This is a genomic window from Phenylobacterium sp. SCN 70-31, from assembly GCF_001724605.1.
Taxonomy (GTDB): Bacteria; Pseudomonadota; Alphaproteobacteria; order Caulobacterales; family Caulobacteraceae; genus Phenylobacterium.
On record NZ_MEEX01000016.1, the window covers coordinates 1 to 55,196 of the forward strand.

57 protein-coding genes (1 of these 57 running past the window's edge) are annotated in these 55,196 nt (G+C 69.6%); 25 read left to right on the forward strand and 32 right to left on the reverse strand.

The features are described from left to right. The first annotated feature begins 291 nt into the window (after positions 1–291). From ABS78_RS13120 to ABS78_RS13130, 3 genes are read left to right on the forward strand one after another with little or no spacing between them, the layout of a single operon-like run. Entirely contained in the window at positions 292–621 is a 330-nt protein-coding gene (locus tag ABS78_RS13120) for a PadR family transcriptional regulator (protein ID WP_293379742.1), read from the forward strand. Further along, positions 618–1,199: a DUF1700 domain-containing protein gene (locus tag ABS78_RS13125; protein ID WP_293379745.1), complete on the forward strand. Its 582-nt coding sequence runs from the start codon at positions 618–620 to the stop codon at positions 1,197–1,199. Before ABS78_RS13120 ends, ABS78_RS13125 begins: the two co-directional genes overlap by 4 nt. Before the next feature lie 10 nt (positions 1,200–1,209). Continuing rightward, positions 1,210–2,061 carry a DUF2807 domain-containing protein gene (locus ABS78_RS13130; RefSeq protein ID WP_293379748.1) on the forward strand — a complete coding sequence of 284 codons (852 nt, stop codon included), beginning with the start codon at positions 1,210–1,212 and terminating at the stop codon, positions 2,059–2,061. 24 nt (positions 2,062–2,085) lie between these two features. On the opposite strand, the gene msrB is transcribed toward ABS78_RS13130, so the two are convergent. From msrB to ABS78_RS13160, 6 genes are all read right to left on the reverse strand, one after another. Beyond that, positions 2,086–2,607, reverse strand: coding sequence for a peptide-methionine (R)-S-oxide reductase MsrB (msrB, locus tag ABS78_RS13135; RefSeq protein ID WP_293379751.1), 522 nt, complete (start codon positions 2,605–2,607; stop codon positions 2,086–2,088). 72 nt (positions 2,608–2,679) lie between these two features. Further along, the gene (locus ABS78_RS13140) at positions 2,680–3,117 is read right to left on the reverse strand and encodes a GNAT family N-acetyltransferase (protein WP_293379754.1); all 438 of its coding nucleotides are present in this window, start codon (positions 3,115–3,117) and stop codon (positions 2,680–2,682) included. Continuing rightward, the gene (gene argC, locus ABS78_RS13145; RefSeq protein ID WP_293379757.1) at positions 3,114–4,091 is read right to left on the reverse strand and encodes an N-acetyl-gamma-glutamyl-phosphate reductase; all 978 of its coding nucleotides are present in this window, start codon (positions 4,089–4,091) and stop codon (positions 3,114–3,116) included. The genes ABS78_RS13140 and argC overlap by 4 nt, the downstream gene beginning before the upstream one ends. 142 nt (positions 4,092–4,233) lie before the next feature. Then, on the reverse strand, positions 4,234–5,253 hold the full coding sequence (locus ABS78_RS13150; RefSeq protein WP_293379760.1) for a nitronate monooxygenase: 1,020 nt from the start codon (positions 5,251–5,253) through the stop codon (positions 4,234–4,236). Between the two features lie 157 nt (positions 5,254–5,410). Then, positions 5,411–7,216: an NAD(P)/FAD-dependent oxidoreductase gene (locus tag ABS78_RS13155; protein ID WP_293379763.1), complete on the reverse strand. Its 1,806-nt coding sequence runs from the start codon at positions 7,214–7,216 to the stop codon at positions 5,411–5,413. A gap of 253 nt (positions 7,217–7,469) precedes the next feature. Continuing rightward, positions 7,470–8,717 (reverse strand): TetR/AcrR family transcriptional regulator, encoded by a 1,248-nt coding sequence (locus ABS78_RS13160; protein ID WP_293379766.1) that lies wholly within the window; start codon positions 8,715–8,717, stop codon positions 7,470–7,472. Positions 8,718–8,917: 200 nt separating this feature from the next. Between ABS78_RS13160 and ABS78_RS13165 the strand changes: the two genes are divergently transcribed. From ABS78_RS13165 to ABS78_RS13180, 4 genes are read left to right on the forward strand one after another with little or no spacing between them, the layout of a single operon-like run. Beyond that, on the forward strand, positions 8,918–11,089 hold the full coding sequence (locus ABS78_RS13165) for a TonB-dependent receptor (RefSeq protein ID WP_293379769.1): 2,172 nt from the start codon (positions 8,918–8,920) through the stop codon (positions 11,087–11,089). Positions 11,090–11,115: 26 nt separating this feature from the next. Further along, positions 11,116–11,319 carry a ferredoxin gene (locus ABS78_RS13170; protein ID WP_293379772.1) on the forward strand — a complete coding sequence of 68 codons (204 nt, stop codon included), beginning with the start codon at positions 11,116–11,118 and terminating at the stop codon, positions 11,317–11,319. Further along, complete coding sequence (locus tag ABS78_RS13175) at positions 11,316–12,575, forward strand: FAD-dependent oxidoreductase (RefSeq protein ID WP_293379775.1); 1,260 nt, start codon at positions 11,316–11,318, stop codon at positions 12,573–12,575. Before ABS78_RS13170 ends, ABS78_RS13175 begins: the two co-directional genes overlap by 4 nt. Then, positions 12,572–13,786, forward strand: a complete 1,215-nt coding sequence (locus ABS78_RS13180; RefSeq protein ID WP_293379778.1) for a cytochrome P450 — start codon at positions 12,572–12,574, stop codon at positions 13,784–13,786. The genes ABS78_RS13175 and ABS78_RS13180 overlap by 4 nt, the downstream gene beginning before the upstream one ends. Positions 13,787–13,793: 7 nt before the next feature. Here the strand turns inward: ABS78_RS13180 and ABS78_RS13185 are convergent, their stop codons facing one another. Then, positions 13,794–14,930, reverse strand: a complete 1,137-nt coding sequence (locus tag ABS78_RS13185; RefSeq protein ID WP_293379781.1) for a thiolase family protein — start codon at positions 14,928–14,930, stop codon at positions 13,794–13,796. After that, entirely contained in the window at positions 14,927–15,334 is a 408-nt protein-coding gene (locus ABS78_RS13190; protein ID WP_293379784.1) for a hypothetical protein, read from the reverse strand. Before ABS78_RS13190 ends, ABS78_RS13185 begins: the two co-directional genes overlap by 4 nt. 104 nt (positions 15,335–15,438) lie before the next feature. Here ABS78_RS13190 and ABS78_RS13195 point away from each other — a divergent pair, with 104 nt between their 5' ends. The 3 genes from ABS78_RS13195 to ABS78_RS13205 are packed head-to-tail and all read left to right on the forward strand — an operon-like array spanning position 15,439 to position 18,526. Next, positions 15,439–16,947, forward strand: coding sequence for an AMP-binding protein (locus ABS78_RS13195; RefSeq protein ID WP_293379787.1), 1,509 nt, complete (start codon positions 15,439–15,441; stop codon positions 16,945–16,947). Next, positions 16,944–17,735 (forward strand): SDR family oxidoreductase, encoded by a 792-nt coding sequence (locus ABS78_RS13200; RefSeq protein ID WP_293379790.1) that lies wholly within the window; start codon positions 16,944–16,946, stop codon positions 17,733–17,735. The genes ABS78_RS13195 and ABS78_RS13200 overlap by 4 nt, the downstream gene beginning before the upstream one ends. Before the next feature lie 8 nt (positions 17,736–17,743). After that, on the forward strand, positions 17,744–18,526 hold the full coding sequence (locus tag ABS78_RS13205) for a crotonase/enoyl-CoA hydratase family protein (protein ID WP_293379793.1): 783 nt from the start codon (positions 17,744–17,746) through the stop codon (positions 18,524–18,526). Here ABS78_RS13205 and ABS78_RS13210 read toward each other — a convergent pair whose 3' ends face one another. From ABS78_RS13210 to ABS78_RS13235, 6 genes are all read right to left on the reverse strand, one after another. Next, positions 18,527–19,162, reverse strand: a complete 636-nt coding sequence (locus ABS78_RS13210; RefSeq protein WP_293379796.1) for a TetR/AcrR family transcriptional regulator — start codon at positions 19,160–19,162, stop codon at positions 18,527–18,529. 81 nt (positions 19,163–19,243) lie between these two features. Then, complete coding sequence (locus ABS78_RS13215) at positions 19,244–20,479, reverse strand: lipase family protein (RefSeq protein ID WP_293379799.1); 1,236 nt, start codon at positions 20,477–20,479, stop codon at positions 19,244–19,246. A gap of 117 nt (positions 20,480–20,596) precedes the next feature. Next, entirely contained in the window at positions 20,597–21,079 is a 483-nt protein-coding gene (locus tag ABS78_RS13220; protein ID WP_293379802.1) for a RidA family protein, read from the reverse strand. Positions 21,080–21,253: 174 nt separating this feature from the next. Next, on the reverse strand, positions 21,254–22,216 hold the full coding sequence (locus ABS78_RS13225) for a FecR domain-containing protein (protein WP_293379805.1): 963 nt from the start codon (positions 22,214–22,216) through the stop codon (positions 21,254–21,256). Further along, complete coding sequence (locus ABS78_RS13230) at positions 22,189–22,761, reverse strand: sigma-70 family RNA polymerase sigma factor (RefSeq protein WP_293379808.1); 573 nt, start codon at positions 22,759–22,761, stop codon at positions 22,189–22,191. The genes ABS78_RS13225 and ABS78_RS13230 overlap by 28 nt, the downstream gene beginning before the upstream one ends. 332 nt (positions 22,762–23,093) lie before the next feature. Continuing rightward, positions 23,094–23,975, reverse strand: a complete 882-nt coding sequence (locus ABS78_RS13235) for a LysR family transcriptional regulator (RefSeq protein WP_293379811.1) — start codon at positions 23,973–23,975, stop codon at positions 23,094–23,096. A 96-nt stretch (positions 23,976–24,071) separates the two neighbouring features. Here ABS78_RS13235 and ABS78_RS13240 point away from each other — a divergent pair, with 96 nt between their 5' ends. The 3 genes from ABS78_RS13240 (at position 24,072) to ABS78_RS13250 (ending at position 27,304) form a co-directional block, all read left to right on the forward strand. Continuing rightward, positions 24,072–25,580, forward strand: a complete 1,509-nt coding sequence (locus tag ABS78_RS13240) for a CoA-acylating methylmalonate-semialdehyde dehydrogenase (protein ID WP_293379814.1) — start codon at positions 24,072–24,074, stop codon at positions 25,578–25,580. A 171-nt stretch (positions 25,581–25,751) separates the two neighbouring features. Further along, a complete protein-coding gene (locus ABS78_RS13245; protein ID WP_293379817.1) occupies positions 25,752–26,114 on the forward strand; it encodes a BlaI/MecI/CopY family transcriptional regulator in 363 nt (120 codons plus the stop codon). Continuing rightward, positions 26,111–27,304 carry a TonB family protein gene (locus tag ABS78_RS13250; protein ID WP_293379820.1) on the forward strand — a complete coding sequence of 398 codons (1,194 nt, stop codon included), beginning with the start codon at positions 26,111–26,113 and terminating at the stop codon, positions 27,302–27,304. The genes ABS78_RS13245 and ABS78_RS13250 overlap by 4 nt, the downstream gene beginning before the upstream one ends. Here the strand turns inward: ABS78_RS13250 and ABS78_RS13255 are convergent. The 4 genes from ABS78_RS13255 to lepB form a co-directional block, all read right to left on the reverse strand. Further along, positions 27,288–28,115: an arylamine N-acetyltransferase gene (locus ABS78_RS13255; protein ID WP_293379823.1), complete on the reverse strand. Its 828-nt coding sequence runs from the start codon at positions 28,113–28,115 to the stop codon at positions 27,288–27,290. The two genes, ABS78_RS13250 and ABS78_RS13255, sit on opposite strands and share 17 nt — an antisense overlap. A gap of 63 nt (positions 28,116–28,178) precedes the next feature. Further along, positions 28,179–29,117, reverse strand: a complete 939-nt coding sequence (era, locus tag ABS78_RS13260; protein WP_293379826.1) for a GTPase Era — start codon at positions 29,115–29,117, stop codon at positions 28,179–28,181. Continuing rightward, complete coding sequence (gene rnc, locus ABS78_RS13265; protein WP_293379829.1) at positions 29,114–29,812, reverse strand: ribonuclease III; 699 nt, start codon at positions 29,810–29,812, stop codon at positions 29,114–29,116. The genes era and rnc overlap by 4 nt, the downstream gene beginning before the upstream one ends. Next, complete coding sequence (gene lepB / locus ABS78_RS13270) at positions 29,809–30,591, reverse strand: signal peptidase I (RefSeq protein ID WP_293379832.1); 783 nt, start codon at positions 30,589–30,591, stop codon at positions 29,809–29,811. Before lepB ends, rnc begins: the two co-directional genes overlap by 4 nt. A gap of 183 nt (positions 30,592–30,774) precedes the next feature. Between lepB and ABS78_RS13275 the strand changes: the two genes are divergently transcribed. After that, a complete protein-coding gene (locus tag ABS78_RS13275; RefSeq protein WP_293379835.1) occupies positions 30,775–31,677 on the forward strand; it encodes an EamA family transporter in 903 nt (300 codons plus the stop codon). A 21-nt stretch (positions 31,678–31,698) separates the two neighbouring features. Here ABS78_RS13275 and acpS read toward each other — a convergent pair whose 3' ends face one another. Genes acpS through pyrE form a run of 3 tightly spaced genes read right to left on the reverse strand, consistent with a single transcriptional unit; the run spans position 31,699 to position 33,499 of the window. Next, a complete protein-coding gene (gene acpS, locus ABS78_RS13280) occupies positions 31,699–32,127 on the reverse strand; it encodes a holo-ACP synthase (protein ID WP_293379838.1) in 429 nt (142 codons plus the stop codon). Between the two features lie 10 nt (positions 32,128–32,137). Further along, the gene (locus tag ABS78_RS13285; RefSeq protein ID WP_293379840.1) at positions 32,138–32,896 is read right to left on the reverse strand and encodes a pyridoxine 5'-phosphate synthase; all 759 of its coding nucleotides are present in this window, start codon (positions 32,894–32,896) and stop codon (positions 32,138–32,140) included. 18 nt (positions 32,897–32,914) lie between these two features. Further along, positions 32,915–33,499 carry an orotate phosphoribosyltransferase gene (gene pyrE / locus ABS78_RS13290; protein ID WP_293379843.1) on the reverse strand — a complete coding sequence of 195 codons (585 nt, stop codon included), beginning with the start codon at positions 33,497–33,499 and terminating at the stop codon, positions 32,915–32,917. Between the two features lie 114 nt (positions 33,500–33,613). Here pyrE and ABS78_RS13295 point away from each other — a divergent pair, with 114 nt between their 5' ends. Next, positions 33,614–34,633, forward strand: coding sequence for a hypothetical protein (locus ABS78_RS13295; RefSeq protein ID WP_293379845.1), 1,020 nt, complete (start codon positions 33,614–33,616; stop codon positions 34,631–34,633). 18 nt (positions 34,634–34,651) lie between these two features. Here ABS78_RS13295 and ABS78_RS13300 read toward each other — a convergent pair whose 3' ends face one another. Both ABS78_RS13300 and rpoZ read right to left on the reverse strand, forming a co-directional pair. Further along, positions 34,652–36,859 (reverse strand): bifunctional (p)ppGpp synthetase/guanosine-3',5'-bis(diphosphate) 3'-pyrophosphohydrolase, encoded by a 2,208-nt coding sequence (locus ABS78_RS13300; protein WP_293379848.1) that lies wholly within the window; start codon positions 36,857–36,859, stop codon positions 34,652–34,654. A 131-nt stretch (positions 36,860–36,990) separates the two neighbouring features. Further along, on the reverse strand, positions 36,991–37,350 hold the full coding sequence (gene rpoZ, locus ABS78_RS13305) for a DNA-directed RNA polymerase subunit omega (RefSeq protein WP_293379851.1): 360 nt from the start codon (positions 37,348–37,350) through the stop codon (positions 36,991–36,993). 154 nt (positions 37,351–37,504) lie between these two features. Here rpoZ and ABS78_RS13310 point away from each other — a divergent pair, with 154 nt between their 5' ends. Then, entirely contained in the window at positions 37,505–38,482 is a 978-nt protein-coding gene (locus ABS78_RS13310; protein ID WP_293379854.1) for a sulfotransferase domain-containing protein, read from the forward strand. Positions 38,483–38,523: 41 nt separating this feature from the next. Here ABS78_RS13310 and ABS78_RS13315 read toward each other — a convergent pair whose 3' ends face one another. Together ABS78_RS13315 and folK are read right to left on the reverse strand one after the other, a co-directional pair. After that, a complete protein-coding gene (locus ABS78_RS13315) occupies positions 38,524–38,940 on the reverse strand; it encodes a YciI family protein (protein WP_293379857.1) in 417 nt (138 codons plus the stop codon). Between the two features lie 116 nt (positions 38,941–39,056). Then, positions 39,057–39,536, reverse strand: a complete 480-nt coding sequence (folK, locus tag ABS78_RS13320) for a 2-amino-4-hydroxy-6-hydroxymethyldihydropteridine diphosphokinase (RefSeq protein ID WP_293379859.1) — start codon at positions 39,534–39,536, stop codon at positions 39,057–39,059. Between the two features lie 49 nt (positions 39,537–39,585). Between folK and ABS78_RS13325 the strand changes: the two genes are divergently transcribed. From ABS78_RS13325 to ABS78_RS13340, 4 genes are all read left to right on the forward strand, one after another. Then, entirely contained in the window at positions 39,586–40,179 is a 594-nt protein-coding gene (locus tag ABS78_RS13325; RefSeq protein ID WP_293379862.1) for an NYN domain-containing protein, read from the forward strand. Between the two features lie 6 nt (positions 40,180–40,185). After that, complete coding sequence (locus tag ABS78_RS13330) at positions 40,186–40,827, forward strand: uracil-DNA glycosylase (protein WP_293379865.1); 642 nt, start codon at positions 40,186–40,188, stop codon at positions 40,825–40,827. 92 nt (positions 40,828–40,919) lie between these two features. Continuing rightward, complete coding sequence (locus ABS78_RS13335) at positions 40,920–42,305, forward strand: M20/M25/M40 family metallo-hydrolase (RefSeq protein ID WP_293379868.1); 1,386 nt, start codon at positions 40,920–40,922, stop codon at positions 42,303–42,305. Between the two features lie 86 nt (positions 42,306–42,391). After that, positions 42,392–44,152 carry a D-aminoacylase gene (locus ABS78_RS13340; protein ID WP_293379871.1) on the forward strand — a complete coding sequence of 587 codons (1,761 nt, stop codon included), beginning with the start codon at positions 42,392–42,394 and terminating at the stop codon, positions 44,150–44,152. 49 nt (positions 44,153–44,201) lie between these two features. Here ABS78_RS13340 and ABS78_RS13345 read toward each other — a convergent pair whose 3' ends face one another. The 3 genes from ABS78_RS13345 to dapA are packed head-to-tail and all read right to left on the reverse strand — an operon-like array spanning position 44,202 to position 46,356. After that, entirely contained in the window at positions 44,202–44,936 is a 735-nt protein-coding gene (locus ABS78_RS13345) for a GNAT family N-acetyltransferase (protein WP_293379874.1), read from the reverse strand. A 55-nt stretch (positions 44,937–44,991) separates the two neighbouring features. Beyond that, positions 44,992–45,450 carry an SsrA-binding protein SmpB gene (gene smpB / locus ABS78_RS13350; RefSeq protein ID WP_293379877.1) on the reverse strand — a complete coding sequence of 153 codons (459 nt, stop codon included), beginning with the start codon at positions 45,448–45,450 and terminating at the stop codon, positions 44,992–44,994. 18 nt (positions 45,451–45,468) lie between these two features. Continuing rightward, a complete protein-coding gene (dapA, locus tag ABS78_RS13355; RefSeq protein WP_293379880.1) occupies positions 45,469–46,356 on the reverse strand; it encodes a 4-hydroxy-tetrahydrodipicolinate synthase in 888 nt (295 codons plus the stop codon). 134 nt (positions 46,357–46,490) lie between these two features. Here dapA and ABS78_RS13360 point away from each other — a divergent pair, with 134 nt between their 5' ends. Next, positions 46,491–48,596 carry a lytic transglycosylase domain-containing protein gene (locus ABS78_RS13360; protein WP_293379883.1) on the forward strand — a complete coding sequence of 702 codons (2,106 nt, stop codon included), beginning with the start codon at positions 46,491–46,493 and terminating at the stop codon, positions 48,594–48,596. Positions 48,597–48,635: 39 nt separating this feature from the next. On the opposite strand, the gene ABS78_RS13365 is transcribed toward ABS78_RS13360, so the two are convergent. Further along, positions 48,636–49,271, reverse strand: coding sequence for a TetR/AcrR family transcriptional regulator (locus ABS78_RS13365; protein WP_293379886.1), 636 nt, complete (start codon positions 49,269–49,271; stop codon positions 48,636–48,638). Between the two features lie 111 nt (positions 49,272–49,382). Between ABS78_RS13365 and ABS78_RS13370 the strand changes: the two genes are divergently transcribed. The 3 genes from ABS78_RS13370 (at position 49,383) to ABS78_RS13380 (ending at position 52,663) form a co-directional block, all read left to right on the forward strand. Further along, complete coding sequence (locus tag ABS78_RS13370; protein WP_293379889.1) at positions 49,383–50,279, forward strand: class I SAM-dependent methyltransferase; 897 nt, start codon at positions 49,383–49,385, stop codon at positions 50,277–50,279. Further along, a complete protein-coding gene (locus ABS78_RS13375; RefSeq protein ID WP_293379892.1) occupies positions 50,276–51,067 on the forward strand; it encodes an RNA methyltransferase in 792 nt (263 codons plus the stop codon). The genes ABS78_RS13370 and ABS78_RS13375 overlap by 4 nt, the downstream gene beginning before the upstream one ends. Positions 51,068–51,166: 99 nt before the next feature. Next, positions 51,167–52,663, forward strand: a complete 1,497-nt coding sequence (locus ABS78_RS13380; protein ID WP_293379895.1) for an MFS transporter — start codon at positions 51,167–51,169, stop codon at positions 52,661–52,663. 73 nt (positions 52,664–52,736) lie between these two features. Here ABS78_RS13380 and ABS78_RS13385 read toward each other — a convergent pair whose 3' ends face one another. Genes ABS78_RS13385 through ABS78_RS13395 form a run of 3 tightly spaced genes read right to left on the reverse strand, consistent with a single transcriptional unit; the run spans position 52,737 to position 53,881 of the window. Beyond that, a complete protein-coding gene (locus ABS78_RS13385; protein ID WP_293379898.1) occupies positions 52,737–53,339 on the reverse strand; it encodes a PEPxxWA-CTERM sorting domain-containing protein in 603 nt (200 codons plus the stop codon). Positions 53,340–53,365: 26 nt separating this feature from the next. Then, a complete protein-coding gene (locus ABS78_RS13390) occupies positions 53,366–53,509 on the reverse strand; it encodes a hypothetical protein (RefSeq protein ID WP_293379901.1) in 144 nt (47 codons plus the stop codon). Positions 53,510–53,518: 9 nt separating this feature from the next. Then, positions 53,519–53,881, reverse strand: a complete 363-nt coding sequence (locus ABS78_RS13395) for a hypothetical protein (protein WP_293379905.1) — start codon at positions 53,879–53,881, stop codon at positions 53,519–53,521. Between the two features lie 213 nt (positions 53,882–54,094). Here ABS78_RS13395 and ABS78_RS13400 point away from each other — a divergent pair, with 213 nt between their 5' ends. Then, positions 54,095–55,196: the 5' portion of a histidine kinase gene (locus ABS78_RS13400; RefSeq protein WP_293379908.1), read on the forward strand. It continues 65 nt past the right edge of the window; the window shows 1,102 of its 1,167 coding nt (coding positions 1–1,102); it begins with the start codon at positions 54,095–54,097; its stop codon lies beyond the right edge, outside the window.

The window sequence follows — 55,196 nt, forward strand, 5'->3', positions numbered from 1 at the left end:
AGCCCGCGGAGAGACGCGGAAGGCGAAGCTGCGCTTTCCGCGCCCTTCCGCGTTTTCCGCGGTCCCATGACCGAGCCTCCGCTCCCGCGGAGGCTCAGGGCGCACGGCCCGTTGCGGCCCCTTCCGTGTTTTCCGTGTCTTCCGTGGTTCCAGAAAGACTCAGCGCCCACAGCCCCGGCGCCACGGGGGTGTCACCGAGCCGCCGATCGGCTTACTAACATTTAATGCAAGCTATCTTGCGTCACTCAGTACCTTGCCGTACCTCATGGACGAGCAAGGAGGCGCAAGAGCGTGCCTGAGGCCATCGAGATCCAACTGAAGAAGGGCGCGCTGGAACTCTGCGTCCTGGCGCTCCTGTCCCACCAGGACAGCTACGCCTACGAGATCGCCAGCCGCCTCGCCGACGCCATCGGCATGGGCGAAGGCACAATCTATCCGCTGATGCGCCGCCTCCAGGGCGACGGACTCGTCGAGACCTATCTGGTCGAGAGCCCGTCCGGCCCGCCGCGCAAATACTACCGGCTCTCCGAGAGCGGCCGGAAGACTTTCGAGGGCCAGAAGGACGCCTGGACGTCCTTCTCCGGCGCCGTGGACCAGATCGTATTCGGAGGGGCCGAATGACACGTCAGGCGTTCATCGCCCGGTTGCGCGAAGGCCTTCGGGGCCTGCCGCCGCAGGCCGTGGCCGACATCGTGGCCGATTACGAGGCCCATTTCACCGACGGCGAGGCCGCCGGGCGCACCGAAGCCGAAGTGGCCGCGGCCCTGGGCGACCCCGATCGCCTGGCCCGCGAGATCCGCGCCGAGAGCTCCCTGAACCGCTGGCGCGAGGAACGCACCGCCTCCTCCGCTGCGGCGGCGGTCTTCGCCGTCATCGGCCTGGGCGCCATCGACATCCTGGTGCTGCTGCCCATTCTCATGGGCGTGGCCAGCGCCATGATCGCCGTGGCGGTCGCCGCCATCGTCGCCTTCTTCGCCGGCGCCGTGGTGTTCGCGGCCGGGCCGTTCCTCGCCCCGCCCGGCGGACCGGTGGCCGCCGTCCTGGCCGGCATCGGCATCATGGCCGGGTCGGCGTCGGCGGGCGCGGTGCTGACCATCCTGTCGATCGGCCTGATCAACGCGCTGGTCTGGTACGGCCGCCTTCACTACCGGCTGCTGAAGCCGGCGCTCGAACCCCAGAATGCTGCAAGCCAGGGCTGAGGAGCACACCATGATCCGCACCCTCGTCATGATCGCCGTCGCCGGCTTCGTCCTCTCGGTCGGCGCCATCTCGGCCGCGGTCGCCATCGGCGGACCCGACCTGGTCGCCCGCGGCGGCTGGAGCGCCGTCTCGGGCAAATGGAGTCCATGGCGCGGCTGGAACGCCGATTGGGACGGGAACTGGGACGTCGAGTGGAAGCACGACCGCGACGGCTCGGGCGCCCCAGGCGGCATGGGCGGGCCGGGCGACACGGACGGACCCGAGACCACGCGCACCCTCGACTGGAGCGGCGCCGACAGCCTCGACATCGATCTGCCCGCCGACGTCCGCTACATCCAGCAGGCCGGTCCCGGCCGGGTCGAAGTCACGGGGCCGCAACGGGCGGTCGAACGCGTGGTCGTCCGCGGCGACAGCATCCGCTACGACCAGGGGCGGCGCTGGAGCCGGCCCAAGCTCACCATCGTGGTGCGTGCGCCCGACGTCCGCAGCTTCGACGTCTCGGGCCGCAACACCCTGTCCATCGAAGGCTATCGCCAGGCGCGCCTCAGCCTCGAGGTCTCGGGCGACGCGTCGGTGAAGGCCGAGGGCCAGGCCGACGAGGTGAGCCTGGAGGCGTCGGGCAGCGCTCGCGCGGACCTCGGCCGGCTCAAGGCCAAGGGCGCCGACGCCGAGGTCTCGGACGCGGCCGAAGCCTTGCTCGCCCCTGCCGACTGGGCGCGGCTGGAGGTCTCGGGGGCAGCCGACGTGCGATTGCTGACCAACCCGCCGCGACTGGAAAGCGACGTCTCGGGCGCCGGCCGCGTCCGCCGTGACGGCGCCTCCACTCCGGCTGGCGAGGCGTCCCGAGGCGAGGCGCTCTGAGACGAGGTGCTCTGAGACGGGCCGTCAGGCCGGGACGAACTTCAGCGCCACGCCGTTGTTGCAGTAGCGCAGACCCGTCGGTCGCGGCCCATCCTCGAAGACGTGGCCGTGATGTCCCAGACACCGGGCGCAGTGGTACTCGGTGCGGGCCACGCCGATCCTGTAGTCGGTCTTGGTTCCCAGCACGCCCGGCAGCGGCCGGTAGAAGCTGGGCCAGCCCGTGCCGCTCTCGAACTTGGTCGCCGAACTGAACAGGGCCAGGTCGCAGCCCAGGCAGTGGTAAGTCCCCTTGCGCTTCTCGCGGTTCAGCGGGCTGGTTCCCGCCCGCTCGGTGTCCTCGTGGCGCAGGACGCGATAGGCGGCGGCCGGCAGGCGCTTGCGCCATTCGGCGTCGGTGACCCGCCGCCAGGGCGAGTCCGCGTAGGCGTCGGGCTTCGCGGCCTGGGCGGGCGACACCGCTGCCGCGGCGGTGAAGCCGGCGGCCGCCACGAGCAGCCGGCGGCGGTCGATGGAAGGACGGTCGGGATGGGGACGGGTCGGAACCATGCCGGGATTACGCCTCCGGGGCGATCGGGGATGCAAGCCGACATCGCCGCATTCCTGCGGCGAAACCGTGGCTCAGGGCCTCCAGAGGTAGCGCACGTCCGGTGTCCGCTCCTCGTTGCCCTCGCCGTCCGTGAACTCGACCGCACGGAAGCCGCGGGCCTCGTAGAAGCGGCGCGCCCGGGCGTTGGCCTGGAAGGTCCAGAGCTGCTTCGGCGTCCCATCCGCCAGCGCGGCGTCCAGCAGGGCCGGCCCGATCCCCTGCCCTTGCCGGTCGGGATCGACGTACAGATGGTCGATCCAGCCATCGCGCCAGGCCACGAAGCCCGCGATCCCGTCGCCCGCCTCGGCGACCCGGACGGCGCACTCGGGCAGCACCCGGCCGGCCACGAACGCCAGATCCTCCTGGGGCGTATGGAGTTCCGGCAGGAACGGCAGCGACGTCCTGAGCGTACGCCGCAGCAGGGCCGCGATGGCCGGCGCGTCGTCGGCCGTCGCCGGCCGCAACGTCACAGGCCCGCGCCCTCGGGCAGGCCCAGCATCAGGTTGAGGTTCTGGACGGCGGCGCCCGACGCGCCCTTGCCCAGGTTGTCCAGAACGGCCGTCAGCCGCGCCTGGCTTCCATCGGCCGACCCGAACACGAACAGCCGCATCCGGTTCGTCCCGTTCAGCGCCTCGGGATCCAGATCGCGGACATAGTTCGCCGCCCCGGCGCGGGCCTTCTGAAGCTCGGCGCAGTCCTCGCGGCTCGCGACCTCCACGAACGCCTCGCCCGCATAGGCCGCGGCCAGGGCGGCGTGCAGGTCGTCCGGCGATGGCCGGCCCGGCAGCGCCCGGAGCTGAAGCGGAACCTCCACCAGCATCCCCTGGGCGTACCGGCCGACGGACGGCGCGAACACCGGCGGATGGGTGAGGCCCGCGTGGAGCTGCATCTCGGGCAGGTGCTTGTGCGCCATGGGCAGGCCATAGGCGCGGAAGGCGTCGCGGGTCCCCTCGGGCGCCGACGCCTCGAACTCGGCGATCAGCCCCTTGCCGCCGCCCGAATACCCCGAGATCGCATTGACCGTGACCGGGAAGTCGGCCGGAACCAGGCCCGCCGCCACCAGCGGCCGCATCAGGCCGATGAAGCCTGTCGGGTAGCAGCCCGGGTTGGCGACCCGGGTCGAGCCCTGGATCTCGGCGCGCTGGCCCTTCGACATCTCGGCGAAGCCATAGGCCCAGCCCGGCGCCGTGCGGAACGCCGTCGAGGCGTCCACCACCTTCACGCGGTTGGACGCGATCATCGACACCGCCTCGCGCGACGCGTCGTCGGGCAGGCACAGCACCACGGCGTCGGCCGCGTTCAGCAGTTCGCGCCGCGCCTCGGCGTCCTTGCGCCGCTCGGGATCGATGGACAGGACCTCGAGGTCCGGACGGGCCGCCAGCCGGTCGCGGATCTGGAGCCCCGTGGTGCCGGCTTCGCCGTCGATGAAGACTGTGTGGGCCATACAGGCCTCCGGAAAGCTTAAGGACGCCTCGGTCGTCCGAAGCGCCCTGCAAGGGTCGTCGTGTGGCGCGGACTGCATATACCGCAAGATGGGAAAGATCACGCGCCGACGTGGACGAGGCTCACGAGGTCGCCAACAGGCGTCAAGGCGCCTGCGTGATGTGGTCTTCGACCGTTCTGGCGGCCACGCTCGCGAGAGCCTTCAGCGCCTCTTCCATCAGGCCGCGCACAATGTCCCCCGCCGGCTCGACCCTGTTCGTGAACGCGCCCGCGGGCCCGAACGAGACGATGCCGGCGTTGGTGTCCCCCTTCAGATAGACTTGCTCCTTCGTCCGTGACGACAGGATGAGATCACCGTAGTCGCGATGCGCCTTCGCCACACCGGCGAGTTCCAGGTCCCGCACCTGCACGGCGGCGTCGTTCCGCAGCACCCGCCAGGTGCTGAGGTGCGCCATGATCGGTATCGAGGCGTGCTCATCCGACTCGATGATGCGTTGCTTGAGCGCATCGTGGGCCCAGACTTCGGTCGCCGCCATGAACCGGCTCCCCATGACCACAGCGTCGGCGCCCATCGCCAGAGCCGCCGCGATCTGCGCGCCGCTTCCGATCCCGCCGCCGAGCACGAGGGGAGTCCTCTCGAGCCGCTCGAGCGCGAACGCGCCGTTCACGAAGGTCGAAAGCTGGTTGAACCCCGGGTGGCCGCCCTCCTCCATCCCGACGAGCGCCACCGCGTCGACGCCGAGGCGCTCGGCCGAGAGGGCGTGGCGGACGCTGGGGCACTTGTGGAGCAGCAGTCCCCCGGCGTCATGGATCACCGGGACGATCTGATCCGGAGAGTTGCCGGCCGACTCGAAGTGCCGAACGCCTTCCTCGAGCGCGATGCGGATGTGGTCGACGATCTCGGCGTTCTGCGCCGCGCGACTGGCGAATGTGAGATTCACACCGAACGGCCTACCGCCCGTGAGCTCCCGGCAAAGACGCAGTTCCTTGCGATAGTCCTCAAGGGTGTCGAACGAGCGCGGCGTGATGTAGCCCATGCCCCCCGCATTCACGACGGCGGCGACGATCCGGGCGTCGGACAGATGCATCATCCCGCCCAGCAGTATGGGATGTTCGATGCCGAAGAGTTCGGTGATCCGCGTCCGGATTCGACGTGCCGCCATAGTCCGCCTTGCCTCTTCGCCGGGCGCGTCAGCCTGACGCGCCCTCTCCAATTGTATTTTCCTGATCGAACCCCAGACCGATCGGTTCAGGTTCCACGCCAGCCACGTATGGGGCGATGATGGAACGGGGCGCCGACTGTCGCGGACGTTTCGCGGGTCACACCTGCGTCCCGGCGGTCAACTCCAGCCCCGGCATGTCGCCGCTGGCCCGCCAGTGGTTGAGCAGATCGATGAACTTCAGCGAGCCGCCCAGGTAGAACCCGTTTCGCGTCGAAACCGCATCGGGCATCCCCTCGTTGTTGTAGTAGCCGGGCGTGCATTCCTGGTCGAAGGATCGCCGCAGCGGGGCGAACGACATCACCTCGTCGACCCATGCGGCCTCGGCCGCCTCGGTCGGCTCCACCGTGGCGATCCGGCGTTCCAGGCAGGTCTTCACGATCCAGGCGACGTGCCGGCTCACCTCGTTCAGCATGTGCGTGAAGTTGGGCGTGTTGGCCTGCTGGGCGTTGCCGAGCACGAAGCAATTGGGAAAACCCCGCGTGTGCACGCCATAGAGGGTGGACGCGCCGTCCTTCCACTTCTCGGACAGGGCGCGGCCGTCGCGGCCATGGATGTCGTAGCCGGCCCGGCGGGCGAAGTCGGTCTGGAACTCGAACCCCGTGGCGTAGATCAGGACATCCAGCGCGTACTCGCGGCCGGCGACCACGACGCCCCGCGGCGTAATGCGGTCCACGCCCCGCCCCTCGGTGTCCACCAGGGTGACGTTCGGGCGGTTGAACGTCGCCAGGTAGTCGTCGTGGAAGCAGGGGCGTTTGCAGAGCTGGTTGTACCAGGGCTTCAGCGCGGCAGCCGTGGCGGGATTCTCGACTATGGCGTCCACCCGGGCGCGGATCTGCTCCATCTTGATGAAATCGGCCCGTTCGCGGCGCGCCAGGGCGTCCGCGTCGGAACCCTCCGCACGACCGATCCGGCCGAGCACCTCGGTCCAGCCGTCATCCACGAGATCCTCGTTGGCGTGGCCACCCGAGACCCACTGGTTGAAGTTGTCCATCCGCGCCTGCTGCCAACCCGGCCCGAGTCCGGCGGCCCAGGCCGGATCGGTCGGCCGGTTGCGACGCTCGTCGATCGACGATGGCGTGCGCTGGAAGACGTAAAGCTCCTTCGCCCAGCGGCCCAGGTGGGGCACGCACTGCACGGCGGTGGCCCCGGTGCCGATGATGCCCACCCGCTTGTCCGACAGGCCGGTCAGACCGCCGTTGGTGTCACCGCCCGTATACGCGTAGTCCCACCGGCTGGTGTGGAAGGTATGGCCCTCGAATGTCTCCACCCCCGGGATACCCGGCAGCTTGGGCCGATGCAGCGGCCCGGTGGACATGCAAACGAAGCGGGCGCGGATCGTGTCGCCGCGATGGGTGGCGGCGTCCCAGCGCCGGGTGCGCTCGTTCCAGTCGAGCGCCGTGATCTCGGTCTGGAACAGGGCGCGCTCGTACAGGCCGTATCGCCGGCCGATGGCGCGGCTGTGCTCGAGGATTTCCGGGCCGTGAGCGTACTTTTCCGTCGGCAGGTAGCCCAGCTCTTCCAGCAGGGGCATGTAGACGTAGGATTCGATGTCGCACTGTGCGCCCGGATAGCGGTTCCAGTACCACGTGCCGCCAAAGTCGCCGGCCTTCTCGACGATGCGGATGTCTTCGACGCCGGCTTCCATCAGACGCGCCGCCGCCAGCAGGCCGCCGAACCCGCCGCCGATCACAAGCACATCGACCGTCTCGTCGCGGGGCTCGCGGTGGAAGCCCGGCGTCACATAGGGATCTTCGAGGTAGCGGGCGACCTCGGCCGCCGCGACCCGGTACTGCCGAGTTCCCTCGGCCCGGAGCCGCTTGTCCCGTTCCTCGCGATACTTCGCGCGCAGCGCCACGGGATCGATCCCGTCCTGCGCCGCCATCGCGCCCTCCGGCTTGTCCACGTTCACCCCCAAGGATTCTACGTTTGAGTGCGCAACGTCACCGGCGAGAAGGTTGCGGTCAAGGAATTTCATCCTTTGCGAGACCTGATGCACTCATTCGTTAAATGAATTCGCAATCGGCGTGATCCGACGCCATGCTGCGATCGCATTGGCCCGCGAGCGCCGCGGCGGCGCGCGCTCCGTTTCATCTTGGAGCGTACGTCCCCGCAGCCCTCTCCACATGTCCCGAGGCGCGTGGCCGTGAGACGAGCCGCTAGACGGGCATCAGCCCGATGCGGGTGAGTTGCGCCAATTCCCCGGCCGCCGCCGCGCGCTCATCGGCGTCCATGGTGTCGAACCACTTCGGAAGCCACTCGAACGCGCCGGGATGCACAGCCAGCGTGGCGCGGGCGTCGGTCTTTCGGATCGTGCCCTCCGCGACCCCGTCGGAAAGCAGCTTCAAGTAGCTGTCCATCAGGCGGCTGGACGACGTGTTGATCTCCTGGCGGACAGCGTCCGGCAGCGCGTCGAAGCCGGCGAGCGGCGCCAGCGGCGCGATGTCCTCGCGCAAGCCGGCCTCGGCCAGGGCGTGGGTCGAAGCGCACAGGGCGTCGATGCGCGAGCCCTCGTAGCGGTGGTTGCGCGCGCCAATGTCCTCATAGAACCGGAAGGCGCGGCGATAGCAGGCGACGACCAGCGATTCCTTGTCGCCGACATTGTGGTAGATCACCTTCTTGGTGACGCCCACCCGGAGCGCGACCTCCTCCAGCGAGGTGGCGTCGACCCCCTTCAGGTTGAACAGCCACGAGGCCGAGGCGAGGAGAGCCTCCTGCTTGGCCGCAGCCAGTGTCTCGGGGTCGAAAACCCGGCCCACCGGCACCTCGGCGGCGGTCAGGTCGTAGGGTCTGTAGGTGGCCGGTGCGGCCCGGTCCGCGGCCATGCCCCAATGCAGCAGCGACTTGATCGCCTCCACCATATGCCGGTGGGAAAGGGGGTCGCTCGTACGCCAGCGCCGGGCCATGGGTATCCACGAAATGACGCCGACGATGGCGGGAGCCACCAGGCCCGCCGCGCAGGGACGCACCTCACCTCGCCGGACGCCGCCGTTCAGGATCTCGGCGATGCTGGCCATGATGGCCTCGTAGAGCCCCAGGATGGTGCTTCGCTGGTCCGGCCTCAGGAAGGCGATTTCGCTGAGCGCGGCGATCTCGGCCTGTCCTTCCGCCAGCATCCCGTCGATGAAGCGGTCGATCACGTCTATCGCGCCACCGGGAGGATGCGAGGCTTCGCTCAGGCGCCGCGCCATGATCTCGCAGGACCGCCGATAGCTCTGGAAGACCAGGTCCTCCTGATCCTCGAAGTAGTAGTAGAGGGCCGCGCGGGAGACCCCGACCCGCTTGGCGATCTCGGCCAGCGACATCTGGGACACACCCCGGCTGTTCAGCGCCTTGGCGGCTTCCTCCAGGACACGGGCGCGTTTCGCACCCCGGGTCGCGCGATCGTCGGCGGGGGAACTCTTCACATTGCGGCCTTCAACATGCAGCGGGTTCTACGTCAACAGCGATAGGTGCACTCAGACGTCAAAATGCTTGACAGCAACTTGACACGCTGATGTAGCATTGCCCCCAGATGTAAAAAACAGACCGGGGAGCCCGCCATTCCGGCGCGGCGCCGGCCATATGCGCCAGCCAATGGCGTGTGGCATCTGAGGGGGAGACCACCATGCGGACCACGCTCCGAATTCTGCTGTGCGCCTCGGCCGCACTGGTGACGCCGGCCATCCTGTCCGCCCCCGCCCTCGCCCAGCCCGGAAACGCCGGAACCGAGGTCGGCGAGTTGGTCGTCACCGCACAGAAGCGGTCCGAAAATCTCCAGGAGGTGCCGGCCTCCATCAGCGCGGTGACCGGCGCGACTCTGGAGGAGCGCGGCATCACCCAGCCCTCGGACCTCCAGTTCGTGGTGCCAAGTATGCAGGCCGGCCGCCTGCTGGGGCAGACTTCGGTCACGATCCGCGGCGTCGGTCTGAACCAGGGCTCGCCGGGCGTGGCGATCCACGTGGACGGCGTCTACCAGCCGCGCCCCTCCATGGGCGATCTCACCCAGGTGGACGTGGAGCGGGTGGAGGTGCTGCGCGGCCCGCAGGGCACCCTGTATGGCCGCAACGCCAACGGCGGGGTGGTCAACTTCATCACCAACGCGCCCAGCGACCGGTTCGAGGGCTACGTCCTCGGCAGCTACGCCTCCTACCAGGACTATCGCCTCCAGGGCGTGGTCAACGTTCCGGTGACGGACCGCCTCGCGGCTCGCCTGGTGGTGGATCGGACCGACCGCAACGAAGGCTTCGTCAAGAACGTGCTTCCGAACGGCCGGGACGTGGACAAAGGCCAGTCGACCGCGGCGCGCCTGCGCATCGGCGCCGAACTGACGGAAGACCTCCGGCTGGACATCTCGGGCTCGGTGCTCACCGCCACGGGTCCGACCTCGTACTTCACCCTGTACAATGCGCCCACCGCCACGGCGATCGCGCGCAACCCCTACCTCGCGAACATCGTCGTGCCGCTCAAGCCGCGCCGCACGGCCGCCAACGACCGCATCGACCATGATCGCGAGTACTACGGCGGCTCGGTGACCCTGACCTGGCAGTTGGGCGACGCGCAGATCAAGGCCATCAGCGGCTATGCCCGCATCGCCGACCGTGAGTTCCGCGACGACGACGCGATCAATGTCAGCGCCTTCCCGGCCCGCCGCAACGAGCGCAGCCGTACGTTCACGCAGGAACTCAACCTCAGCACCTCGCTGGGACCGATAGATGCGGTTGTGGGCGCCTTCTACATGCGCGACCACAAGTACGAGCAACTCGACTACGACTTCCCGCTCGGCATCGCGCCGCTACCGGCGAACAGCGACCTCTTCTTCGAGACCTACCGCTACCTGTCGCGGGCGACGGCGGTGTTCGGCGACGCCACCTTCAACATCAGCGATCGCGCCCGGATCATGGGCGGCATCCGGGTTTCTCGGGACAAGCAGAGCAACACACAGCGCAACTACCTTCAGTTCGGACCGCTCGCGCCGCGCACCCTCACCTGTCCGCTGCAGACCAACGAAGTCACCTTCAAGTCGACCACCCCACGGATCGGCGCACAGTTCGACGTGTCCGAGGACAGCAACGTCTATGCGACGTTCTCCAAGGGCTTCAAGGTCGGCGGCTTCAACTTGTCGGCCTGCAACCAGCAGTTCCGACCCGAGAAGGTCACGTCCTACGAAGCGGGCTGGAAGAACCGCCTCGGCGGCAATCTCGTGATCAACGCCTCGGCCTTCTATTACGACTACACCGACCTGCAGCTGAACCAGGTGGTGGGCCTGACCTCGCTGATCACCAACGCGGCGGCGGCCAGGATCAAGGGGGTCGAGGTCGAGGGCACGTGGCGGCCCGAGAGCCACTGGACCATCAACGGCAACGTCTCGCTGCTGAGGGCCAAGTTCACCAGCTTCCTGAACGTGGATTCCCTGGCGCCGGCCCTGGGCGCCCAGGACGTCTCCGGCAACTACCTCTCCAATGCGCCCAAGCTTTCCGCCAACCTCGGCGTCGCCTACCGGTCCGATCCGGTCCTGTTCGACGGCCGGATCACGGCGCGGGCCGATCTCAGCTACCGCAGCAAGATCTACTTCCGCGAGTTCAACGACGCCCTCGACCAGCAGGACGCCTACGCCGTCCTCAACGCCTCGCTGATCTGGGACAGCCCCGACGACACCTACCGGATCAGGCTCTTCGCCACCAACCTGACCGGCGAGGACTACATCGTGCGCATGGGGTCGTCCGACAACTTCGGGGCCCGCTTTGTGAGCTGGGGCGCCCCCCGGCAGGTGGGCGTCGAGTTACGGGCGAACTTCTAGAGCGGCGCGCGGATGGAGGACAGGCCATGCGCATCGCCGTCGACCTGAACCGCTGCCAATTCTACGCCCAGTGCTGCTTCCTGGCGCCCGAGGCGTTCCGGCTGGAGGCCGAGCAGGTGCTGGCCTACCACCCACACCCGGACGACGCCCTGCGGGAAAAGGTCGTCCGCGCCGCGGCCGCCTGCCCCACGGGAGCGATCCTGATCGACCATCGCGACCTGTCGCGATGAGCGACCATATCCTCATCGTGGGGGCGTCTCTGGCGGGCCTGCGGGCCGCCGAGGCGGTGCGCGGCGCGGGCTTCGCAGGCCGGCTGACGATCGTCGGCGAGGAGCCATGCGCGCCCTATGACCGGCCGCCGCTTTCCAAGCAGGTGTTGAGCGGTTGGGTGGAGGCCGCACAGACCGAACTGCCGGCGCTCCGGCCGGTGGACGCCGATTGGATGCTGGGGATGCGCGCCACGGGGCTGGACCTCGTGGCCCGTAGAGTGCGCCTGTCCGACGGCAGCCGCATCGGCTTCGACCGGCTTCTGGTCGCCACCGGCGCCCGGGCGCGGCGCTGGCCGGTGGCCGCCGAGGCTCGACTGGACGGCGTGACCGTTCTTCGAACCCGCGACGACGCCGCCGCGCTTCGGGTTCGTCTGGCCGCGCGGCCCGAGCGGGTCGTGGTGGTCGGCGGAGGCTTCACCGGCTGCGAGGTCGCCTCGGCCTGCATCGACCTGGGCGCGCCGGTCACGGTGATCGAAGCCCTCGAGGCCCCGCTGCTGTCCGCGCTGGGCGCCACGGTGGGCCGCTACGCCGCCGCCATACAACGCGCGAAGGGCGTGGACCTGCGCACCGGCGTGACCGTGACGGCCCTGGAGGACGATGGCGCCGGTCGCCTCGCCCGTGTCCGGCTGAGCGATGGCCAGGCGGTCGAGACCGCGCTGGCGGTAGTCTGCCTGGGGGCCGCGCCCAACGTGGAATGGCTGGGCGGCTCGGGCCTCGCGGGCTCTCCAAGAGGCCTGCACTGCGACAGCGCCGGCCGGGCGCTGGACGCCGCCGGGCGGCCAGTCGATGGGATCTTCGCCGCCGGCGATGTGGTGCGAATGGATCACCCGGCGTTCCCGGGGCCGCCTCTGCGCACCGAACACTGGGCCAGCGCCTGCGAGCAGGCCGCCGTGGCCGGCGCCAACATCGCGCGCCCGGGTGAGCCCGCACGTCGCATCGCCGCCCTGCCCGGTTTCTGGTCGATGCAGTTCGGCGCCTGTCTCAAGCTGGTCGGCGCGCCGGAGAGAGCGGACCGGACCGCGCTTCTGCATGGTTCGGTCGAGAGCGGCCGGTTTGTCGTCGGCTACGGCCAGGCCGGCCGGTTGGTGGCCGCCGCCGCCGTGGACCATACCCACTGGCTGCCGTTCTACGAGGCCCAGATCGAGGCCGGCGCAGCCTTCCCGCCGACCTTCGCCCGCGTCGATCCACCCGCCGCCGCATGGGATTTCGCCCCATGACCGACGTCGCCGCCGAACCGCGCGTGGACACCCTGATGCAGCGTGTGCTGGACGCCGACAATCGTCACGACCCCTACCCGCTCTACGCCCGGATCCGCAGCCGTCCGGTGTTCCGGGAGCCCGACGGGAGCTATGTGGTCTGCGGGTACGCCGAGGTCTCGGCCCTGCTGCGCGACCCGCGATTGAGCGCCGACCCGGTCAATTCCCCGGCGCCCGTCGGCCCCGGCTTCAGCTTCCTCAACATGGACCCGCCGCAGCACGACCGACTGCGGCGGATGACCATGCGCCACTTCGGCCCGCCCAACGATCCCGGGCGGGTGGAGGCGATGCGCCCGCACCTGCTGACCATGACCACCTCGCTCATCGATGCGCTGAAGGGCCGTGACGAGATCGACCTCGTGGCGGACGTGGCCTATCCGCTGCCGGTCACCGTGGTCGCCGACCTGTTGGGCGTGCCGCGTGAGGACGAGCCCAAGTTCCACGTCTGGGCCGAGGCCATCGTCCAGGCCGCCGACCGCGATCCCCGCGACCGTCGCCCCTCGGAGGGGATCCAGAACGCGCTCGTCGGGCTGGGCGGCTACATGATGGGGCTGATCGAGGCCCGGCGGAGCGCGCCGCGCGACGACATGCTTTCGCGGCTCGTTCACGACGACGGCCCGGACGGCGCCATGAACCCGGCGGAACTCACCACGACCGCGATCCTGCTGCTGCTGGCCGGCCACGAGACCACCGTGAACCTGATCGCCAACGGCATGCTCACCCTGCTGCGGATGCCGGACATGATGCGGCGGCTCAGGGAAGAGCCCGGCATCGAGATCCCCATGGTCGAGGAACTCCTCCGCTACGAGCCGCCGGTCCACATGACCTTCCGCTCGACGCTCGCCGATGTCGAGGCGGGCGGCGTGACCATCCCCGCCCGCTCGGCGGTGCGGCTGCTGATCGCCTGCGCGAACCGCGATCCCGCGCGGTTCGAGGACGCCGAGCGTTTCATCCCCGACCGACCGAACAACCAGCACCTGGGCTTCGGCAGCGGGATCCACGCGTGTTTCGGGGCGCCTCTGGCCCGCCTGGAGGGCCAGATCGTGCTGAGGGAACTGGCGCGCCGGCTGGTTGCGCCGCGCCTGGTGGATGACCCGCCGCCCTACCGGATCAATCCCGCCCTGCGCGGGCCCCGCAGCCTCAGAGTGCAGATCGAGGGCGTCGTCGACTGACGCCCCCTCAGTCCCGCTTCAGGACGTGGGCGTAGCAGACCGATCCCAGGCCCACCATGTGGGCCAAGCCGACCTTCGCGCCCTTGTGCTGGCGTGCGCCGGCCTCGCCACGGAGCTGGGTGACCACCTCCGCCACCTGACCGACGCCGGTCGGACCGATGGGATGGCCCATGGCGATGAGACCGCCTGAAGGACTGACCGCGCACTGGCCGCCGATGTCGAACGCGCCGTCCTTCAGCAGGTGGATCGCCTGGCCCTCGCCGCACAGGCCGGCGGCTTCGGCGTAGAGCAGTTCCTCGATGGTGAAGGCGTCGTGCACCTCCAGCACGTCGAGATCGGCCCCCTTGATCTGGGCCTGAGCGAGGGCGCGGGCGATCACGTCCCGGGTGAGAGAGGCGTCGGCGTCGTTGCCGGCGCCCACCGTCTCGCTTCCGACCGCCGACGCCGTGACGCGGATCGCCCGACCGGTGTCGACCCCCAGCCGACGGATGGCGTCCTCCGAAGCCAGAATCACCGCCGAGGCGCCTTCGCCGACGGGGCAGCACTGGAGCGAGGTCAGCGTTCCGGAGATCCGCTTGCCGCCCAGCACCTCGTCGAGCGTCCGGGCCTTCTGGCGCTGGGCGTTGGGGTTCTTCGCGCCGTTGCCGTGGTTCTTCACCGCGACCAGGGCCACGTCTTCCGGCGAAACGCCGTTGCGGGCCGCGTACTGGTTGGTCAGCAGGGCGAAGTGCGTGAAGGCGACGAACGCGTCTTCCGCCAGCCCGCCCAGGCCCGATCCGGTGCGCGGCCGCGGAATCACCTTGTCGATGCCGAGCGCCACGGCGGTTTCGGCCATCCCGCTGGCCACCTCCAGGCAGGCCGCACGGAAGGCCGCCGAACCCGAGGCCGAGGCGTTCTCGATATGCACGAGCTGGAGGCCCGTGGCCCCGAGATGGCGCAGCATCGGCCGCCCCGAGGCCATGCCGAGCAGGGCTGTGCCGATGAAGGCGGCGTCCACCGCCGGCCACTCCACGCCCGCATCGGCCAGCGCCTGGCGCACCGCCGTCAGCCCGAGGGTCACATAGGGCTCCTCGGTGGCGTAGCGGTATGGATGCCAGCCGACGCCGATGGCGTAGACCGGCCGCAGATCGCCCAGCGCCCTCACGCCGCCACCTCGAAGCGCATGTCGCGGACCCGCTCGCCCGGTTCTCTGCCATCCACCTCGACCAGCACCGCACGGACCGCACGGCCGGGCTGAGGCGGATCGCCCACGCTGGCCAGCAGGGTCCGGATCACCGGGCCGTCATCCAGCTTCACGACGCAGACGTCGAACGGCGCCTGTCGGCCCTTGCCCGCGTGCAGGTGGACGGTGGCGGAGGCCACGATACTGCCCGAACCGCTCAGTCGCCGGGGATGAAGGTCCGCGCCATGGCGACCGCAGACCTCGCAGCCGAAGGTCTGCCACGGAAAGAACACGTGACCGCACTCGCACGCGCCTCCGCTCAGCCAGATCGCGCCTTCCTCACCCTCTTCGTAGAGCTCCGGCTTCAGTCGCGGAACGCCGACCATGCAATCCTCCGTCCTCGAATTTGTTTGTTGACGACACAACAAACATAACGCTCTCATGAGTTCAAGGCCCGATGATCAGCGGGCCACGCGGGAGGAGCACGGACGTGAACGCCACGGTGGGCAGCGTCGAGTACTGGGCCGGGCTGCGGCCCGACGATATCGCGGTCGTCGAGGGCGAGCGCACCCTGACCTTCGGCGATTGGAACAACGCCGCGGACCGCCTCGCCGAGGGGCTGAGCCGGCGGGGCGTCGCCGCCGGCGACATCGTCGGCGTTCGCACACAGATCCGGCTCGAGTGGGCCATCCTCAGCGCCGCGCTCGGCAAGCTGGGCGCGCGGCTGCTCGTGGCCAACTGGCGGCTCACGCCCGAAGAGATGCGGTTCATCCTCGAGAACAGTCGCGCCAAGGCCCTGATCCTCGACGATCCCGACCCCTCGCCCGTCCTCGCCGTGGCCCGCCAGGTGGGCGTCGAGTTGATCGTCGGCATCGGCGCCGCGCCGGGCGGCGTCGAGCCGCTGATCAACCTCTTCGTGGACGATGCGCCCAGGCGTTTCGCCGCCGCCGACCCGTCGCTGGTGGTCTACACCTCCGGCACCACCGGCCGCCCCAAGGGCGTGGCCATGCCCGAGCGACCACCGCCGCCCACGCCGGAGGCGCTGGGCCCGGCCGGGGCGATGCTGGTCACCATGCCGATGCACCACGCCGCGGGTCCCAACCAACTCTGGACCGGACGCGCCACCGGGCGGCTGACGGTGCTGATGCGCAGGTTCGACGCCGAACAGGCGCTGGCGCTCATCGACCGCCACCGCATCAACTACTGGGCCGCCGTGCCCACCATGTGCCAACGGATCTCGGTCCTGCCGCCGGAGGTGCTGGCCCGCTACGACGTGAGCTCGATACGCTCGATCAGCCTGGGCGCCGCGCCGGTGCCCTTCGCGCTCAAGCAATGGGTGATCGGCCACTTCGGCGAAGGCAAGCTCAGCGAGGGTTACGGAACGACCGAGACCGGCATGATCACCGGCCTTTCGCCCGCCGAACAGCTCCGCAAGCCGGGGTCGAGCGGCCTGGCGCTTCCCAACGTCGACATCCGGATCCGGAACGGTGAAGGCCGCGACCTGCCGCCCGGCGAGACAGGCGACATCTGGGTCCGCACGCCGACCACCATTCCGGCGTACCTCAACGCCGGCGCGCTGGGCGCCGACACGCTCGACCCCGAAGGCTTCTTCAAGGTCGGCGACGTGGGGCGGCTGGAGGCCGACGGGCATCTCTACCTGACCGACCGGTCCAAGGACATGATCGTGGCCGGCGGCGTGAATATCTATCCCGCCGAGATCGAAGCCGAGCTCCAGGCTCATCCACAGGTGCTGGCCGCCGCGGTCGTCGGCATACCGGACGACGACTTCGGCGAGGCGCCGATCGCCTTCCTGGAGATGCGCCCCGGCGCCACGGCCACGCCCGACCAGGTGGCGGCCTCCGTGCAGGGCCGGCTGGCCTCCTACAAGCGGCCGAAGGCCATCCACATCATCGACGAACTGCCGCGCAACCTCATGGGCAAGGTGCTCAAGACCGAGTTGCGTGCACCGTACTGGAAAGGGCGGGAACGACTCATATGACCGACATCCTCGATCTCAAGGGCAAGGTGGCCATCATCACCGGCGCCGGCCAGGGCGTCGGCCAGCAGGCGGCCCTGCACTTCGGCGCGCACAACTGCGGCGGCGTGATCGTCAACGATTTCCACCTGGACCGCGCCGAAGCCGTCGCCGAGGAGGTCCGGGCCGCGGGCGGCAAGGCGCTGGCCATCCAGGCCGACGTCACCGACCTGGCCGCCGTGAAGGACATGGTCTCGCGCGCCGAGGCCGAACTGGGGCCGGTGGAGATCCTGGTCAACAACGCCGGCAACGCCGGGGCGGCCCCCACCCGGGAGACGCGCGCGCCGTTCTACGAGGTCGGACCCGAAGTCTGGGACCACTACATCCGGGTCAATCTGTACGGCGTGATCAACTGCACCTCCGCCGTCGTACCGGGCATGATCGCGCGCGGCGGCGGCCGGATCGTCACCGTCATCTCCGACGCCGGCCGGATGGGCGAGACGGGGCTGGAGATCTACTCCGGCGCCAAGGCCGGGGCGGCGGGGTTCATGCGCGGCGTCGCGCGCTCGCTGGGCCGGCACAACATCGCGGCCAATTGCGTGGCGATCGCCGCCACCCTGACCCCCGCCATCGAGGGCCGCCTGCGCGCCGATCCCGAGCGTCTCAAGAAGATGATGTCCAACTACGTGATCCGCCGTCCGGGCCGCCCGGACGATGTGGCCAACATGATCCTCTACCTCTCGTCCGACGCCGCGGCCTGGGTGACCGGCCAGACCTATCCGGTGAACGGCGGCTTCTCCTTCGCGCTGTGAGTCATCCAATGTCCGAAACCGCATCTCCTGCACACGACCGCGTCCTCACCGAGCGGCGCGGCCACGTTCTGGTCATCACCATCAACCGCCCGGACACGCGCAACGCCTTCGATCGCGCCACCGCCGAAGCCCTGCACGCGGCCATGGACCTGCTCGACCAGACCGACGAACTGTTCGTGGGCGTGATCACGGGTGCGGGCGGGACCTTCTCGGCCGGCGCCGACCTCAAGGCCGTGGCGCGGGGTGAATCCGCCCGCACGTCGCGTGGAGGGTTCGGCCTGTTCGCCCGCCCCTCCCGCAAGCCGCTCATCGCGGCCGTCGAGGGCTTCGCGGTCGGCGGCGGCTTCGAGATGTGCCTGGCCTGCGACCTCATCGTGGCGGCCAGGACGGCGCGGTTCGGCCTGCCGGAAGTCCGCCACAACGTTGTGGCCGTCGGCGGCGCGCTGTTTCGCCTGCCCTACCGGATCCCCTACCATCTGGCCATGGAGCTGGCCCTGACCGGTGAGTTCAAGGACGCCGAGTTCCTGCACCGCGCCGGGCTGGTCAACCGCGTCGTTGACGAGGGCAAGGCGCTGGAGGCCGCGGTGGACTGGGCCAACGCCCTGCTGGTCAATGGCCCCACCGCCCTGGCCGCGTCCAAAGAGATCGCCTTCCAGGCCTGGAACTGGACCGAGGCCGAAGCGTGGCGGGCGCAGATGGATGTAGCCCGCCCGGCGTTGACCGCGGAAGACCGGACCGAGGGCCTCAAGGCGTTCGCAGAAAAGCGCAAACCCCAATGGAAGGGGCGCTGATCAGGCGCCGGTCCAGCTTCGCCTGAATCCCGCCACCAGTGCGTCGCGGCTCCGCTCGATGTCGATCTGCTCGGGCGCGAGCAGCCACTGGGTCATCAGCCCCCGCAGCGCCGCCAGCACGAGCACGGCCTCGGTGTCGGGATCGAGATCGGGGCGGACCTCTCCCATATCTAGCGCGGCGCGGATGCTGCGGGCGAAACTGTCGACCGAATCCCGGTTGAGCCGCGCGACCGCGGGCGCGATGGCCGGGCGACGCAGCCCGGCGTTCAACACCTCGTAGAAGCCTCGCAACCGCGTCGCGGACTTTCGGCTGTCGTCGACATAGAAGGCGACGCCCGCCAGAACGCCTTCCAGACCCCTGGGCGCCTCAGCGCGGTCACCGGCGCGAAGCCGGGTGCGGTAGGCCTCCACGACGTGCTCCGCCACGGCGGTGAGCAAGGCTTCGCGCGAACCGAAATAGTGCGCGGGCAGCGCCCGACTGTAACCGGCCGCCTCGCCGGCTTCCGCGAGGGTGAGTTGGTCCATGCCGCGCTTGGAGATGATGCGCAGAGCCGCCTGCAGGATGGCGGTCTCGGCCTCCCGCCTCCGCTCGGCATGGCTCCGGCCAGCCGTCGACTTTCGCACTGCCGCGACCATCGCCCTCCGATTACGCGACCGTGGAGCCCGAGGGAAGGATCGTCCGCGACCACATGGTCGCGAGCAGGCGGATCGCCGCGCCTACGGCGCGACGTCGGCGCCGCTCTGCGGGGCGCAGCGAGGCGCGATCGGTTCGCCATGCAGGACCTTGCGGACGAAGGGCAGGCTGTCCTTGAGCGAGGCGTTCACGGTCCCTGAATGATCAAGCCCTTCGTAGAGATGAGCTTCGACGACCGTGCCAGCGTCGCAGGCTTCCCGCGCGAGCTGCATCTGGCCGGACGGCGCGACATCCTTGTCGGCCGTTCCCGCGCCCATGAAGATCGGCATGTGCAGCTTGAGCGTCGGATAGACGAAATGCGGCAGGAAGGGCATGAAGGCCTGCGCCTGTTGGCTGCCCTTGAACGCGTTGTCCGACGTCAGCCCGGCGTCGACGACCGCCTGCACCAGAGGACGAATGCACATCGATCGCGCCGACTCCAGAAGCGGCATGGCCTTGTCGGTATAGATATCCGACGCGGCGATGTCGGGCCGCAGCTGCTGAAGCGTCAGAGTCAGATAGAAGGCGTAGGCGATCGTCGGATCGACCCGACTCCCATCGCTGTAGGTCTTCGTGGCGTCGATCTTCTTCGCCGAGACATAGGGCGTCCCCGTCGATACGACGCCCCGTATGTCAAGCTCCGGGGCGTAGGTGGCGGCGAAGCCAGCCGCCGTGAAGGCGGCGCTCGCGCCCTGCGACTGCCCGACAAGAATGACCTTCCGCGACAGCCCGCGCTGACTCGCCACCACAGCCCGAATGCTGTCGAGGACGCTGTAGGCCACCGGCCGCGTCATCATGTAGCCGTGCGGTCCCGCCGTTCCGATTCCCTGATAGTCGCTCGCGACGACCGCGAAACCTTCCGAGAGCCAGCGGTTCAGGTAGTCCGTGTCGCGCGCAGAGCGACCCGCCCAGGACGGCGCGCAAACATCGGCCAGCCCTACGGTTCCATGCGCCCAGGCGACGAGCGGCCAGCCCCCTTTGGGCGGCTTGCCCTTGGGGGTGAAATAGGCGCCCGAGACCACCACGCGCTCCGCTCCGCCGATTCCGTCGGTGGATGTGTAGAGGATCCGCACGCCCTGCCCCGCCTCGGAGAGAACCAGTTCCGGGGGCAGGGGCTCCTGCCGCAGCAATTTGCCGGGCCGCTGGATCGGCCCGGACCAATCGTAGAATGCGGAAACACCGCCATCCCCAAACCGGGCGTCCGGGGTCGCGCCGAGCGTCGGCGTGGCGCTCAGGAGCAGAGCGGTTGTCATCGCCAGGACGGGAAGGAGCGGCCTCATGTGTGACATCCGTTTCAGTTGGAGGAGGTAGGGATCACGCGGGTGAAGACGGGGCTGCCCAGTCTTGCCGCCGGCGCGCGGCGATCGGCTTCCCAGGGTGTGTCTCGCGTAAGCCAACTAGGATCTTCCGCTCGCCGCCCCGTCGATCTCGACGACGGCGTCGACTTCCACGGCGAAGCCCAGCGGGAGGCGATAGACGCCGACAGCCGAACGGCTGTGGCGCCCGGCGTCCCCGAGGACATCCACGAGCAGGTCCGAACAGCCGTTGAGGACCGACGGGATGTCGCTGAAGTCGGGACCGCACTGTACGAAACCGCCCAGCTTCACGACGCGGCGCACGCGGGCGAGATCGCCGCCAGCGGCGACCCTCATTTGCGCGAGGAGATTGACGCCGCAAAGGCGGGCCGCGTCGCGGCCCTGTGTCAGATCGAGATCGACCCCGACGGTTCCGCGGATCCCCCCGTCGGCATCGGACGAAACCTGGCCCGAGACGTAGGTGAGCCCTCCGGCCGCCACCGCCGCCACATAGTTCGCCACGGGGTTGGGCGGCGTTGGAAGCGTCACGCCCAGTTCGGCGAGGCGGGCGTCGATATCTGTCATTCGTTGTTCCCTCGAAGCGCCTGCGTGGCGGAGGCCTCCTCCTCGCGGCCGGCGGCGGGCATCCCGCCGCTCGATCAGACAGGATGCGAGCACGACGGCCCGAACCTCCTCCAGCATTCCGATGAGTCAGACGGACGAGCGGGCGAAACCCCCTGCCCCGTCGTCGAGAAACGCCTACGCCTCCGGCAGCAGGTAGATCGTTCCGCCGGCGCCCTCGACCGTCCGGACATTGAAGCCTGAGCGCAGGGCGCCAAGGAACTTGTCCGCCTCGAGCACGCCGAAGGTGCCGCCAATGCGGACACCCGCCAGCTCAGGATCCCCGACGACGAGCTTTGCGGTCCGGTAGCGATTGAACTCGGCGACCGCCTGTTCGAGGGTCTCGCCCCGTAGTTCGATGACGCCGTCGCGCCAGGCCACTCGACGTTGCATCGCCTCGGGATTGAGGGGCACCTCCGCCACCGCCCCAGGCCCCACGACGGCGCCTTGCCCGGCGACAAGCTTACGCGCGAGGCGCGGTGTGGCGACCGTCTCGGCCTGCTTCCCGCCGATCTGCACGACGCCTTCCGTCACGGTGACCTCCACGAGATGCTCGCGAAGACGGACATTGAACGCCGTGCCGATGGCCTGCACTCGCGCATCGCCAGCCGCAACGACAAAGGGCCGCTCGGCGTCCTTGGCGACCTGGAACAGCGCCTCGCCGGCGATGAGCCGCACGGCTCGCAACTTTCCGCTGAAGTCGACTTCCAGTCGGCTGCCGGTGTTCAGCTCGACGATACTGCCATCGACGAGGGTCGCGCGCTTGCGTTCGCCGAGCGCCGTCTCGAACACCTCGTGCGCATTCAGCCAGCGCCAGCTCGCGGCGCCGCCCAGCGCCAAGACGCCGATGGCCGCGGCGCGGCGCGTCCAGACCGGCGCAATGCTGGCGCGCGATACGGCGGCGGCGCGAAGGGGCGTCGCCTGCAGGCGCTGAGCACGTTCCCAGGTCGCCTCGGCTCGCGCGTAGGCGACGGCGTTGTGGGGCGCGTCCATCCAAAGATCGAAGTCGGCGCGGTCTTCGGACGTGACTTCGGCGCTGTGCAGCCGCGCGAACCAGGCGGCGGCCTGCTCGTTCAACGCTTCTGCCGCTGGCTTCTCCATGCTGGTCCCGCGTCTCCGCTCCTGATCGGGTCGCTGTCTTGCAGGGCCTTCGTAAGGGCCGCGATCGCCTTCGTGAAATGCCCTTCTACCGTAGAAACGGATAAGTTGAGCCGTTCCCCGACCTGGCGCTGTGAAAGATTTTCCACCCGTCGCAGCAGGAACACCTCCCGCGCGCGCGGCGGCAGCCGATCTACGGCCGCCTGGAGGACCCGCAGTTCGTCGCGGGTTGTCAGGACGGCTTCCGCCGACGGCTGGGCGTCCACAAGCCCGAGGGCGTCGAGGTCGGCCACGGTCTCGAAGGCCACGATCTTTTGTCGCCGCGCTGCGTCGAACACGAGATTGCGGGCGATGGTGAAAAGATAGCTGCGGCCGTTGGTGATCCGCCGCCAGTCCTCGGCGGCGTAGGTCCGCGTCAGGGCCTCGGACACCAGGTCGTCCAGGTCCATGTCGGGCGCGCCCGTGCGCCGCAAAAACCGCCGCAGACTGGCCTCATGCGGCAGCACGCCAGCCTTGAACCAGGCGATGCGCGCGGCGCGGTCAGACACCCCTGGCTCCTCCCCGGCGATGCGGCCGGCGGCTGACGGCCACGCGGCAACGACCCCGCAGGAGCTGGATCGGGTGGAATCTCGGAACGTCCGTGATGCGGCGGAGCCTGCCCATGTTCCCAACCTCCAACGCCATGGCTCCATGTTCGATGGTGGGGGACAAGACTGTTTCTTCTCGGACCTAGGGCATTGATTTTCCACACCCGCGCCTACGGTGTTTGCGGGATATTCAACACCGGCAACATCGGCAGGGCGCCTGTCGGCGACGGGCCGCGCAGGCTTGGCCGCGAGCGGGCCGGCCAATACGCGATCTCGCGCGTCGCAGCGCCCCGTCAGAAGCGCTCGCGTGCGCCGCGGACCTGTTCCTGAAGGAATTCGATGACAGTTCGCACCCGTGGGAGATGACGTTCGTCCGAATGGCTGACCAGCCAGTAGGTCCGCTCGATCGTGACGGCGTCGGCGAGCACACGCTCGAGACTGGGGTCCTGGTCGGCGACGTAGCAATGCAGCACGCCCAGGCCCAGGCCCGCGGCGACGGCTGCGTGCTGGGCGGCGATCGACGTCGAGCGGAAGGCCGTTCGCGCCCCGGCGGCGATCTGGTCGAAATACCGCAACTCGGGAATGTCGATCATCTCATCGATGAACCAGACCAGAGGGCGGGTTCGGAGTTCCTCCAGGCCGGTTGGCGCGCCGTACTCCGCCAGATAGTCGCGGGACGCGTACAGCCCGAGCCGATACGGGGTGAGTTTCTGGACATGCAGGCGGCCTCTCGGCGGCCGGCTGAGGGTGATGGCCAGATCGGCTTCGCGCTTGGTGAGGCTGACGGCGCGAGACTGCGCGATCAGTTCCACCTGGATTTCGGGGCGCAGGTCGTGGAGCGCTCTCATCGCGGGCGCGACGAAGTTCGCGCCGAAGACCTCCGGCGTGGCCAGGCGCACCACGCCCGCGGGCTTCAGGTCGGTCCCGCCGAGCCGCGCGCCGGCCGACATGACCTCGGTCTCGATCCGTTCGGCGTGCAGCGCGAGCGCGGCGCCGGCTTCGGTAAGACGCGCGCCGCGCGGCGAGCGGACGACCAGTCGCGCGCCGACGGCAGCCTCCAGGGCGCCGAGCCGTCTGGCCACGGTCGTGTGGTCGATCTTCAGCCGCGCCCCGGCCTGGGTGAGCCCGCCGGAGCGGCTGATCGCAAGGAAGATCCGCAGGTCGTCCCAATTCATGATGCGTATTTTTGCACATCGGCTGCATGAATGTCCGCCTGGATATCGCAAAAATGTTGAGGCTTATGACGGGACCGTCTGATCTGGAGGTCCACAATGCGCAAAATCGCCCACTACGTTCAGGGTGAAGCCCTTTCCGTGGCCGGCGCCCGCACCCAGCCCGTCTTCAACCCCAGCCTGGGCGCGCCGCAGGCGACGCTGGAGTTGGGGGACGGCGAGGTCGTGGCGCGCGCCGTGAAGAGCGCACGGCTCGCGCAGCCGGAATGGGCGGCCGTGAACCCGCAGCGCCGCGCGCGCGTGATGTTCGAATTCAAGCGCCTGCTCGAGGCGCACATGGACGAGCTTGCGATGATGCTCGCCGAGGAGCACGGCAAGGTGTTGGCCGACGCCAAGGGCGAACTGCAGCGCGGCATCGACATCGTCGAGTTCTGCTGCGGCGCCCCCCACCTCCTCAAGGGCGAGTATTCCGAGCGCGTCGGCCCCGGGATCGATGTCTATTCGATGCGCCAGCCGCTGGGCGTGGTCGCGGGGATCACGCCTTTCAACTTCCCCGCCATGGTGCCGCTGTGGATGCTGGCGCCGGCCATCGTGTGCGGCAACGCGTTCGTCCTGAAGCCCTCGGAGCGCGACCCCTCCGTGAGTCAGCGCCTGGCCGAACTGCTGATCGAGGCCGGCTTGCCGCCGGGGATCCTCAACATCGTGCAGGGTGACCGCGTCGTCGTCGACGCCCTGCTGGATCATCCCGACATCAAGGCGATCAGCTTCGTCGGCTCCACCGAGATCGCGCAATACGTCTACGAACGCGGCGCCGCGCGCGGCAAGCGCGTACAGGCCATGGGCGGCGCCAAGAACCATGGCGTGGTCATGCCCGACGCCGACCTGGACCAGGCGGTCGCCGACATCGTCGGCGCGGCCTTCGGTTCCGCCGGAGAACGTTGCATGGCGCTACCCGTGGTCATGCCGGTGGGCGCCGCGACCGCCGAAGCCCTGCGGGCGCGGCTGATCGACGCGATCGCGGGGCTGCGCGTCGGTGTGTCCACGGACCCGCAGGCGCAATTCGGCCCGGTCGTCAGCGCCCCGCACAAGGCTCGGGTCGAATCCTACATCCAACTCGGCGTGGACGAGGGCGCGGAGCTGGTCGTCGATGGTCGCGGCTTCTCGCTGCAGGGCTATGAAGCCGGCTACTTCCTGGGGCCGACGTTCTTCGACCACGTGACGCCGACGATGAGGAGCTACCAGGAGGAGATCTTCGGCCCGGTGTTGCAGATGGTGCGGGCCGCCTCCCTCGACGAGGCGATCCGTCTCGTCGATCAGCATCCCTACGGCAATGGCGTGGCCATCTTCACCCGCGACGGCGACACCGCGCGGGAGTTCGCGTCGCGGATCGAGGTCGGGATGGTGGGCGTCAACGTGCCCATTCCCGTTCCGGTGGCCTACCACTCGTTCGGCGGTTGGAAGCGGTCCGGCTTCGGCGACCTCAACCAGTACGGCATGGACGGAATCCGCTTCTACACCCGCACCAAGACCGTCACCCAGCGCTGGCCCACCCAGGCGGCGGGCGCCGAACCCGCGGATCAGTCGTTCCACTTCCCGACGATGCGATAGGGGGTGCCACGGCGACCGGGATTCCCCAGCCCGGTCGCCAACCGCCGCCATCCCACCGCGGCCGCCGCTAGGACGTCCCCGCCCCCGCCGTGCGGGCCGACCTCGCGCGAGTCCGTTGACACCAACGTTTACTCATGTAATCGATACATCACGATTACGGATGTAAATGACATGAAGATCAGTCCGGCCGAAGCGGTGGTCATGGAGGTGCTGTGGCGGGCGAGCCCGCGTACGGCCGAGGAGGTCTTCGCCGAGGTGGGCGGCCCCCAGCGCTGGACCGAGGCCACCGTCAAGACCCTCATCAACCGGCTTCTCAAGAAGAAGGCCGTGGCCGCCGAGCGCGACGGCCGACGCTATCTCTACCGGCCCGTCCTTGAGCGCGCCGCCTACATTCGCGGCGAAAGCCAGAGCCTCCTCGACCGGCTGTTCGACGGCCGGCTTGCGCCTCTTGTCAGCCATCTGTCCCAGTCCCGCGCCCTCTCGCCCGAGGACATGGCTGAGCTCAAACGCCTGATCGAGGAGATGGACGAATGAGCGCCGACGCCCTGGCTCTCCTCGCCCGCGCCAACATCGTGGGCGCCGTCGCGGTCCTGCTGGTGCTGGGCCTGGGCGCGCCGGTGCGCCGCGCCTTCGGCTCTCAGGTCGCCTACGCGCTGTGGCTGCTGGTTCCGGCCGCCGCCTTCGCCGCCCTCCTGCCCCGGCCCGAAGCCGCCACGATCCTCAGTCCGGTCGTGCTGGCCGCCTCCGAGGCGGCGTCCCGGGACATCGCGACAACGGCGGACCGCTCCGCCGATATGCTGTTCGCCGGCTGGCTGCTCGGCGCCGGGGGGCTGGCGGCAGTCTTCGTGGCCCAGCAGACCCGCTATGTGGCCGGCCTGGGTCGCCTCACGCCCGCGGGACCGGGACACTTCCGGTCGGACCGGCTCGACGCGGGTCCTGCGGTCATCGGCGCGTTGCGTCCCCGGATCGTCACCCCGGCCGACTTCGACGTACGGTTCGACGCCCGGGAGCGGGAGGTCGTGCTGGCCCATGAGGCGGCGCACCTGGCGCGCGGCGACGCCCTGGCCAACCTCGCCGTCGCCGCGGCGCTGTGTCTGTGCTGGTTCAACCCGCTGGCGCACGTGGCGGCCCGTCGTTTCCGGATGGATCAGGAACTGGCCTGCGACGCCGACGTGCTCGCGCGCTTCCCCACCGCCCGGCGGGCCTATGCCGCGGCCCTCCTCAAGACCCAGCTCACGACCCAGCCCCTGCCGCTCGGCTGCCATTGGCCGTCGGCGGCCGAACACCCCCTGAAGGAGCGCATCGCCATGCTGACCCTGCCCCAACCCGGACACCGGACCCGCGCCATCGGCCTGGGCGTCGCCGGCCTCGCCGCCCTGGCCGCCGGCGCCGCGGCCTGGGCCGCCCAGCCGCCATCGCCGCCGGTTCTGGTCGCGGCGCCGAACTGGATCCAGCGCCCCGACGCCAAGGACATCGCCAGGGTCTACCCAAGAAAGGCTCTCGCCCAGCGCCTGGCGGGCCGCGCCGTCGTCACCTGCCGCGTCGCGGGCGATGGGCGGCTCGAGCGCTGCAGTGTGACGATGGAATCGCCCGTCGACGCCGGGTTCGGCCCGGCCGCCCTGGACCTGACCGATCGCTTCCGGATGGACGCCGTGGGACGCGACGGCCAGCCCACCGCCGGGGGGGAAGTCCGCATCCCCATCATATTCATGGCGCCGGTCTGACCGGCGCGCCCTCACCGGCCGCCCATTCGATGAAGGGCCGCCAGGCGGGCTCGACGGGCAGGCCGAAGACCTCGCGAAGAGTCTGCTCCAGGCCGTCGGCGTCGAGGACGGTCTGGACCGGCGCGCCGTCGCGGGGACGGACGGTGAGGCGATTGAACAGGAGGCCGTAGCGCGCCTCGTCCCGCGTCGCCGCCACCATCAGGGTCGCGCGGAAGGGCGAGGTGGGATGGGTGGCGGTGAACCAGTTGGCCATCTCGTAGTCGCGCGGCTCGCAGGGGACCATCGACAGGTCGTAGGCCGGGACCCAGCCCGCCTCGCGCCGCACCTCCTGGGCGAAGCCGCCCGGAATGGGGACCAGGCGATAGGTGTCGTGATCGGTCGGCTGCTCGACGTCGGCGACGAACCGCAGCGGCGCGGGGAGGACGCAGCCCCCGAAGCCCACGTCCACGAGCCAGTCCTCGCCCCCGGCCGCGACCTTGAGGAGTTGGTGGGTCCGAGGCTGGGCCGGCGCGTCGGGCGGGGCGTTCCAGCGCACGCGGGCGGCCAGACCCTCGACCTCGAAACCCAGGGCCGTGAGCACCCGGGCGAACAGGCTGTTGTGCTCGAAGCAGTAGCCCCCGCGGCGACCGTGGATCAGCTTGGCGTCCACCGCCTCGGGCGAAATGTCGATTCCGCGCTCCAGGAGCACGTCGATCGCCTCGAACGGGATCGCGGCGGGATGCAGGCGATGCAGGGCGCGCAGCGTCGACAGGCTGGAGTCGCGCGGGCCGTCGTAGCCGATGCGGGCGAAATAGGCGTCGAGGTCGGTCATGCCCCTAACCTAGGGTGCGCAAGCGCGATTGCGAGGGCGCTCGTCCCCCGGCGCTCGCTTCCCTCAGGCGTCGAAGTCGAGTCCCATGTCGCCGTAGAAGGCGCGCTTGTCGGCCCAGCGTTCGTCGACGGCGACGTGCAGGAAGAGGTGGACCGGGCGGTCTAGGATCACGCCCAGTTCCTCGCGCGCCTTCTGGCCGATCCACTTCAGGGTCTGGCCGCCCTTGCCCAGGATGATCGGCCGCTGGCTCTCGCGCTCGACATAGATGGTCTGCTCGATGCGCACACCGCCGTCCTTGCGCTCCTGGAACGCGGTGGTCTCGACCGCAGCGGCGTAGGGCAGTTCGTCGTGCACGCGCAGGTACAGCTTCTCCCGCGTGATCTCGGCGGCCAGCAGGCGGGCCGGCAGGTCGGCGGTCTGGTCCTCGGGATACAGCCACGGCCCCTCGGGCATCAGGGCGGCCAGGCGGGCGCGCAGGTCCTCGACCCCCGAACCGGTGACGGCCGAGATCATGAAGACCTCGGAATAGACCCCGGTGTCGAAGAGGCGCTGCGACAGCGCCAGCAGGTCCTCGCGCTTCAGCTGGTCGACCTTGTTGAGGGCCAGGATCACCTGGCGGCCGGCGGTCTTGAGCCCCGCGACGATGGCCTCGACATCGGCCGCCGAGCGGCGGTCGGCGGCGCGGCCCTCCGGCCCGGCGGCGGCGATCTCGGCCGGAGCGTCCACTAGGTGGACCACGGCGTCGGCGTCCTCGGCCCCGCCCCACGCGGCGCGCACCATCGCCCGGTCCAGCCGGCGGCGCGGCTGGAAGATGCCGGGGGTGTCCACCAGCACGATCTGCGTCTCGCCCGCCAGCGCCACGCCACGCACGGGGAAGCGGGTGGTCTGGACCTTCTGGGTGACGATCGAGACCTTGGCGCCTACCAGCCGGTTGGTGAGCGTCGACTTGCCGGCGTTGGGCGCGCCGATGATGGCGGCGAAACCTGCGCGGGTCGTACTCATTCGTGACCCTCTCGCTTGATGAGCATGGCCTGGGCGGCGGCCTTCTCGGCCGACTGGCGCGAGCCGCCCTCCCCGCGCTCGGGCTCCAGCCCCTGGACCCGGACCTCGATGGTGAAGACAGGCGCGTGGGCGGGGCCCTCGCGGGCCACGACCTCATAGGCCGGGAGCGGCAGGCCGCGGCCCTGCACCCACTCCTGGAGCTGGGTCTTGGGATCCTTGGCGCGCGGGGCGTCCACGTGCGGGAACTCCTCGGCCCAGAAGCGCTCGAAGAACGCGCGGGCGGTGTCGAGCCCGCCGTCGATGTAGAGGGCCGCGATCAGCGCCTCGCAGGCGTCGCCCAGCACGGCGTCCGACTTACGCGCGCCCACCTTGGTGGCGCTGGCCGACAGCCGCAGCGCCGCAGGCAGACCGACGCGCTCGGCGGCGCGGGCGCAGGCGTGGTAGTTCACGAGGCTGGCGAGGCGTCGCGACATCTCCCCTTCCCGCGCATCGGGATCGAGGGCCATCAGCCGCTCGGCCGCGCAGAGATTGAGGACGCGGTCGCCCAAGAACTCCAGGCGCTCGTTGTGGCGCACCTCGCGCGCGCCGTCGCCCACGCTGGCGTGGGTGAGCGCCCGCTCCAGGAGGTCGCGGTCGGCGAAGGTATGGCCGATGCGGTGTTCGAGTTCCTCGACCGCCGCGATTCTCGCGTTCATTTCAGGACTTTGAAGAACCGGCTGGGCCGTGCGTCGAGGACCCAGGTCCAGGGCTTGAAGATGGTGGCCTCGGGCTTCCACGAGAGCAGGATGATCTCGGCCTTGCCCACCAGGTGGTCGGCGGGCACGTATCCGACGCCGTTGAGCGCCGGCGGCACGCGGCTGTCCAGCGAGTTGTCACGGTTGTCGCCGATGGCGAAGTAGTGGCCGTCGGGCACGATGTAGACGTCGGTGTTGTCGAGGTCGCCGTCCGTCCCGAAGTCCTGGGTCACATAGGTGCGGCCGCCCGGCAGGCGCTCCTGATAGCGGGCGACCTCGCGGATCTGGCCGTAGCCGACGTCGGTCCGCACGGGCGACAGCGGCTCGCGCTCGATCAGCTTGTCGTTGATGTAGAGCAGGCCGTCCCGCATCTGGAGGCGGTCGCCCGGCAAGCCCAGGATGCGCTTGACGTAGTCGGTGCGCCCGTCGCTGGGCAGCTTGAAGACGGCGATGTCCCCGCGATTGACCGGCCGCTCCATGATACGACCCTCGAACAGCGGCGGGCTGAACGGGATCGAGTGCTTGGACCAGCCGTAGCTGTATTTCGAGACGATGATGTAGTCGCCCTCGTACAGGTTGGGCTCCATCGAGGCCGACGGGATCGTGAACGGCTGGAAGAAGATGACCCGCAGCACCAGCGCGATCAGCAGCGCGAAGACGATCGTCTTGACGATCTCGACCAGCTCCTTGAGGGCGCTGGATTTTTCCGGCGTCTCGACGCCCTGCACGTTCTGGCTCATCGACTGTTCCTGATCGTCCCGGCGCGCCGGGACGGCGCCTGCGTATCCGCTCCCTAGCGCATGAGCAAGTTCGGCGCCCGTGAACATTGCGACATCCGGTCGCCGCGCCGCCCGCGGCGGGCCGGAGCCACCCTGCGGCGACTGGACCGGTGACACGGCCGCCGGGCGGCCTATGTAGGCGGCATGAGCCGCGACGCGCTGCCTCCGCTACACCTCCTGCTGGCCCTGGCGGTCGTGGCCGTCTGGGGAACCAACTTCGTCGTGATCAAATGGGGACTCGAAGCGTTCCCGCCCCTCACCTTCGCGGCGCTGCGGTTCACCTTCGCGCTCCTGCCCGCCGTCTTCTTCCTGAAGCGGCCCGACGTCCCGTGGCGGAACCTTGCGACCTACGGCGTGCTGATCGGCGTGGGCCAGTTCGGCGTGCTCTACATCGCCATGACCCAGTGGATCTCGCCCGGGCTGGCCAGCCTGGTGGTGCAGGTGCAGGCTTTCTTCACCATCGGCTTCGCCATGCTCCTGGCGGGCGAGCGGGTGCGGACCTACCAGATCGCGGCCCTGACCCTGGCCGGCGGAGGGCTGGCCTGGCTGCTGACCCACACCGACGGCGACGCGACCCCCCTGGGTCTGGCGCTGGTGCTGTTCGCCGCCCTGGCCTGGGCCGGCGGCAACACGGCGCAGCGGGCCGCGGGCCCGATCAACGTGCTGGCCTATGTGGTCTGGGCGAGCCTGTTCTCGGCCCCGCCCCTGATCGCTCTGGCCCTCGTGCTGGAAGGCTGGCCGGCCGTGTCCCAGTCGATCGCCCACGCCACGGCGGCCGCCTGGGCCGCCGTGGCCTGGCAATCGGTGGGGAACACCATCTTCGGCTATTCGGCCTGGGCGTGGCTGCTGGCGCGGCATCCGGCGGCGTCGATCGCCCCTCTCGCCCTTTTGGTGCCGGTGTTCGGCATGGGGGCCTCGGCCTGGCTACTGGGCGAGAGCCTGGCGTCCTGGAAGCTGACGGCGGCGGCGCTGGTGCTGAGCGGACTGGCGCTGAACACGCTGTGGCCGCGGTTCGCCGCACTGCGAGCCGCGCGGACGGCGCCCTGACCGGCGTCGCCGCCGCGGGCCTCAGACCTGCCGCGGCGCCGCAGGGTCCGGGACGGCCGGCACGGCCTCGATGATCACAAAGGCCTGGGCGTAGGGATGATCGTCGGTGAGCGACAGGTGGATCGTCGCCGTCATGCCCGGCGGCGTCATCTGCCGGAGGCGCGCCAACGCACCGCCGGTGAGCGCCATCGTCGGCTGGCCCGAGCGCATGTTGACCACGCCCATGTCGCGCCAGAACACACCCCGGCGGATGCCGGTGCCGAGCGCCTTGGCGCAGGCCTCCTTGGCGGCGAACCGCTTGGCGTAGCTGGCGGCCGCGTCGGCCTTGCGATCCGAGCGCGTCCGCTCGATCTCGGTGAAGACCCGCTGGCGGAAGCGGTCGCCGAACCGGTCCAGCGAAGCCTGGATGCGGCGGATGTCGGAAAGGTCGGAACCGATGCCCAGGATCATCTGACGCCCGTCACGCGGCGGCCGAGGCCCGCGCCTCGTCCATGAGGGCGCGCATCCGCTGGATGGCCGGTCCCAGCCCGATGAAGATCGCCTCGCCGATCAGGAAATGGCCGATGTTGAGTTCGGCGACCTCGGGAATCTCGGCGATGGGCTTGACGGTCTCATAGTCGATGCCGTGGCCGGCATGGACCTCGAGGCCGAATTCGGCGGCGCGGGCGGCCGCAGCGCGGAGGTTGCCCAGCAAGGCCTCGGCCTGGGGCCGGCGCTCGCGCACGGCCTCGCAATAGGCGCCGGTGTGCAGTTCGACCACCTGGGCGCCGACGCTCTTCGCGGCCGCCACCTGGGCCTCGTCCGCGTCGATGAACAGCGACACCCGGATACCCGCAGCCGCCAGCCGGCGCACGGCGGGCGCGATCGCGTTCTGGCCGCGCAGGACGTTCAGACCGCCCTCGGTGGTCACCTCTTCGCGGCGCTCGGGCACGAGGCAGGCGGCGTGCGGCCGGTGGGCGAGCGCGATGGCCTCCATCTCGGGCGTCACCGCGCACTCGAAGTTGAGCGGACGGCCGCGCCGACGGCAGATGACGGCAAGCTGGTCGATATCGGCGTCGGAGATGTGGCGACGGTCCTCGCGCAGGTGGGCGGTGATCCCGTCGGCGCCCGCGGCCAGGGCGACCTCGGCCGCGCGCACGGGATCGGGATAGCCCTCGCCCCGCGCGTTGCGCACGGTGGCCACGTGATCGATGTTGACGCCCAGTCTCAGCCGCGACACGCGCTCATCCTCTGCTGCTCATCCCCGCAGCCGCTTCGAGCCCGGCTCCTCGGCCGGGATGGCGGCCAGCTCCGGCGGGATCTCGTCCGGCGCGTAGGAGGGCACGTCCACGGTCGCCAGCGCGACCAGCGGCCAACCCACGTCGGCCTTGCCGCCCGACCGATCGACGATGCAGGCGCAGCACAGGACGACGCCGCCCGCGGCCTCGACCGGCTCGACCGCCTCCCGGAACGAACCGCCCGTGGTGATGACGTCCTCGACCACCACCACCTTGGCGCCGGGCGCGATGGTGAAGGCGCGCCGCAGGCGGAACCGGCCGTCCTCGCGCTCGACATAGATCGACGGCACGCCCAGCGCCCGGGCCACTTCGTAGCCGGGGATGATGGCGCCCACCGCCGGGGCCACGATGACGTCGGGCTTTCCGAACCGCGCCACGATCCGGTCGGCCAGCGCCCGGCACAGACGCTCGGTGCGGTCGGCGTACTGGAAGACCAGGTTCTTCTGCAGGAACATCGGCGAATGGCGGCCGGAGGCCAGGATGAAGTGCCCCTCGCGCAGGGCGCCAGCGCCGCGGAACTCTTCGAGGACGTCGTCTGTGTTCATGAGGCGCTCCCTTACACTGGCTCGTGCGCATTTGTCGCGCCGCGCGACGGCCCGGATGGCAACCTCGCCTTAGGAAGCGCCGTTCTAGTCTGCGGGCGAGACACGGGGAACAGGTTGGCCAAAGACGCCGCATCACGCCCGCCGGCCGCGAAGCCGAGCGCTCTGCCGGACGGCTTTCCCGAGGGCCTGAAGCCGCGCCTGCGCCTGTTCTTCAGCGTCGATCTGGAGGGGGCGACCCACTACAAGCAGTCACACAACACGTGGCGACCGGAAATCCTTCGATTCTACAGAGATTTCGATCTGATCCTTCAGAGCGAGTTCCACGCCTTCGCGTCGAACTACGCCGGGACGCTGAAAGCGCCGGAGTACTGGAAGAGCAACGGCGACGAACTGCTCTACACCTGCGAACTGACCAGCCTCAGCCACGCCTATGCGCTGATGCACGTGTGGATCTGGGCGCTGCACCGGTATCAACTCCAGCACGAGCCGGGAACCGAACACCTGGAGGCCAAATCCACCGCCTGGATCGGCCTCTTCCCCACCCCCAACGCCGAGGTGTTCTTCCGGCGGGGCGGCGAAGTGGTGGACGGCGACCTGTCCCGCGACGCCATCATCGTGCAGTCCGAACTGCGCGACGAATGGTACGCCAACCCGTCGAACGCCTCGATCACCCGAGAGTTCGTGGGCCCGTCGATCGATACGGGGTTCCGCCTCACCTCCTGGGCGACGCCGCACCAGCTCATCCTGTCGGTGGACCTCGCATTCCTGCTCACCAGCGGCGAGCCCGAGGGGATCGGACCGCTCACGCTGCGCCTGTCGGGCAAGCAGAAGCTGAAGGGCGTGATCGACGACCAGCCCTATCCCACCCTGTGGATTCCCGTAGGCGGCCTGGGTCTGGCGCGCAGCGCCGGCGGCCCCGTGGTGACCGACCGGGCCGAGATCCGCTCGGCCTGCGAGGCGGTGATCGAGCAGAACTACCAGTCGATCACGCCGCTGTTCCTGGACGACCGGCAGGACGGCTACGACTGGGCCCCGCCCTACATCCTCAAGCGCATCCTGGCGCTGTGGGAGGACGAGCAACGCCACGCGCGCGAAGCGGGCAAGCCGCCGACGAAGGCGAGCGACGCGGCCTGATCGGCGGTTGAAGGCGCCTCATCCCTTCGCGCGTTCGACATCTTCCACGCTGGGATTGGCCCGGAGCGCCGCCGAGATGTGGGTCAGGTGCCGGGCGTCCGTGACCTCGACGTCGAAATCCACCCCGAAGAAGTCGCTCTGGCGGTGGTGCATCCGCAGGCCCACGATGTTGCCGCCGGCCTCGCCGATCACCGTGCAGACCTGACCCAGGACCCCCGGCGCGTTCTTGATGGTCGCGGTGAGGCGGGCGCGGGCCACGGTGTTGCGCTCGGCCTCGGGGGTCCATTGCAGGTCACGCCAGAGTTCCTCGCGATCCTCGTAGTGGGCGAGCGTCTCGCAATCGATGGTGTGGACCGTCAGGCCACGGCCGTCGGCCTCGATGATGCCCACAATGCGGTCGCCCGGCACAGGCGAGCAGCATTCCCCGAAGTGGATCGAGACGCCCGGCGTCAAACCACCGCCGCGGACGTAGAGGCGCGCGCCCGCACCGGCCTCGATACGACGCCGCGCGGTCGCCGCCTCGCGCTCGTCGGCCCGCAGGCCCGGGAACACCGTCTCCAGCACCTGCCCCGGCGTGGCGCGGCCCCGGCCGACCGCCTCGAACAGGTCGTCGTCGGTGGCGACCGCGAAGCGGTCGAAGGCGGGGCGTAGCGAGACGTCCTTGCGCGACTTGCCGGCGGACTCGAAGGTCTGGTCCACCGTGGCGCGACCCAGGCGGACGAACTCGTCGCGCTCGGTCTGGCGGATGTGGCGGCGGATGGCGCTGCGCGCGCGGCCGGTCACGGTGAGCGAGCGCCAGTCCGGAGGAACCACCGGCTTGCCGCCGCGGATGACCTCGACCACGTCGCCGTTGACCAGGGCCGTGCGCAGCGGCTTCAGTTCGCCGTTGATCTTCACCCCGATGGTGGTGTCGCCGATGTCGGTGTGGACGGCGTAGGCGAAGTCCAGCGGCATGGCCCCGCGCGGCAGGCTGACGAGCTGGCCCTTGGGCGTGAAGACGAACACCTGGTCGAGGAACATCTCGAGCTTGGCGTGCTCGACCAGCTCCTCGGCGTCGCCGCCGTGCTCCAGCACCTGGACGAGGTGGCGCAGGTTGACCAGCGGGTCGCGGCCGCCGGCGGCCTTCTGGTGTTCGGCGTCGAAGCCGTAGGATTCGTTCTTGTAGCGCCAGTGCGCGGCGACGCCCTCTTCCGCCACGCGGTCCATCGCCTCGGTGCGGATCTGCATTTCGATGCGCATGCCGCGATAGCCCACCACCGTGGTGTGCAGGGAACGGTAGTTGTTGCGCTTGGGCGTGGAGATGAAGTCCTTGAACCGCTCGGGCACCGAGGGCCAGGCGCGATGGATGACGCCCAGGGCCCGGTAGCAGTCGTCCTCGTTCTCCACGATCACGCGGAAGGCGTAGATGTCGGAAAGCTGGGAGAAGCCGATCGACTTGCGCTGGAGCTTCCGCCAGATCGAATAGGCGTGCTTCTCGCGGCCGAAGACCCGCGCCGGGATGCCGGCGGTGTCGAGACGCGCCGAGATCTCCTGGCTGACCAGCGAGACGGCCCCGCCCTGCTCGTGACGCAGCGTCTCCAGGCGACGCAGGATGGCGTTGCGGGCCACCGGGTTCAGATGCGCGAAGGCCAGCTCCTCCAGCTCCTCGCAGATGCGGTGGACGCCGATGGAACGGGCCAGAGGGCCGTAGATGTCGAGGGTCTCGCGGGCGATCCGCTCGCGCTTGGCGGCCTGCTTGATGAAGTGCAGGGTCCGCATGTTGTGCAGGCGGTCGGCCAGCTTCACCAGCAGGACGCGGACGTCCTTCGAGATGGCCAGGATGAACTTCCGAAGGTTTTCGGCCTGGCGCAGGTGCTCCTGGCTGAGCTCCAGCTTGGAGAGCTTGGTGACGCCCTCGACCAGTTCGGCGACTTCGGCCCCGAACAGCTCCGCCACCTGCTCGCGGGTGGCGTCGGTGTCCTCGATGACGTCGTGCAGGAGGGCGGTGACGATCGTCTCGGTGTCGAGCCGGTAGTCGGTGAGGATTCCCGCCACCTCGATGGGGTGGGCGAAGTAGGGATCGCCGGAGGCGCGCTTCTGCGAGCCGTGCTGGCGCATCGCGTAGACATAGGCGCGGTTCAGGATCGCCTCGTCCGCGGTCGGATCGTAGGAGCGGACCTTCTCGATCAGCTCGAACTGGCGAAGCATGCGCGGCCGCACGACCCCGGGAACGACCGGAGCCGGCATGGAGGCGTCCCTCAAGGGTGCATCCCTGGGGAGCGCATCGTGGGAGGACGCGTCCGTTGCGGGTGCGTCATTCGGCGGGGCGGCGGGCTGTGTCGCCGCCTCTTGGATCAGCGGTTCTGCGCCTTCGGGGCTCAGTACCGCTCCTCCTGGCCGCCGTCGCGGTCGCTTTGCAGAGCGCGGACCAGCTCAAGCTCGCTCATCTGCATGTGGGTGGGATCCGCCAGCAGGGCCAGGGTCTCGGCCTCTTCCTCGGCTTCCGAGCGCTCGTCGACCCGTTGCAGCGTGCCGATAAGGGTTTCCTTCAGCTCCTCGGCGTCGACCACGTCCTCGGCGATCTCGCGCAGGGCCACGACCGGGTTCTTGTCGTTGTCGCGATCGACCAGGAGCGCCGAGCCGGCCGAGATGGCGCGGGCGCGGTGAGCCGACAGCAGAACCAGCGAAAAGCGGTTCGGGACCTTTTCGATGCAGTCTTCGACGGTGACGCGAGCCATGAAATCTCTCGGAGGCGGAACGTAGAACCGCTCAAAATAGAGGTTCGGCCGCCATTGTGCAACGCCACACACGACCATACCAGCGCGACGGGCGCGAAGCCGCACCGATCCCCGACCGGCTGGCTCGACATTACCTCCGCGAATTAAGAGAACGATGTTCGATATTGAGGCCACCATGCCGGAACTTCTGCGCGCGCCGAGTCGTGAGTACCGCACCGCGCTCATGGACAGCCACCGCTGGGACGGCTTCCGCCCGCGCCCAGGCGACATCGTGGTGGCCACCTATCCCAAGTGCGGCACCACCTGGACCCAGCGTATCGTCGACATGCTGATCCACCAGTCGACGGCGGCGCGGCCGATCACGGAGACCTATCCGTGGCTGGATGCGACGTTCTTCAATCCCATCGAGGCGGAACTCGCTCTCCTCGAAGGCCAGACCCACCGGCGAGCGATCAAGTCCCATCTGCCGTTCGACAGCCTGCCGATCTACCAGGGGCTCAAGTACATCCATGTGGCGCGGGACGGGCGCGACGCCTGCTTCTCGTTCCACAACCACATGCGCGGGTTCACCGAAGGGGCGAAGATCCGGGTGGGACGGGCCGCCGCAGAGCTGTTCGGCGCCGAAGGCCCGCCGCCGCCCGATCCGCCGGAGGACCCCGTGGAGTTCTACCGCGGCTGGATCGCCGAGGCCGAAGCGCCGCCCGGCGCGCCGGTGGAGATGCCGTTCTTCGATTTCGAGATGACCTACTGGCGCGAGCGCGCGCGGGCCAACCTGTTGCTGGTCCACTACAACGACCTGAAGGCCGACCTGCCCGGAGAGGTCGCACGCATAGCGGCCTTCCTCGACATCGACACGCCGGCCGCGATGCTGGGCGCGATCGCGGAGGCCGCCCGGTTCGACAACATGAAGGCTCAGGGCGCTGCGCTGCTGCCCACGGTCGAGATCATGTTCGATCGGGGCCACGACCGATTCCTGAACAAGGGTTTCAACGGCCGCTGGAGAGGCGCCCTGACCGACGCCGACCTGGCGCGGTTCGACCGGCTGGCGAGCGCGAAGTTCACGCCGTCGGCGCGGGCGTGGATCGAAGGCGGCCGGCTGGCGGCGGGCGATCCGGCCGCCCTGCCCGACTGACCCGCCCAACCGCCCCCTGGCCACACCCGGCCGGCGACGCTTCAGCCCTTGGCCATGATCCGCTCGGCGTCGGCCTTGAGTTCCGGCGAGAAGGCGTCGCCGAAGTCCTCGATCTCGTAGAGCGGCCTGACTTCCAGTTCGACCTCGCCGTTCGCGTCGAGGGCGGGCCAGCGCCGGACCCAGACGAGCACCGCCTCCAGAGAATCGGCCTCGACCAGGGTGTATCCGGCGACGATCTCCTTGGTCTCGGTGAACGGCCCGTCGGTGACGAACGGCTTACCCTTGCGGAACTTCACCTTCGCGCCGGCCGATGTGGGCTTCAGGCCGTCACCGCCCAATATTCTGAGATGGCGCCCCATCTCCTCGTGGTGAGCCATCATCGCTTCGGCGAGTTCACGGCTGGGCGGGGCGCCGGCCTCGGTCTCGGCGTCGCCCTTGCGGATGATCATGAAGCGCATCGGTCAGTCCTCCTCGCGGCCATCGGCATGACGCCGCCTGGGCTCAGGACGAAACGGCGCCGACGCACCCGACATTTCCGGACGTCGAACACCTTGTCGATCGATCGACGCCGCGTTCAAGCCGCGGGCGCGGCGTCCGTTCCCACCGTCGCGTCGGCGGCCAGATCGGCGGCGGTGCGGCCGAGCACGGGATGGACCCAATCCGACGCGATCTGGGCCAGCGGTCCCATCACGAACAGACGCTGGTGCGCCCGCGGATGCGGCACCACCAGGCCGGGCCGATCCAGCACCCGGCGGCCGTGGGCGATCAGGTCCAGGTCCAGGGTGCGGGCGGCGTTCCGCCCGACGCGTTCCCGGCCCATGTCGGCTTCCAGCCGCAGGAGCGCCGCCAGCACCTCGTCCGGCCCCGCCGCCGCCTCGACAAGCGCGACGCCGTTGCGGTACTCAGGGCCATTCGGATCGGGCCAGGCGGCCGACCGCCACCAGCCGGACCTTTCAAGGATTTTCAGACCGACGGATGGGAAGCGCGCCAGGGCCTCCTCCAGCAGGGCTTCGGACGAGCCATAGGCTCCCGCAAGGTTGCTGCCGAGCGCCACGACGACGACCTCGTCCAGGTCCCGACATTTTCGGGAGATGTGCGTAGCGATGACCTTCTACCCCACGGACCGGCTGGCCCTGTTCATCGACGGGGCCAACCTCTACTCGACCGCCAAGAACCTGGGCTTCGACATCGACTACCGGAAGCTGCTGGAAGAATTCAAGAAGCGCAGCATCCTGGTCCGGGCCTACTACTACACCGCCCTCGTGGAGAACGAGGAGTACTCGCCGATCCGCCCGCTGGTCGACTGGCTGGACTACAACGGCTACCGCCTGGTGACGAAGGCGGCGCGGGAATATGTCGACGCCAGCGGCCGCAAGCGCTTCCGCGGCGACATGGACGTCGAGATCGCCGTCGACATGATGGAGATGGCCGAGCACGTGGACCACATGGTTCTGTTCTCGGGCGACGGCGACTTCCGCAAGCTGCTCGAGGCCGTGCAGCGCCGGGGCAGCCGGGTCACGGTCGTCTCGACGGTGAAGTCGCAACCGCCGATGGTCAGCGACGATCTGCGGCGCCAGGCGGACAGCTTCGTGGACCTGGCCGACCTGTCCGACATGATCGGCCGTCCGGCGCGACTGCCCAAGTTCATCTCCGAAAGCCGCGCCGCTCACGACCGGACGCCGGACGACGAGGCCTAGAGACGCATGAACGTCCCTGCCGAGGCCCCCGCCGACTGCCCGCTCTGTCCGAGGCTGGTGACCTATCGCGAGGCCAACAAGGTCTCCGTGCCGGGCGGATTCAACGGGGCGGTGGCGTCGTTCGGCGATCCGGACGCGAGGCTCTGCGTGGTGGGGCTGGCCCCCGGCCGGATGGGCGCCAACCGTACGGGACGGCCGTTCACGGGCGACGGCGCCGGCTGGATGCTCTACGAAACCCTCCTGAAGACCGGCTTCGCCCGGGGCGCCTATGCGGCGCGGCCGGACGACGGCCTGGAACTGATCGACTGCATGATCACCAATGCGGTGCGATGCGCGCCGCCCGGGAACAAGCCCGAGACCAAGGAAGAGGCCAACTGCCGTCCGTTCCTCGCCAGCCGGCTGGACGCCCTGCCCCGGCTGAAGGTGATCGTCACCCTGGGCGACGTCTCTCGGCGCAACGTGCTTCGCGCGCTGGGCCTGAAGGCGTCGGCGGGAATTCCCGGACACGGCAGCGAGTTCGAGGCCGGCCCCTACACGGTTCTGAACAGCTATCACTGCTCGCGGCTCAACACGAATACGGGCCGACTGACCGCCGAGATGTTCGAGGCGGTGTTCCAGCGGGCGCGGACGCTGATCGACGCGGCATGACGGCGGCCCGCGGCCGAACATGACCCGATAGAATTGACCGGCGCCGTGGCGCCGATAGGGTTCGGTCCCGCCTCCACATCATGGACGTCCCGGTGCATCGATCCCTTCCGGCCGGCCTCGCCGCCGCGCTCCTCGCCTCTTCCGCGCTCGCCGCCCCGCCGAAACCCGACCCGGCCCTGCACGCCGAGGCGCTGGAGATCCTGACGAAGGGCATCGGCTATCGCACCGTCGCGGGAAGCGACCAGTTCGTCCCCTACGCCGAGTTCCTGAAGTCGAAGCTGGTGGCCGGTGGCTTCTCGCCCGCCGAGGTGACCATCGAGCCGTTCGCGGACTCGGCGCTCCTGATCGCGCGCTATCCCGGCAAGGACCCGAAGAAGCCGGCCATCGTGATCTCGGGCCACATGGACGTGGTCGAGGCCAAGGCCGAGGACTGGACGCGCGATCCGTTCACCGCGGTGGTGGAGAACGGCTACGTCTACGGGCGCGGCGCCTCGGACAACAAGTTCGACGTCTCGGCCATAATCGCCGTGCTGGCGAAACTGCGGTCCGAGGGCTGGAGGCCCGGCCGGGACGTGGTGCTGGCGCTGTCGGGCGACGAAGAGACCAACATGGCCACCACCGCCGAACTCGCGCGCCGGCTGAAGGGCGCGGAGATGGTGCTGAACATCGACGGCGGCGGCGGCCTGCTGAAGGCCGGCCAGGCCGTGGGCTACGGAATCCAGGGCGCCGAGAAGACATACGCCGACTTCACCGTCACCTTCACCGACCCTGGCGGGCATTCCAGCCGGCCGACGCCCACCAATGCGATCTACCGCCTGTCGAAGGCGCTGGAGCGCATCGCGGCCTACCGCTTCCCCACCCAGTGGAACGAGATCACGCTGCAGTCCGCGGCGGCGCAGGCCGACAGCACGCCGGGCGAACTGGGGGTGGCGCTGAAGCGCTTCGTGGCGGACCCGAAGGACGCGGCGGCGGTCGAGATCCTGTCGGCCGACCCCAACACCAACCCCAGCCTGCGCACCACATGCGTGGCGACCATGCTCCAGGCCGGGCACGCCCCCAACGCCCTGCCCCAGCGGGCCCAGGCCACGGTGAACTGCCGCATCTTCCCGGGCACGCCGTCCGAGAGCGTGCGGCGGACCCTGGTCGAGGTGATCGGTGATCCCACGGCGGTCGTCACCCGGCTGGAGGACGGCTCGGTGGACAGCCCCGCCTCGCCGCTGCGGGCCGACGTGATGGCCGCGGTGAAGAAGGCGGTGCACGCGCGCTATCCCGGCGTTTCGATCGTGCCTGCCCAGTCGGCCGGCGCCACCGACAGCATGCACTTCCGCGCCGTGGGCATCCCCAGCTACGGCGTCTCGGGGATGTTCACCGAACCTGGCGAATCGTTCGCCCACGGCCTGAACGAGAAGGCGCCGCTGGCGACCCTGGACGGAGCCCTGGCGCACCACATCTCACTGCTCAAGGACCTGGCGAAGTAGGCCCTCGGAAAAAGCCCTTCCGTTTCCGTCGCGGCGCCATGCCTATCCTTCCGGAAACACGTCACCAGCACGTGGGGAGGATTGCGATGCACGACCTGATCATCCGTGGCGGGACCATCGTGGACGGAACGGGCGAGGCGCCCTTCGCGGGCGACGTGGCCATCGACGGCGACCGGATCACGGCGGTGGGCCGGGTCGAGGGACCGGCGAGGCGCGAGATCGACGCCACGGGCCTGATCGTCACGCCCGGCTGGGTGGACATCCATACCCACTACGACGGCCAGGCCACCTGGGACCCTGTGATGGCGCCGTCATCGTGGCACGGGGTGACGACGGCGATCATGGGCAACTGCGGCGTGGGCTTCGCGCCCGTGCGGCCCGGCCAGGAGAATTTCCTCATCGAGCTGATGGAGGGCGTGGAGGATATTCCCGGTTCGGCGCTTGCCGAGGGCATCGACTGGAAGTGGGAGAGCTTCCCCGAATACCTGGACGCCCTGGAGGCCAAGCCGCGCGCCATCGACGTGGGCACGCACGTGCCGCATGCCTCGGTGCGGGCCTATGTGCTCGGCGACCGCTGCAACACCGACTACGAGCCCGACGCCGACGAGATCGCCGAGATGGCGCGCCTGGTGCGGGAGGGCGTCGAGGCCGGGGCGCTGGGCTTCTCCACCTCGCGCACGCTGCTGCACAAGGACCTCAAGGGCGTCCACATGCCGGGCACCTTCGCCGGCTCGGACGAGATGCTGGCGCTGGGACTGGCGCTCAAGGGCCTGCGCCACGGCGTGTTCGAGATGGTCTCGGACCACCTGGGCGACGACGACGAGTGGATGTGGGTCAAGGGCTTCGCGCAGGAGACCCGCCTGCCCGTCACCCTGGTCGCCACCTCGGCCGGCGCCTACGAAGGCGACAAGATGTACAACATCGCCGAGGAGAGCCGGCGGCACGGCATGGACATCCGGCCCCAGATCGCCGGGCGCCCGACGGGCATCCTCCACGGCCTCACCTCCAGTTTCCACGTCTTCATGGCCAGCCCGACCTGGAAGGCGAAGCTGGCGGACGCGCCGCTGGACGAACGGCTGGCGCTGATGAGGACGCCCGAGATCCGCGCGGCCCTGCTGTCCGAGGACAGCCCGCTGATCCGCGCGGCGGTGGGCGACGGCGTCGCCGGCGACCTGGCCGTGGCGTTCGGCGGCAGCCTGCTGTGGCGGGTCTTTCCGCTGGGCGAGCGGCCCAACTACGAGCCCGACCGCGAGCAGAGCGTGGCGGGCCTGGCGGCGGCGGCCGGCGTCTCGCCGCTGGAGACGATGTACGACCTGCTGCTGCGCGACGAGGGCCGCGAGTTGTTCTACCAGCCGCTCGGCGGATACCAGACCTACAACTTCGACTTCTTCCGCAAGAACATGCAGCACCCCAACGTGCTGTTCGGCCTGTCGGACGGCGGCGCGCACTGCGGCGTGATCGCCGACGCCGGAATGCCGACCTTCATCCTCAGCTACTGGGCGCGCGACCGGGTGAAGGGCGACCGCTTCCCGCTGGAGTTCCTGGTGCGCAAGCTGACCAGCGACACGGCGCGGGCCTATGGCCTCAACGACCGCGGCCAGGTGAAGCCCGGCCTGCTGGCGGACCTGAACCTCATCGACTTCGACAAGCTGGATCTCCACCGGCCCGAGGCCATCCACGACCTGCCGGCCGGCGGGCGGCGACTGGTGCAGAAGGCCGAGGGCTATCGCTACACGGTGAAGTCGGGCCAGGTGACCTTCGAGGACGGCCGGCACACGGGCGCCCTGCCCGGCGGCCTGGTGCGCGGCGGCCGCGAAGCGGTGATCCTGCCGCTGGCGGCGGAGTAGGCGTGGGGCGGCGGTCGCCGTCTCTCCCGCCCACGGGGCGAGGCAGGCCTCACCGCCAGTAGCGGTACCGCCAGGCCTCCTCGAAACCCGCGCGGCGGTAGAGGTTCTGGGCCGGATTGCCCTCCTCCACCTGGAGGAAGACGCGCGAGACCTGGCGAGCCTGGGCCGCGGCGCCGAACAGCGCCAGGAGGCGGCTGGCGAAGCCCGAGCCACGGCGATCGAGCGCCGTGCGCATGCCGTGGACGCCCGCCCAGCCGTGACCGAAGCTGACCACGCCGACCGCCACCGTGCGCCCAGCCTCCCGGACCGCGCCGTAGAGGGCGTCGGGCGATTCGGTCAGCCGGCGGACGCGGTGCGCGCCATCCTCGGGATCGAAGCCCTCGCCCAGGAACACCTGGCCCCACGCCTCGTCCGGCCTGTCCAGAAGATCGGCGAAGGGCACGGCGATCTCGGCCACGCTGCGGGCCGGCGCCACCATGACCAGGGTGGGCTGCTCGCTGGCGAAGCCCCGGCGGGCGATGTCGGCCGTCACCGCCTTGAGGCCGGGCGCCTCGGCGACGCGGAACGCCGGCGGAAGCCCGCGCTGGCGATAGGCGGCCTCGACCTCGCCCACCTGCCCGGCGTCGATGTCGTGCGACAGGGGCGCGGCGCTCTTGGCCCGCCCGACCGTGCCGGCGTCCAGCGGGACCAGCCAGGGCCCGATCTCCAGCACCTCCGGCGGGGCCACCGCCTCGATGGTGGCGCGCTCCAGACTTTCGACGTCGGCAGGGGTGAAGTTCGTCATTCCACGTCTTCCTCCCCCTCACAGGAGGAGGCTGCAGTTTACGCGCAGGGACACGTCAGCCCTTCTCCCGCAGGAGCCGGGCCTTGTCGCGCTTCCAGTCCCGTTCGGCGGCGACTTCACGCTTGTCGTGCGCCTTCTTGCCCTTCGCCAGCGCGATCTCGAGCTTGGCCAGCCCCTTGTCGGACCAATAGAGCTTCGTCGGCACCAGGGTGCGCCCGTCGCGCTGGACGGCGCCGATCAGCCGGTCGATCTCGCGACGCTTGAGCAGCAGCTTTCGATGGCGGCGGGGCTCGTGGTTGAAGTGCGGCCCGGCCTGGGCGTAGGGCGGGATGTCGGCGTTGACGAGCACGATCTCGTCCCCCTCCACCGCCGCATAGCTCTCGGCGATGTTGGCCTTGCCGTTGCGCAGGGACTTCACCTCGGAGCCGGTCAGGGCGATGCCGGCCTCGAACGTCTGCTCGAGGAAGTAGTCGAACCGGGCGCGGCGATTCTCGGCGATCAGTTTCCCTGCCATGTCAGCACTTCATGCGGATCAGTCGACGAGGCCCGCATCGCGCATGGCGGCCAGGACCTCGGTGCGAGCGGCCTCGGAGCACGGGACGATCGGCAGGCGGGTCTCCTCGCCGCAGAGGCCCAGGTGCGCGAGCGCGAACTTGGTGGGGGACGGCGAGGCGTCGGTGAAGAGGGCCTTGTGCAGGCGGACCAGCCGGTCCTGGAGCTGAAGCGCGCCAGCCCAGTCCCCCGACAGCGCGTCGTTGTGGAACTGGGCGCAGAGATCGGGCGCGACGTTGCAGGTCACCGAGATGCAGCCGTGCCCGCCGTGGGCCATGTAGCCCAGGGCCAGCGGATCGTCGCCCGAGAGCATCACCCAGTCGTCGCCGCAATGGAGCCGCTGGAAGCTGGCGCGGACGATATCGCCGCTGGCGTCCTTGATACCGACGATGTTGGGCAGCTTCGACAGCCGGTAGACCACATCGTTCGAGATATCGACGCTGGTGCGGCCGGGCACGTTGTAGACCAGCACGGGAAGCTGCACGGCGTCGTTGATCGCCTTGTAGTGGGCGTACAGCCCCTCCTGGCTGGGGCGGTTGTAGTAGGGCGTCACCACCAGCGCCGCATCGGCGCCGATGGCCTTGGCGTATCGCGTCAGCTCGATGGCCTCGGCGGTGGAGTTCGAGCCCGTGCCGGGAATCACCGGCACGCGGCCCCGCGCCGTGCTGACGCACAGCTCCATCACCCGACGATGCTCGTCGTGGTTGAGGGTCGAGGCCTCGCCGGTGGTGCCGACGGGCACGAGGCCGTGGACGCCCCCGGCGATCTGACGCTCGACGAGGGCGACGAAGGCGTCCTCGTCCACCTCGCCGTTGCGGAACGGAGTCACCAGCGCCGGAAGGACGCCGCGGAAGAGAGGTTCGGACATGCGTGGGTTCGAAAAGCAAAAAGCCGTGAAAATGCCGCCGTGTGAGGCGACGTTCAGATTTGCGCGGACAATATGTTGCCGTGGGCGTCGCCCGCAACGCTGATTCCTGTCATCCCCGGTCGGGGGGAGTTCGTTTGGATACCAGAATTCGTAACGCCCTGCTCGCCGGTTGCGCCATCCTGGTGGCGACGACCGTGGCCCGCGCCCAGTCTCCCAATCCCGCGGGCGACCCGATCGGCGACCTCCTGGGCGGCGCGCCGCTGCCCGCAGCCCCCCAGCCCTACACCGCGATCCGCCCCAGCGGCGGTCCGGTGAGCGCCAGCGACCAGACGCTCCTGGCCCAGGGACTGGCGGCCGCGCGGCGCAGCGACACGGCGGGCGCCCGCAACGCCATCGCGGGCCTGTCGAACCCCGTCGCACGCCAGATCGTGACCTGGGCTCTGGTGGACACAAGCGCCAACATGCTGGGCTTCGCCGAACTGGACGCCGCCCGGCGCGACCTGGCGGACTTCCCCCGGGCCGGTCGGCGCCAGATCGCGGCCGAACGCGTACTGGAGACTTCGGGCAAGTCGCCCGCCGAGGTGGTGGCGTGGTTCGAAGGCCTTCCACCCGAGAGCCCTCAGGGGGCGATGGCGCTGGCGTCGGCGCTGCGCAGCCTCGGACGGGGCGCCGAGGCGCAGACGCTGATTCGCAGTTGGTGGCGGGACCGCAGCTTCGAGGCCGACGTCCAGCGCACGCTGCTGACGCGGTTCGGCGACATGCTGGGACCGGACGACCACGCCCGGCGGGCCGACATCCTGCTGTACGGCGCACAAGGCCCCGCCGCGCGCGACATGATCGCTCTCCTGCCGCCCGACCGCCAGACGATGGCCCAGGTGCGCATCGCGCTGCGCGGCGATTCCGAGGCCGGCTACGGCGCGCTTTCCGCCGCCGACCAGCGGAGTCCAGGCGTGGCCTTCGAGCGCGTGGGCTTCCTCCGACGCAAGGGCCGCGAGGCCGAGGCCATCGCCCAACTCGCGCACGCCCCGCGCGAGGTGGCGACCGCGGAACAGGCCTCGCGCACTTGGAAGGGCGACCGCTACCGGCTGACGCTGTCGTCGATCCGCGCAGGCGACTGGCGCAGCGCCTATGCAGCGGCGGCCAACACCGGCCTGACCCAGGGGGCCGACGCGGCCGAGGCCGAGTTCTACGCCGGCTGGATCGCGCTCACCCGGCTGAAGGATCCCACGTCGGCGGCCCGGCACTTCGCGGCCATCGAACGGATCGGATCGTCGCCCATCACCCGCAGCCGCGCGCTCTACTGGCAGGGCCGGGCCGCCGAGGGCCGTGGCGACGCCACCGCGGCCGACAACTTCTACGCCCTGGCGGCCGAACACCCGACCGCCTTCTATGGCCAACTCGCGGCCGAGAAGCTCCGCCTGCCGATCACCCTGCCGAAGGACCCCACGCCGACCGCCGCCGAGCGGGCGCGGTTCGAGAGCCGGCCGGCGGTGAAGGCCATGCGCCTGCTGGCCGAGCAGAACCAGATGGACCTGTTCCGGGTGTTCGCGCTGCACCTCGACGACACCCTGCCCGACCGGGCCGAAGGCGCGCTGCTGGTGGACGCCATCCGCGGCTACGGCGACCAGGACACCTCGATGAAGGCCGTCCGGGCGCTGGCGACGCGGAACCTCGTGCTGATCGATCGCGGCTATCCCGTGCGCGCCACACCGGAGGTGCCCGGCGCGCCGGAACCGGCGCTGATCCTGGGCATCACCCGCCAGGAGAGCGGCTTCGACCCCAAGGTGCGCTCGCACGCGGACGCGCGGGGGATGATGCAGCTCCTCCCCTCGACGGCGGCCACCGTGGCCCGCCGCATGGGCGTCGGCTATTCGGCGGCGATGCTCTACGAGCCCGACTACAACATGCGCCTGGGAACCAGTTTCCTCGGTCAGCTCGTGAACCAGTTCTCGGGGTCCTACATCATGGCGGCGGCCGGCTATAACGCCGGGCCCGGCCGCCCGCCCCAGTGGGCCGGGTTCTGCGGCGATCCTCGCGCCGGTTCGAACGACCCCATCGACTTCATCGAATGCATCCCGTTCTACGAGACGCGCAACTACGTGATGCGGGTGATGGAGAACATGGTCGTGTATCGCGCCAAGCAGAACGGCGGGACCCTGCCGGCCACGCTCTCGGCCGACCTGCGGCGGGGTGGCTACGGCTATGCGGTGGCGCAGCAATCGACGCCGGCGGCGCCATAGGCGTCGTCGCGACGCCAGGGCATTCGCGACCGGCCGGGCTCAGTCGATGACCAGCCCGTGCAGCATCCCGTCCAGCGTGACTCCCATCAGCTCTTCGCGATCCGCCCACTCGAAGGTCGGCCGGCCGATGACCAGGGCCACCAGGCCGTGGCACGCCGTCCAGATCGCCTGGGCGGCCGTGTCGGCGTCGCCGATCCGGAGCCGGCCGGCGGCGGCGACCTCCTTCACCACGCCGGAGAAAGCCTCGTAGCATTCGCGGGCGAGGTCGGACGTCCGATCGGGCGACGGATCGGTCGAGGCGGGCGGCGTCGCGCAATAGACGAGGTGATAGGCGTTGGGATGCTCGAACCCCCAGCGCATGTAGGCATCCAGCATCATCCGCGTGCGCACCACCGGGTCCAGCGGCTTGGCCGCGATCTCGGTGTTGCTGCGCAACAGTTCGTTCAGCGTCCCCTCGACGATCTCGTGGAGGATGCAGGCCTTGTCGGCGAAGTGCATGTAGAGCGCGGTCGAGGACACGCCGACCTCGTCCGCGATCTTGCGGATGGTGGCGCCCTCGTAGCCCTCGGCGACGAAAATCCGCTCGGCGGCGGCCAGAATCTCGGCGCGGCGGAGGTGCCCATCGCCCTTCGCCTTGCGCGTGGTTTTCCGCGTCGCAGGCGCAACAGTGCCCATGAATCCTCCCCGCATACTCTAGCGGGGGGGAACGGACCCCAATTCCGCAACTGTGACAAGTCCTTGTCGGCCCACTGGACGCATAGCGCCCACTCCGCGTAAGGGGCCGGCATGAGCCCGCCCCTCGTCGCGCCCGAGCCCGCCGTGATGCGTACGGTCGGCTGGTCGGACTATGCGCTGCTGGATTCCGGCGGCGGCCGGAAGCTGGAGCGATACGGTCCCTATCGCGTCGTGCGGCCCGAACCTCAGTGTCTCTGGACGCCTCGCCTCCCCGAGAGCGCGTGGTCCTCGGCCGACGCGGTCTTCGATCCCAGCGACGAGGAGGACGCCGGCCGCTGGCGCTTCCGGGACAGGCCGCGGGAGGCCTGGCCGCTCGCCTGGGGCGATGTCCGGTTCCAGGGACGCTTCACGGCGTTCCGTCACCTCGCCTTCTTTCCCGAACAGGCGGCGAACTGGGCGTGGCTCGACGGAAGAGTGCGGGCGTCCGCGGGCGCGCCGCGGGTGCTGAACCTGTTCGGCTACACGGGAGTGGCCAGCCTGGCGATGGCCGCCGCAGGCGCCGCGGTCACCCACGTGGACGCCTCGAAGAAGGCCGTGGCGTGGGCGCGCGAGAACGCGGAGCTATCCGGCCTTTCCGACCGGCCTGTCCGATGGATCGTCGAGGACGCCAAGAAGTACGTCCAGCGTGAGGCCCGGCGGGGATCCCGGTACGAAGGGATCGTCCTCGACCCGCCCAAATATGGCCGTGGCCCCGATGGCCAGGTCTGGCGACTGTTCGAGGATCTCCCTGAGCTTGCCCGCCTATGCGGTGAACTTCTCTCGGAAAACGCCCGCTTCCTGGTTCTCAACGCCTATGCCGAACGGATTTCGGGCGCGGCGCTGGCCGGTCTCCTGGCCGAAGTGCTGGCCGACCGGGGCGGTCGCATCGAATGGGGCGAACTGGCGCTCGAGGAGGAACGCGGCGACCGCGCCATCGGCATGAGCTTCTACGCGCGGTGGTCGGCTTGAGCGCGCGGACGATCACCTCGCTCCAGAACCCGACGGTCAAGGCCGTCCGCGCCCTGCACATGCGCAAGACCCGCGACGAGACCGGCCTGTTCCTGGCGGAGGGCCTCAAGAACGTCATCGAAGGGATCGACACGGGCCATCCGCCGCGCGTCCTCCTGCACGGCCCCGACGCCATGTCGCACCCGATGATGCGCAAGGCCGCACAGGCGACGCTGGCCGCACGTGGCGAAGTGATCGAGGTGTCGCACGACATCCTGGCCAAGGTGTCGCGCCGCGAGAACCCCCAGGCGGTGGTGGGCGTCTTCCGCCAGGCGTTCACCGCGCTCGACAACGTGCAGCCCGGCCCGGCGCGGTGCGTGGTGGCCCTGCACCGCGTACGCGACCCCGGCAATCTCGGCACGATCGTGCGGACCGCCGACGCGGCGGGATGCGGCGCGGTGATCCTTGTGGGCGAGTGTTGCGATCCCCACGCGGTGGAGGCGGTGCGGGCCACCATGGGCTCGATCTTCGCCGTGCCGCTGGCCAGGGCGGGCGAGTCCGAGTTCGCCGCCTGGCGTGCCGGCTGGACGGGCTCGGTGGTCGGCACCCTGCTCTCGGCCTCGGTCGATCACCGGGCGGCGACCTATGCGAAGCCTGCGCTGGTGCTGATGGGCAACGAGCAACAGGGCCTGCCGCCCGAGATGGCGGCGCTCTGCGACGTGAACGTGAAGATCCCGATGCGCGGCCGCGCCGACAGCCTCAACCTGTCGGTGGCGACGGGGGTGATGATCTACGCCGCGACGAACTGATCGTTCGACGGTTTACATCCCCGCGCGCCGCCCCGAAGATCGTTCCGTCGGCTATCGACCGACCGATGGCTCAAAAATGATTTCAGGGCGGAAATGCGGATGGCCGAAATCACTTCGTCTGACACCCCCTCCGCGGCCGCTTCGCCGGCCGTGACGACGCCGAAACCCTCGCTGTGGACCAAGCTGGCCTACGGTTTCGGATCGGTCGCCTACGGGGTGAAGGACCAGGGCTTCAACTATTTCCTGCTGCTCTTCTACAGTCAGGTGATCGGACTGGACGCGCGCCTCGTCGGCTTCGCCATCACGGCCGCCCTGGTCCTGGACGCCATCAGCGACCCCGTGGTCGGCTACTGGTCCGACAATTTCCGGTCCAGATGGGGCCGGCGGCACGTGTTCATGTACGCCTCGGCGATCCCCGTGGCGGCGACCTACTTCCTGCTGTGGAACCCGCCGGAAGGCCTCTCCCAGATGGCCCTCTTCTGGTACCTGCTCTGCATGGCGGTGCTGATCCGGACCTCCATCACCTTCTACGAGACGCCCAGTTCGGCGCTCGCCCCCGAACTCTCGGACGACTACGACCAGCGCAGTTCGCTGCTCAGCTTCCGCTACTATTTCGGCTGGAGCGGCGGCAACGCCATGTCGGTGCTGATGTTCATGGCGGTGTTCCCCGCCTTCGCCACCGCCACCATCGCCAACGGCCAGTTCAACCGCGACGCCTACGCTCTCTATGGCGTCATCGGCTCGGCGCTGATCTTCGTCGCCATCCTAGTTTCCGCGCTGGGAACCCATTCGCGGATTCCCCACCTCAAGCCGCCACCGCCGAAGCGCCGCATCACCCTGATGGCCATCTTCCGCGAGATCTTCGAGACCCTGGCGAACCGCTCGTTCCTGGCGCTCTTCGTCGCCGCGATGCTCGGCGCCGTCGCCACGGGCCTCTCGGCCGCCCTGGCCTTCTACTTCTCCACCTATTTCTGGGGCTTCTCGCCGCAGCAGATCGGCCTGATCACCATGAGCGTCTTCGTCTCGGCGATCATCGGCTCGGTCCTGGCGCCGATCGCGACGCGCACCCTGGGCAAGAAGCGCGGCGCCATGATCATCGGCTTGATCGCGTTCCTTGGCGCGCCTCTGCCCATCGTCCTGCGGCTGATGGGCGTCCTGCCGGACAACGGTCATCCGCTCGTGTTCGCGCTGGTGCTCGGGACGACCATGATCGACACCGGGCTGATCATCTGCTTCCAGATCCTGTCCGCATCGATGCTGGCCGACCTCGTCGAGGCGGCGGAACTGAGGACCGGGCGACGCTCGGAAGGCGTCTTCTTCGCCGCCTCCACCTTCATCCGGAAGTCGGTGCAGGGCCTGGGCGTGATCACCGCGGGCTTCGTGCTGACGGCGGCGCAGTTCCCGGCCGGCGCATCTCCGTCCGAGGTGCCGCAGGACGCGCTCCTGCGTCTCGGGACCTACTACGTCCCGACCATTCTCTGTCTGTGGATGGCGATGATGGCGGTGATGGCCACCTACAAGCTGAGCCGCGAGGGGCACGAGGAGAACCTGCGCCAGCTCGCCGCCAAATCGGCCGGAGATTCGAAGGCCGACTGACGCCGGGGTTTCGCAACCCCGACGCCGGCATGGCCACGCGCGACAAAGGCCGTCGCGGGGCGGATCGGGCGATCTAGGCCGTCACAGCCACCCGCCGCCGCTGGCGCAGCATGGCGCCGGCGGCGCCGAAGCCCACGATCATCAGAGCCCAGGCGCCAGGCTCTGGCGCCGCCGCCATGACCGAAGGGGTCAGTTCCAGGCGCCAGCCCCCGTAGACGCCGGAGACGCCGCCCGACGTGTCGGCGGCCTTAAGGGTCCAGGTCCCGGCCGAGTTCAGGCCGTTGAACGCGCCGAGCGCCTGGAAGGGCCGATAAACCGCGATGTCGACCAGCGGGAAGCTGGTGATGGCGGTGGCCGCGGCGTCGTCGAAGGTGAGCGTGTCACGCAGATAGCTGTTGAAGCCATGGTTCCGGAAGAGCTGGACCACCACGTCGCCCTTCGAGAGGAAGAACTGCACATCGCCCGAGAAGTTGTGCGACAGCCCGTCGATGCTGAGGTTGACGTCGTCGATCAGGAACGAGTCCGCGATCTCGATGGTGGAGAGCGTGAAGCTGTTGTCGGGAATCAGCGCGCCGGCGCCGCTGTAAGTCACGGTCGTTGCGGCGGCGGCCGGGCTGGCGAGGATCGCGGCGACGGCAAGCGGGGCGGCCACGAAGGGCGACAGGAAACGGATCATTCTCGGATAACTCCAATGAGGTGGGTTCAGCAGCCCTTCTGGGCGTGCAGGTCGGTGAGGCGGGTGAGGCGTTGGCTCTCGACGCTGGCGTCGACGGCCTGGCCGGTGGGCGCGGGCGACGCGTCGTAGCCGCCGAAGCCGGGGGCGCCGAAGCCGGGCGCGCCGGCCATCATCTGCTGTTACATGGCCTGGGCCTGGACCTGGGCCTGAAGCGAACCCAGCGCCTGCTGGGCGATGTAGCCGCTCTGGCCCCCTCCCCCCAGGCCGCCCAGACCTCCGGGGCCGCCGCCCTTGCCCAGCACACCGCTGCTGCTGGCGATCTGAAGCGCCGTGCTGGCGAAGCCCAGCAGCTTGCGGCCGGACTCGGCGCGCTTCGCGGCCTTGGCCTTGGCCGACGACAGCGCGTTCATCTCGTCCGCGAGCGCCTGGCAGCTCATGTCGGCGTCGCCGGCGCGGACCAGCTCGACGGTGTCGGCCGAGGCCGAGGCGGTGGCGAGCAACGCCACCAGGACGCCGCACGCGAGGCGGCTGGATCGAAACATCTCGTGAAACTCCATGGAGCCGGTCCTGAGCCTGGAAACATCTTCCTCGGGGCGGACCCGGCCGTTCGATGGCCGCGGCTTCTGGCGACGCCCAGGGCGCCTGTCAGGTCGAATGCGCCGGACATGGCCAAGCCTGCGGTGGGCATGCCGGCTTTGCGCCGAACACCGCCCTGGATGCGGTGGAGACGGAGGCGCAGGCGCCGATCTGCGTCTATGGTCCCGCCGACCTCGCTTCCCGGGAACGCCATGAGCTTCGGCTGGACATCACTGTCGGATCGCACGCGGACCGCGCTCAGGGCCGCGATGGTGCTGTGGACGCTGGGCTACGCGCTGGTGATCGCCGTGATCACCATCTTCGGCGCCCGGACGGCGACCGTCGATCTGGCCATCAGCGCCGGCCTGTGGTGCGTCGCCGTGGCGCAGGCCGTGGCGCTCTACGCCCTGTGGCGGCGGATGGAGCGGCGCCCACCTGTGGGACGCTGGATCGCCATGCTGGGCGCTTGCCTCGCCGCGGCGGCGCTGCAGACCGCCATCGACATCAGCATCTACTATGCCCTCGCCCAGACGGTTCTGCCCGAGTGGTCGGACTGGGCGACGATGGAATCCGGACGGGTGGGCGGCGTCTGGATTCTCTACTCCTGGACCTTCCTCCTGAACCTCTCGCTCTATTGGGCGCTCAGCCTCAGCGAGCAGGCGCGCGAACAGGGCCGCCGGGCCGCCGAGGCCGAGGCGGCCGCCGAGCGGGCGGAACTCACGGCCCAGCGGGCGCAGCTCGCGGCGCTGCGCCTGCAACTGAACCCGCACTTCCTGTTCAACACCCTGAACGCGATCTCGACGCTGGTGATGGAACGTGACGTCTCCCGGGCGGATCAGATGATCGAGCGTCTGTCGGACTTCCTGCGCGCCTCGCTGTCGATGGACCCGGCCGCGACGATCCCACTGGGCGAGGAGATGGACATCGCCCAGGCCTATCTGGAGATCGAGGCCGTGCGCTTCGAAGGCCGCCTGGCGGTGGAGTTGGACTGTCCCGAGGCGCTACGGACGGCGCAGGTTCCCGGCTTCATGTTGCAGCCGCTCGTGGAGAACGCGATCAAGTACGCCGTGGCCCCGTCCCTGCGGCCCGTGACCGTCCGCGTGTCGGCGGCGTCGGACGGCGAGACGTTGATCCTGCGGGTGGCCGACGACGGCGATCCCGTCGACCCGGCCATGATCCTGGCCGGGGCTGGCGTGGGCCTGGCCAATACCCGGGCGCGCTTGAAGAACCTGTTCGACGAACGTGGAACGCTCTCCGCCGGCCCGCGCGACGGCGGCTATC

Excerpts from the sequence above, each read along its gene's own strand:
- ABS78_RS13125 (WP_293379745.1), top strand. The coding sequence starts at position 618 with ATGACACGTCAGGCGTTCATCGCCCGGTTGCGCGAAGGCCTTCGGGGC.
- ABS78_RS13130 (WP_293379748.1), top strand. The coding sequence starts at position 1,210 with ATGATCCGCACCCTCGTCATGATCGCCGTCGCCGGCTTCGTCCTCTCG.
- msrB (WP_293379751.1), bottom strand. The coding sequence starts at position 2,607 with ATGGTTCCGACCCGTCCCCATCCCGACCGTCCTTCCATCGACCGCCGC.
- argC (WP_293379757.1), bottom strand. The coding sequence starts at position 4,091 with ATGGCCCACACAGTCTTCATCGACGGCGAAGCCGGCACCACGGGGCTC.
- ABS78_RS13150 (WP_293379760.1), bottom strand. The coding sequence starts at position 5,253 with ATGGCGGCACGTCGAATCCGGACGCGGATCACCGAACTCTTCGGCATC.
- ABS78_RS13165 (WP_293379769.1), top strand. The coding sequence starts at position 8,918 with ATGCGGACCACGCTCCGAATTCTGCTGTGCGCCTCGGCCGCACTGGTG.
- ABS78_RS13170 (WP_293379772.1), top strand. The coding sequence starts at position 11,116 with ATGCGCATCGCCGTCGACCTGAACCGCTGCCAATTCTACGCCCAGTGC.
- ABS78_RS13175 (WP_293379775.1), top strand. The coding sequence starts at position 11,316 with ATGAGCGACCATATCCTCATCGTGGGGGCGTCTCTGGCGGGCCTGCGG.
- ABS78_RS13180 (WP_293379778.1), top strand. The coding sequence starts at position 12,572 with ATGACCGACGTCGCCGCCGAACCGCGCGTGGACACCCTGATGCAGCGT.
- ABS78_RS13190 (WP_293379784.1), bottom strand. The coding sequence starts at position 15,334 with ATGGTCGGCGTTCCGCGACTGAAGCCGGAGCTCTACGAAGAGGGTGAG.
- ABS78_RS13200 (WP_293379790.1), top strand. The coding sequence starts at position 16,944 with ATGACCGACATCCTCGATCTCAAGGGCAAGGTGGCCATCATCACCGGC.
- ABS78_RS13205 (WP_293379793.1), top strand. The coding sequence starts at position 17,744 with ATGTCCGAAACCGCATCTCCTGCACACGACCGCGTCCTCACCGAGCGG.
- ABS78_RS13210 (WP_293379796.1), bottom strand. The coding sequence starts at position 19,162 with ATGGTCGCGGCAGTGCGAAAGTCGACGGCTGGCCGGAGCCATGCCGAG.
- ABS78_RS13215 (WP_293379799.1), bottom strand. The coding sequence starts at position 20,479 with ATGAGGCCGCTCCTTCCCGTCCTGGCGATGACAACCGCTCTGCTCCTG.
- ABS78_RS13220 (WP_293379802.1), bottom strand. The coding sequence starts at position 21,079 with ATGACAGATATCGACGCCCGCCTCGCCGAACTGGGCGTGACGCTTCCA.
- ABS78_RS13225 (WP_293379805.1), bottom strand. The coding sequence starts at position 22,216 with ATGGAGAAGCCAGCGGCAGAAGCGTTGAACGAGCAGGCCGCCGCCTGG.
- ABS78_RS13235 (WP_293379811.1), bottom strand. The coding sequence starts at position 23,975 with ATGAATTGGGACGACCTGCGGATCTTCCTTGCGATCAGCCGCTCCGGC.
- ABS78_RS13240 (WP_293379814.1), top strand. The coding sequence starts at position 24,072 with ATGCGCAAAATCGCCCACTACGTTCAGGGTGAAGCCCTTTCCGTGGCC.
- ABS78_RS13245 (WP_293379817.1), top strand. The coding sequence starts at position 25,752 with ATGAAGATCAGTCCGGCCGAAGCGGTGGTCATGGAGGTGCTGTGGCGG.
- ABS78_RS13250 (WP_293379820.1), top strand. The coding sequence starts at position 26,111 with ATGAGCGCCGACGCCCTGGCTCTCCTCGCCCGCGCCAACATCGTGGGC.
- ABS78_RS13255 (WP_293379823.1), bottom strand. The coding sequence starts at position 28,115 with ATGACCGACCTCGACGCCTATTTCGCCCGCATCGGCTACGACGGCCCG.
- era (WP_293379826.1), bottom strand. The coding sequence starts at position 29,117 with ATGAGTACGACCCGCGCAGGTTTCGCCGCCATCATCGGCGCGCCCAAC.
- rnc (WP_293379829.1), bottom strand. The coding sequence starts at position 29,812 with ATGAACGCGAGAATCGCGGCGGTCGAGGAACTCGAACACCGCATCGGC.
- lepB (WP_293379832.1), bottom strand. The coding sequence starts at position 30,591 with ATGAGCCAGAACGTGCAGGGCGTCGAGACGCCGGAAAAATCCAGCGCC.
- ABS78_RS13275 (WP_293379835.1), top strand. The coding sequence starts at position 30,775 with ATGAGCCGCGACGCGCTGCCTCCGCTACACCTCCTGCTGGCCCTGGCG.
- acpS (WP_293379838.1), bottom strand. The coding sequence starts at position 32,127 with ATGATCCTGGGCATCGGTTCCGACCTTTCCGACATCCGCCGCATCCAG.
- pyrE (WP_293379843.1), bottom strand. The coding sequence starts at position 33,499 with ATGAACACAGACGACGTCCTCGAAGAGTTCCGCGGCGCTGGCGCCCTG.
- ABS78_RS13300 (WP_293379848.1), bottom strand. The coding sequence starts at position 36,859 with ATGCCGGCTCCGGTCGTTCCCGGGGTCGTGCGGCCGCGCATGCTTCGC.
- rpoZ (WP_293379851.1), bottom strand. The coding sequence starts at position 37,350 with ATGGCTCGCGTCACCGTCGAAGACTGCATCGAAAAGGTCCCGAACCGC.
- ABS78_RS13310 (WP_293379854.1), top strand. The coding sequence starts at position 37,505 with ATGTTCGATATTGAGGCCACCATGCCGGAACTTCTGCGCGCGCCGAGT.
- ABS78_RS13315 (WP_293379857.1), bottom strand. The coding sequence starts at position 38,940 with ATGCGCTTCATGATCATCCGCAAGGGCGACGCCGAGACCGAGGCCGGC.
- ABS78_RS13325 (WP_293379862.1), top strand. The coding sequence starts at position 39,586 with ATGACCTTCTACCCCACGGACCGGCTGGCCCTGTTCATCGACGGGGCC.
- ABS78_RS13330 (WP_293379865.1), top strand. The coding sequence starts at position 40,186 with ATGAACGTCCCTGCCGAGGCCCCCGCCGACTGCCCGCTCTGTCCGAGG.
- ABS78_RS13340 (WP_293379871.1), top strand. The coding sequence starts at position 42,392 with ATGCACGACCTGATCATCCGTGGCGGGACCATCGTGGACGGAACGGGC.
- ABS78_RS13345 (WP_293379874.1), bottom strand. The coding sequence starts at position 44,936 with ATGACGAACTTCACCCCTGCCGACGTCGAAAGTCTGGAGCGCGCCACC.
- smpB (WP_293379877.1), bottom strand. The coding sequence starts at position 45,450 with ATGGCAGGGAAACTGATCGCCGAGAATCGCCGCGCCCGGTTCGACTAC.
- dapA (WP_293379880.1), bottom strand. The coding sequence starts at position 46,356 with ATGTCCGAACCTCTCTTCCGCGGCGTCCTTCCGGCGCTGGTGACTCCG.
- ABS78_RS13365 (WP_293379886.1), bottom strand. The coding sequence starts at position 49,271 with ATGGGCACTGTTGCGCCTGCGACGCGGAAAACCACGCGCAAGGCGAAG.
- ABS78_RS13370 (WP_293379889.1), top strand. The coding sequence starts at position 49,383 with ATGAGCCCGCCCCTCGTCGCGCCCGAGCCCGCCGTGATGCGTACGGTC.
- ABS78_RS13380 (WP_293379895.1), top strand. The coding sequence starts at position 51,167 with ATGGCCGAAATCACTTCGTCTGACACCCCCTCCGCGGCCGCTTCGCCG.
- ABS78_RS13385 (WP_293379898.1), bottom strand. The coding sequence starts at position 53,339 with ATGATCCGTTTCCTGTCGCCCTTCGTGGCCGCCCCGCTTGCCGTCGCC.
- ABS78_RS13390 (WP_293379901.1), bottom strand. The coding sequence starts at position 53,509 with ATGGCCGGCGCGCCCGGCTTCGGCGCCCCCGGCTTCGGCGGCTACGAC.
- ABS78_RS13395 (WP_293379905.1), bottom strand. The coding sequence starts at position 53,881 with ATGTTTCGATCCAGCCGCCTCGCGTGCGGCGTCCTGGTGGCGTTGCTC.